Here is a 54453-nt window from a genome sequence, read left to right as displayed (position 1 = left end):
CTCGTCATGGTGCGTCCGGGCGCTGGCGTGTTCGACTGGGCGGCGTTGCTGTCGCTGGGCTCGGCCTTCCTCTACGGCTTCTCGCAGTTGATGGCGCGCCGGATCGGCGACACCGAATCATCGACCGTGATGGCCTTCTACCAGAACGGCGCCTATCTCAGCGGTGCCATAGCCGTTGCGACCGTGTTCCATCTTGCCGGCATCACCCATGCGGCGCATCCGAGCGTCGAATTCCTGGTGCGGCCATGGGTGTGGCCGACAATGCCGGATTTCCTGAAGATGGCCGCCTGCGGCTTCGTCGCATCCGCCGGCATGATCCTGTTGTCGCAGGCCTACCGCATGGCGCCGGCCAACCGCGTCGCCACCTTCGAGTATACCGGCATCCTGTGGTCGCCGCTGTGGGGTTTCCTGTTTTTCGCCGAAGTGCCGCGCGAAACGACCGTGCTGGGCGCGGCGCTGATCATCGGCGCCGGCCTGCTGGCGCTCAACGGCGAACGCCGGCGAAGCACGGCGCCCCAGGCGGCGGTTACACCGGCTGCAGTCTCAAGCGAAGCAGCTTAGCGCCCGTCCCACACGAGTGCGGATCTCGGCGAGCGTGAACGGCTTCTGCACGACGTCGAGGATGATGCCGTTGAGTTCCTCGGCGCGCTCGCGCTGGTCGGCGTAGCCGGTCATCAGCATGATCTTCATCGTCGGGAACTCTCTCGCCGCCGCCGTCGCCATCTCGATGCCGTCCATTTCCGGCATGCGGATGTCGGACACCACCAGATCGTAGCCGCCAAGCGCCTGCCGGATCATATCCAGCCCATGCGCGCCGTCGGTGGCGATGGTGACATTATGGCCGTCACGCTCCAGCGCGCGGGCAGCGAGGGTGCGGACGGAGTCATCGTCCTCGACGATCAGAAGCTTTGCCATGCCGAAATAGATGCCGCTGAATCGTTGACGTTTTCTGAAAATTCTAACGATCGGCGGCTTTTCGGCGTGACTTCGTCGCCTCGTCAGGCATCGCCCTTTACCACGCCGACGAACGGCAACTCGCGGAACGCATGGGCGACGTCCATGCCGTAGCCGACGACGAAATAGTCCGGACAGTCGAAGCCGACATAGTCGGCGTTGAGCGCGGTCTGACGGCGCATGCGCTTGTCGAGCAGCACCGCGATGGCGCAGCTCTTGGCGCCGCGCGAAAGCATCAGGTCGCGGGTGTAGGAAAGCGTCTTGCCGGATTCCAGTATGTCGTCGATCAAAAGCACATCGCGGCCGGTGACCTCGTTGTCGATGTCGCGCAGCACCCTGACCTCGCCGCTGGTGGTGCCGGCACCGTAGCTGGAGATGAAGATGAACTCGACTTCCGGCGACAGGCCGACATCATGCATGGCGCGGATGAGATCGGCGGCGAAGACGAACGAGCCCTTGAGGATCGAGATCACCAAGAGATCGTGGTAGTCGCGCCCGGCGATTTCCTTGGCGAGCTCGAGATTGCGGCGCGCGATCGCCGACGCCGAAAACAGGACCTCGATGTCCTTGCCGCGTACAACTGGCATGCTTTTATCCTTCGAATCGACGGCAACGCCGGACACTAGGTGTGTCGAGATTCAGGTCAGGCCGAGTCGAGACCGATGGCTCCCGAGAACCGGAGCGGAGCGTACTTGAAGTACGTGAGCACCGGAAGCGCAGGAAGCCGCTATTTGCAGGCCGGCCTCACCTGAATATCGACCCGTCTAGCCGGCGAAGATGACTGCGACGGTCCTGACGCCGTCTTTAGGCACATCGAGGCGGCTGGAAAAGCCGAATCTTTCGCCGGGCGCCAGCGAGCGGTTGGATGTCCCCAGCCTGTAGCGGATGATGTTGGAGTTGTTGTCGGTGACGCGGATTTCGAGCGGTGGCAACGCCTCCGACCTCATCCCGTCATTGGCTGCCTCGCCATCGACGAACAGCACCGGCTTCAGGCCCGACGCATCGATGCGCGACGTCACGCCGGAGATGGTCAGCGCGCCCGCCGGCGCCGCGGCCACCCGGAACGGACTTTGCCCGACAAGCGCATGACCGCCCGACACCCAGAAGGAGACCAGCGCTATGCCGACGCCGGCGATCCAGAACATCGGGCCGCCCCGCGAGGGCCGCGGCGGCGCGGCCTCGGGTTTGCGCAGCATGCCCATGCCTTCGATCGACGGCGTCGAGGGGATCTGCGGCAGGGGCGCCGCCGATCCCGGCTGCGCGGCAAAACGCGGCAGCACCACATAGTCGGCATCGACGATGTCGGCCGCCTCGAATATGGCGCGCTCCGGCGCGGCATTTGTTGCCGGACCGGTCATGATTTCGCCGGAAACAGGGCGCGCGGTTTGATCGTCAGCCATTACGGCACCAGTGGAGTCTTCGTTTCTTTTGCGTAAACGCAATTGGTTAACGCTTCCCCACCGGAATGGTCCTGACGAGGGCTGATCGTTGAAAAATTAACTGCCGGTTAACCATGCCGGCCGATGGTCTGTTAATGTAGATTGTGGCGCGTCGCCGCCGAAAGTTTCAGGTCGCCGAACGTGATCCGCTTCGAAAATGTCGGCCTCCGCTATGGCATGGGTCCGGAAATCCTCCGCGACATCTCCCTGCACATTCCGGAGCGCTCCTTTCAGTTCCTGAGCGGCCCCTCGGGCGCCGGCAAGACGACCTTGCTGCGCCTTTTGTTCATGTCGCTGAAACCGACGCGCGGCCTGATCACCATCTTCGGCAAGGACCGCTCGCGCATTTCGCGCGGCGAGCTGCCGCTGCTTCGCCGCCGCATCGGCGTCGTGTTCCAGGATTTCCGCCTGCTCGACCACATGACGACCTACGAGAATGTCGCGCTGCCTTTGCGCGTGCGCGGGCGCGAGGAAGCGAGCTACCGCACAGACGTCACCGAGCTTCTGAAATGGGTCGGCCTCGGCGACCGCATGCATGTGCTGCCGCCGGTGCTGTCGGGCGGCGAAAAGCAGCGCGCCGCGATCGCGCGCGCCCTGATCGAGCAGCCGGAAATCCTTTTGGCCGACGAGCCGACCGGCAATGTCGACCCGCCACTGGCGCGCCGGTTGCTCAGGCTGTTCATCGAGCTCAACCGGCTAGGCACCGCCGTCGTGATCGCCACCCACGACCTCGGCCTGATGGAGCAGGTCGATGCGCGCCGCATGATTCTGGCCGGCGGAAGGTTGGACGTCTATGACTGACTTTCCGGCCGACCATCTCCAGGACGAAGCCGACGCCGAGGCGCCGGTGACGGTCCGTCGGGTCCAGCGCAAGACGGCGCCGATCGTGCCGGCGCAGAACATCGCCGGCCGGGCGCTGGTGCTGGTCATCGCCATCATGACCTTCCTGTCCTGCCTCACCTTCGGGGCGGTGACGCTTGTGCGCGATACCGCCTCGGTCTGGGAGAACCAGATCTCGCGCGAGGCGACGATCCAGATCAAGCCGGCCGACGGCCTCGACATGGAGGCGGCTCTCGCGCAGGCCTCGCAGATCGCCAGCGAGTTTCCCGGCGTCAAGGGCACCAAGATCATCGACCGCGACGCCACGGCGCGGCTTCTGGAGCCGTGGCTGGGCAGCGGCCTCAACATCGACGAGCTGCCGGTGCCGCGCCTGATCATCGTCACCATCGACGAAGCCAGCCCGCCGGACTTCGCCGCCATGCGCGCCGCCATCACGCCGAAAATCGCAACCGCCGCGCTCGACGATCACCGCACCTGGGTCGACCGCCTGGTCGCCATGGCGCACACGACGGTGACGATCGGCATCGCCGTTCTGGTGCTGATGCTGTCGGCAACGGTGCTGACGGTGGTGTTCGCCACGCGCGGCGCCATGGCCGGCAACGGCCATATCATCGAGGTGCTGCATTTCGTCGGCGCCGAGGCGCGCTTCATCGCGCGCGAATTCCGCTGGCATTTCCTGGTCACCGGCATGAAGGGCGCCGCCGCCGGCGGCGCGCTGGCGATCGTCGTCTTCATCGTCTTTTCCTGGTGGTCGTCGCGCAACATGGCCACACCCGAGGCCGACCAGGCGACCGCATTGTTCGGCAATTTCGCCATCGGCTCGGCAGGCTATTTCGGCGTCGGCCTGATGGTGCTGGTGATCGGCGCGCTGACCGCGGCAACCTCGCACGCGACCGTCGTCGCCTATCTCAGCGACATCGACGTTCGCCAGCCGGATTCGGGCTGATGATCTCCAAGCGAAACGCGACGGAAAGCGTTATATACAAACCGGACAAGGATCACGGATTGGGCAACTGCCGTAACGCAAAGTGCGCCGTCTCACCTATCAAAGGCCGCATTTCAGAGTTAACCATTGTATGTTTTCAGGATTAACCTGGGGATGATGGACGCGCGGGACTCGATCGGGATAGCTGGACGGATGCCGGCGATGCGTACGCATATCGCTGCTCCCGCGAGGTCCGGTCGTCTCAAGCTCGCTTTGCGCGTCTGCGGTTTCGTCGTTCTCGCCGTGCTGGTGCTCTTTGCCGGCGGCTTCGGCTGGTTTGCCAACAAGGTCAGCCATATGACGACCCCGCTCAATCCGGCCAAGGCCGATGCCATCATCGTGCTCACTGGCGGTCAGTCGCGGCTCGACGCGGCGATGGACTTGCTTGCCTCAGGCAAAGGCGAACGGCTGCTGATCAGCGGCGTCCATCCGTCGGCCACCAAGCGCCAGTTGCAGGCGGCAATGGGCGGCGACAAACAGCTCTTCTCCTGCTGCGTCGACATCGACCGCGCCGCGCTCGATACCATCGGCAATGCCGAGGAAAGCGCCAAATGGGTGGAAAACCACGCCTATGGCAGCATCATCATCGTCACCAACAACTACCACATGCCGCGCAGCCTGCTCGAGATGGGCCGACTGCTGCATGGCGCGCACCTCGAGCCCTATCCGGTGGTCAACACCAATCTCGGCAACGGCAATTGGCTGACCAAGCCGGAGGCGCTGCGCGTGCTGCTGACCGAATACAGCAAATATGTGCTGTCGCTGGCGCGCGGCTTCCTGCCGCTTCGCACGACGCCTGAAGGCATGACGCTGGCGCAAGCCTCCTCGGTATCCAAAAACTAAGCTTCAGTTGACGCGCTGCGCAGGCGCGCGATCTCCTGCTCCAGACCGGCGATGTGCCTGTCGCGCTCGGCAAGGGCCGCGGCGACGTCCGCCGCCTCGAAACGCTGCGGAATGTGCTGCGGACAATTGGCATCCCAAGCCGAGGCCGTGAACAGGATCACCTGCTCCGGCCGAGCCTTGTAATCGGCCGGCATCAGCCTTGCCGTCAGCTCGGAATCGCCCTCGACGACACGCGCGCTGCCCCAGATCTTGATGCGCTGCCGCAGCATGTAGTCGATCAGGAACAGGAACGCCTGGCCATTGTCCTCGAGATTGCCCTGGGTGATGAACTGCCGATTGCCGGAGAAATCTGCAAAGCCGATCGTGTGTTCGTCGAGCACCTTGAGGAAGCCGGCAGGCCCGCCGCGATGCTGGATGTAGGGCTGGCCTTCGGCGTTGGCCGTCGCCAGGAACACGCTGGTCTGCGCCTCGATGAAGGCGGCAAGGTCCGGCGTGATTGTTGCCCGCCATCCGCCGCGCTGCTCGACGCGAGCATAGGAGTCGCGCGACCCCTTGCGGAACTGGATGGCCTTGACGGTCGGCGTAAAGGCGACATCGCTGGTAAATTCATTCATGCTGGCGCTCCTCGGACAGGGTCGCACAAGAAATAGCCCCTTCCGGAAATCGGATGTAGAGAGCATATTCGCAACTCATCCTTCCATATTTCGGAAGAATAATGGATCGCCTGGACGCCATGTCCCTGTTCGTCGCAACGGTGGAGGCCGGCAGCCTTTCCGCCGCAGCCAGACGTGCCGACGTGCCGCTGGCGACGGTCAGCCGCAAGCTCTCCGAACTGGAGAAGCATTTGACGACGCGCCTGCTCAACCGCTCGACGCGCCGCCTGACACTGACCGATGCCGGCCAGTCCTATCTCATCGCCTGCCGCCGTATCCTCGACGAGGTGAGCGATGCCGAGCGAACCGCCGCCGGCGAATATTCGAGCCCGACAGGCGAACTGGTCATCACGGCGCCGGTCGTCTTCGGCCGCCTGCATGTGCTGCCGGTGATCACCGGCTTCCTCGCCCTCTATCCGCAGGTTGACGTCCGCCTGACCTTGTCGGACCGGATCACCCAACTGGTCGAGGAGCATATCGATCTGGCCGTGCGCATCGGCGAGCTGCCGGATTCGGCCATGGTCGCGATCCGCGTCGGCTCGATCCGCCGCATTGTCTGCGCCAGTCCCGCTTATCTTGCCAAGCGCAGCACGCCGGCGACCCCGCCGGAGCTTGCCGGCCACAACTGCATCACCTTCGAAGGTCTCGCCGCTCCCGCGACATGGAGCTTTGGCTCCGGCAAGACGGAAACCGCGGTCGCGGTCCGCTCGCGCCTTCAGGTCAACACCGCCGAGGCGGCGATCGATGCCGCGATCGCCGGGCTTGGCCTGACGAAAGTCCTCTCCTACCAGGCCGATGCCGCCGTGCGCGCCGGTGCGCTGCGGGTGGTGATGGAACCGTTCGAGCCGCCGCCCTGGCCGGTCAGCCTCGTTCATGCCGGCCAGAGCCGGCTGCCGGTAAAGCTGCGTGCCTTCCTCGATTTCGCCGCACCGCGCCTCAAGGAGCGGCTGGCGCGGTCATTGTAAGCAATTCCAGGAAAAGTGCATCGCGGTTAGGTTCGGCGACTTCGCCGTAACCCTCCGTTCCGGAATTGCGGCAAAACAAGAGTGGCAGAGCGTTCGACCACGGCGCCGTTTCCTTTTTGCCGCCGCTTGGTGTAACCAACGCACTCTTCCTTATCGGGCCCCTTGCATGCTCATCATCCGCTCGCTGGCGTTCAACCTCGTCTTCTATCTCAGCCTGGTCGTCCAGATGATCTTCTGGACGCCCTATTATTTCCTGTCGCCGCGCCACCGCGCCTGGTTCGTGCCGAAATTCTGGTCGCGCACCTCGATGTGGCTCTACGACAAGATCGCCACGACGAAGAACGAAATCACGGGGGTCGAGAATCTGCCGGAAGGATCCTTCATCCTGGCGCCGAAGCATCAATCCTTCTGGGATGCGATCGCCTTCTTCCCCTACCTCGACGACGCGCTCTACATCCTGAAGCGCGAGCTGACCTGGATCCCCTTTTTCGGCTGGTACATCATGAAAATGCGCATGATCCCGGTCGATCGCGGCAGCCGCTCGAAGGCGCTGAAGGCGGTCGTCACCGCGACCAGGCAGGAAATGGATCGCAATCCGCGCCAGCTCATCATCTACCCTGAAGGCACCCGCCGCCCGCCGGGCGCCGAGCCGTCCTACAAATACGGCATCGTCGAAATCTATTCGCAACTGGGCGTCCCCGTGGTGCCGGTCGCCCATGTCGCCGGCCTCTATTGGCCGCGCCGCAAATTCCTGCGCTATCCCGGCACCATCAAGGCCCGCTTCCTGCCGCCGATCCCGCCCGGTCTTAGCAAGGACGAATTCATGCAGCGGCTGATCGGCGAGACCGAAGCCGCCTGCGACCAGATGCTCGTCGAGGCGGCGCAGGCGCCGAACCCGCCGCCCATGCCGCCGACGGCGGTGAAGCGGCTGGCGGAACTCGGCGTGACCGTAAAAGCCTGATCCGCTATCGCAGCGCCGCCAGCGCAGTCGTCAGCACCAGCGTCGCGGCAAACACCAGGTTGATGACCCGCGACGCCAGCGGACGGCGCAGGAACCGCGCCAAAGCGGTTCCGGCGAGCAGCCAAACGACATGAATGGCGACGATCATCGCGACGAGCACCAGGAGTCTGGTGGAAACGCCCAGTGCATCGGTTTGCGAGGCGGCGCCCGCGAAGACCGCGGCGATCGCCACATAGGCTTTCGGGTTGGCGACGGCGAGCATGAAGCCGCCGAGAAAACTGGGCTTCGTCGCCATGCTCCCGCGCTCCGCCAAGGGCGGCGCGGTTGCAATCTTGAAAGCCAGATAAAGGATATAGGCGGCCGAAAGGATCGCCAGCACCGTGGCCAGTCCAGGTACCGAGGCGAGCATGCCGACAATCCCGGCGGCGACGACCAGAAGCACGGCGATCGTTCCAAGCACCAAGCCCCATGTGTAACTCAGCGAGGCGCGCAGGCCGAATGCCGCGCCGATGGCGGTGACGCTGATGGTCGACGGTCCGGGGCTGCCCATGACCACGGTCGCCGCCAGGACCAGCGCCAGCACTTGCTGCCAGGGCATCGCTCCGCCCGAGATACCACCGGCCATCCCAAAACCTTCTCCTGCCGCGATGCGACAGGATTTACGAGGGTTTTGTCATGGCCGTCTTGGACGATCGTGCACACTTGCCGGCGAAGGCCGGAAGCGCAGGAAGCCGCCATTTGCAGACCGGCCTCACCTGAACATCAACGCGCCTTAGGCGCTGGCCCGATCCAGTGCTCCGATATCGTCGGCCGAAAGCTTCAGTGACGCGGCGCGGACCAGACTGTCCATCTGGGCCGGCGTCGTGGCGCTGGCGATCGGCGCGGTGACGCCGGGCCGCGCGATGATCCAGGCCAGCGCCACTTCCGCCTGCTTGGCGGAATGGCGCTCGGCGAGCGCATCGAGCGCGGACAGGATGCGCATGCCGCGCTCGTTGAGATACTCGGCCACGCCCTCGCCGCGCTCGCTTTGGCCGAGGTCCGCCTTGCTGCGGTATTTGCCGCTCAGAAAACCCTTGGCGAGGCTGAAATAGGTGATGACGCCGAGATCCTCGGCCTTGCAGAGGTCGAGCAGTGGCCCGTCGAGCGAGAAACGATCGTACAAATTGTATTCAGGCTGCAGAACCTCGTAGCGCGGCAGGCCGCGCAGGCTGGCGACGTCGAGCGCGGCGCGCAACTGGCCGGCATCGAGATTGGAGCAGCCCGGATAGCGGATCTTGCCCTTTTCGAGCAGGCGCTGATAGGCGCCGAGCGTCTCCTCGTAGGGCGTGCCCGGGTCCGGCCAGTGCGAGAGATAGAGGTCGATGACATCGACCTGCAGCCGCTTCAGTGAAGCGTCGACCGCCTTTTCGATATAGGCGGCGGAGAGATCCTTCTTGCCCTGGCCCATGTCGGAACCGACCTTGGTGATGATCACGACCTTGTCGCGATTGCCGCGGCTCTTTATCCAGTTGCCGATGATGGTTTCCGATTCGCCGCCCTTGTTGCCGGGAACCCAGCGCGAATAGGCATCGGCCGTGTCGACGGCATTCAGGCCCGCCCCGACGAACCGGTCGAGCAGGTCGAAGGAGGTCTTCTCGTCGGCGGTCCAGCCGAAGACGTTGCCGCCCAGGACCAGAGGCGCGATGGAAAGATCGGTGCGACCGAGACGGCGTTTCTGCAAGACTGATCTCCGTGATGCTGGAACGGGCCTGATACCCGGGGATGGAGGTTGCGCCTAAGCTAGGTCGTGCCCGGCGGAGGTCAAAGGCATGGTTTTGCTTTTTGATCGGACCAGAGCAATTCCAGCAAAAGTGCGCAGCGGTTAGGCTTGGCGGCTTCGCCGTAGCCTTGCGTCCGGAATTGCGTAAAAACAAAGAGATAGAGCATTGGAGGCGATCTTTCTTCGCCGGAAATGCGCTTCACGAAGGCGAGACTAGGCGGCCCACCTCTTCCAACCAGTTATCGCGGATGCCCAGCGCCTCGAGATGATCGAGCGTGCTGAGCACATAATCCTCATTCCGGCCTGACTGGCCGACGGCGCCGCGAACGATCCTTGCCGCATGATCGGCATCGAGCCCGCCGGCATATTGCTGATGCTGCCGGTCGACGATGTAGGCCACCGCCTCGACCGGGCCGCCGCCATCCAGCCGGATGTCGAGCATGCGTTCGAGATAGACGCTGGTCACCAACTCGCGCTCGCGCAGATAGGAAAGCACTTCGTCGCGCAGATTGCCCGGGACACGATAAGCGAGGCCGATGCAGGAACCGCCCCGGTCGAGGCCGAGCACCAGCCCCGGCCGCCCGCGCGTGCCGCGATGCACGAAGGAATAGACGCAAAGCGCGCGCCGATATCCGTAAAGCCGGGCACGGCGCGTCTCGACATGGGCAAATCCGGGCCGCCAGATCAGCGACCCATAGCCAAAAACCCAAAAATCGCCCATATCGCCAAGCCTGATCGCATTCGAGTGAATGGCACCGCACCTTTAAGGTGCTTCCCCGCGTATTTGCGCGAGCGAATGCCCTCCTACCGGGGTTAACGAGAGCCGCAGCATGACGTCAAGTGACCAGCGACCGCCCAGACTTCGCCGCCGGCTGTTGTGGCTTGCCGCATTTCTTGTCGTGGTGTTCGCCGTCTACAGCGGCGGTTGGTTCTACCTGGCCGACAGGCTCAAGACCGAGGCCGAACAGGCTTCGGCGAAACTCCAGGCCAACGGTATCGTCGCCGGCTGCGCCAATCTCACCGTTAGCGGCTATCCGATGAGCTTCACGGTCTCCTGCGACAACATCGCCTATGAGGACGACGTCCGGAAGGTCGCCGCCTCCACCGGCAGCTTCAATGCCGTCGCGGACATCACCGCACCTTTGTCGCCCGTCGCCGACCTGCGCGGCCCGCTGAGGACGATGGCGCCCGGCACGCCTCCGCTCTTCATCGATTGGGACCAATTGCAGGCGAACGTCAAAGTGTCGTGGCCGCTGCCGAGGAGCGTCTCGCTGCAGGCCGACGGCCTTTCCGGTCAGACCGATCCGCAGGATGACACCGATCCGATGCAATTGTTCAGCGCCGGCAAGGCGGCCGGCCAGTTGCAGCCGGTCGGCAAGGACATCAATTATGTCGGCAGCTTCGGCGATCTGGAGATCAACCCGGATGCCATCGACGGACGCGTGCTGCCGGCGCTGGACGGCAGCGGCGACGTAACGCTGAAGAACGGCGTGGCGTTGGTCGCGGCGCCCCCGAAGAGCCTGCGCGGCCAGTCGATCGACATCGCCAAGCTCGACCTGTCGTCCGGCACGGCGCGCATCACGGTGTCCGGACCGGTCTCGGTCGATGCGCAAGGACTGGTCGACGGGGATCTGATGATCAAGCTCAAGGATCCGAAAGCGGTGGCTTCTATCCTTGCCGGCGCGGTCCCCGAGCATAAAAGCGAGATCGAGCAGGGCTTTGCCGCCCTGTCGATGCTTGGCAAAGAACCGTCGATGCCGCTGAAGATCGTCAAGGGCAAGGCCTCGCTGGGTTTCATCCCCCTCGGCAAGATCAAGCCGTTGGAATAGCGCAGCGATGGCTAAGCCGGTCAGACTGCTCAACGTCGGCGCCTTCACCCTCGACACCATCCTTCGCGTCGAGACGCTGCCCACGCATCAAGGCAAGTTCATCGCCAGCGACGGCGTCCAGATCGCCTCAGGCATGGCGACGAGCGCCGCCTGCGCCGCCCACCGCCTCGGCGCCGAAGTGTCTTTGTGGGCAAGCGCCGGCGACGATCTCGTCGGCGACCAACTCGTCGCCGATATCGAGGCCGAGGGCGTCGACTGCAGCCTGATCCGCCGCGTCGCCGGCGCGCGGTCGGCGCTGGCCGCGATCCTGATCGACGCGCATGGCGAGCGCGTCATCGTCCCCTTCTACGACAAAAAGGCGCAAGCCGACCCCGAGGCGCTGCCGCTTGCCGACCTCTCCGGCTTCGACGCCGTGCTGGTGGATGTTCGCTGGCCGGGCGCCGCGGCGCTCGCCCTAAATGCGGCCCGATCGATCGGCCGTCCGGCAATCCTGGATGCCGACACTGCGCCGGTCGAGGTGCTGGAGCGCTTGCTGCCGTTGGCCTCGCACATCATCGCGTCGGAGCCGGCGGCGCGCATCGTCTGCGGCCACGCGCTCGATCCGGAAAGCGCCTGCGCCGACCTCGCCTCGCGCATCGATGCCTTTGTCGCTGTCACCGGCGGCGCGGCCGGCACCTGGTGGCACGACCGGACCACCGGACGCGTGCGCCATGTCGAGGCGCCGAAGGTCAAGGCTGTCGACACGCTTGCCGCCGGCGACGTCTTCCACGGCGCCTTCGCCGTCGGCCTCGCCGAGGCCATGCCCATGGAAGAGGCCCTGCGCTTTGCCAGCGCCGCCGCCGCGCTCAAATGCTTGCGCTTCGGCGGCCGGCTCGGCGCGCCGGACCGGGCCGAAACGCTGGCCATGATGGCGACGCACTGGCCACCGTCGGAACAAGGGTAGTTCCTCGACACCGGGATTTTGAAGGGTTGCCGTTTGTCGGCGGGTAGACTTCACCATCCTTGTCGTGAGATCGGTGCCAACTCAGGGAATTGGCGGAAAGTCTGCCTATCTCGTCATCCTAGGGCGAAGCAAGGAGCGAAGCGACGCGCGCAGACCCTAGGATCCATGCCGTGACGCTAAAGCATTGCAGCAGTTACAGAATTTTGCGTCTGCTGCACCTTACGTCGAACGTCACGGAATGGATTCTCGGGTCAAGCCCGAGAATGACGACCGAGTGGGCGTTTCGGCCAATCTTGGAAGGTATACCACCTTCCGCCGCAGACATAGCCGACCGGTCAAAATCCGGTGCGGAAGCCTAAGGCTTGGCCGGATGTTCGACGGCCTGGCGGCCAAAGTCCGGCACGTCGATATCCTGGCCGGCCTCGATGATCGAGCGGCGGATGGCGCGGGTGCGGGTGAAGAGATCGAACAGCTTTTCACCGTCGCCCCAGCGGATCGCGCGCTGCAGCGAGGCCAGATCCTCCGAAAAACGCGCCAACATCTCCAGGATCGCGTCCTTGTTGTGCAGGCAGACGTCCCGCCACATGGTCGGATCGGAGGCGGCGAGGCGGGTGAAGTCGCGGAAACCGGAAGCGGAATATTTGATGACTTCGCTCTTGGTCACCGCTTCCAGATCGTCGGCCGTGCCGACGATGTTGTAGGCGATGATGTGCGGCAGATGCGAGACGATCGCGAGCGTCATGTCGTGATGCTGCGGGTCCATCGTATCGATGTTGGAGCCGCAGCGCCGCCAGAATTCCGAAAGCTTCTCGAGGGCCACGGGATCGGTGCCCGGTAGCGGCGTGAAGATGCACCAGCGGTTCTCGAAGAGATCGGCGAAGCCCGCATCCGGTCCGGATTTCTCCGTGCCCGCCAGCGGATGTCCGGGGATGAAGTGCACGCCTTCCGGCACATGCGGGCCAATCTGCGCGATGACGGAGGCCTTGGTCGAGCCGACATCGGTGAGGATGGCGCCCTTCTTCAGCGCCGGTGCGATCTCGGCCGCGACCTCGCCGGACGAGCCGACCGGAACCGAGACGATGACGAGGTCGGCATCGCGCACGGCTTCGCTGGCATCGGTGCTGTAGGAATCGCCAAGCCCAAGCTCGTCGGCGCGATTGAGCGTCGATGCGCTGCGCGTCGAAATCGCGATGTGCTTGGCAAGCCCCTCGCGGCGGATGACGCGAGCCAGCGACGAGCCGATCAGGCCGATGCCGACCAGCGCTATTTTCTCGAACATCGGTGATGCCATGGTGTTCTAGCTTTTCAGGAAGGTCTTCAGCGCCTCGACGACGCCGCGATTGGCCTCTTCGATGCCGATGCTCATGCGCAGCGCATTGGGGAAGCCGTAACCGGTGACGCGGCGCAATATATAGCCGCGCGCGCTCAGATAATCGTCCGCGGCGGCCGCCGAGTGCTTCTTGTCGTCGGGGAAGTGGATGAGCAGGAAATTGCCGACGCTGGGCGTGACGCGCAGCCCGAGCCCGATCATCTGCTCGCTCAGCCATGCCAGCCATTTCTCGTTGTGCAGCACGCTGCGCTCGACATGGGCGCGGTCGCGGATCGAAGCGATGCCGGCCTCGAGCGCCGTGGCATTGACGTTGAAGGGACCGCGCACCCGGTTGATGGCATCGACGATATGCGCCGGTCCGTACATCCAGCCGACGCGGGCGCCGCCAAGGCCGAGCTTGGAGAAGGTGCGTGTCATCACCACGTTCTCGGCGCTGCCGGCGAGCTCGATGCCGGCTTCATAGTCGTTGCGCCGCACATATTCGGCGTAAGCCGCGTCGAGCACCAGAAGCACGTTCCTGGGCAGGCCGGCATGCAGGCGCCGCACCTCGCTGAACGGCAGGTAGGTGCCGGTCGGATTGTTGGGGTTGGCGAGGAAGACGATGCGTGTCGCTGGCGTCACCGCCGCGAGGATCGCGTCGACATCGGCGCGTTCGTCCGTTTCCTTGACAGCGACCGGCTTGGCGCCGGCCGCCTGGATGTAGATCTTGTAGACCATGAAGGCGTGTTCGGTGAACACGGCCTCGTCGCCCGGCGCGAGATAGGTCTGCGCCAAAAGCCCCAGGATCTCGTCGGAACCGTTGGAGCAGATGATGTTGGCCGGGCTCAGCCCATGCACCTCGGCGATCGCCTCGCGTAGCCGGCGGGCGGTCCCGTCGGGGTAGACGTCGAGCTTGGCCGCCACTTCGCGCGCGGCCTCGATCGCCTTCGGCGAAGGCCCCAGCGGATTTTCGTTCGACGACAGTTTGTAGACCTTCGTCACGCCGGCGGGCGCGGTGCTTTTTCCCGGCACATAGGCCTCGATGTCCATGATGCCCGCGCGTGGCGTCGGACGGGGCTGATCCTGCTTCATGTCACAAATCCATCGAGAAGGCCTTGAAGGCCGCAGCGGAAATACAGGCCATGGCCCGGAATGTCGAGTGCCGGTGGTTGGCATCCGCGCCCGCAGGGAGGTACCCGTTGACGAACGGCGGCGCTGGTCCTAGAAGGACTGCCAGACTTCCGTGGTGATTTGGCCGGTCGGCTTGCAGCCACGTTAAACAACTCGCTAAAGGGCCGTTTGCAACCTGTAACCGGCTTTGCGACGGCAACGCCGGTTTTTTGTTGTCCGCGGCCGGCCGGACACGGCATCGGGACGAGACCGATGCGACACAGGATGAGGACGGACATGGCCGCTCAGCGCGCTGCAAGAACCAAGGACGAGGTCGACCATCCGTCGAGCCCGGTGCTGCAGTTCGGCCCCGACAAGCCGCTGAAGCTCGACGCCGGCACGTTGCTCTCGCCTTTCCAGATCGCCTACCAGACCTATGGCACGCTCAACGACGCGCGCTCCAACGCCATCCTCGTCTGCCACGCGCTGACCGGCGACCAGCATGTCGCCAACACCAATCCGGTGACCGGCAAGCCCGGCTGGTGGGAGGTGCTGATCGGCCCCGGCAAGATCATCGACACCAACCGCTTCTTCGTCATCTGCTCCAACGTCGTCGGCGGCTGCCTTGGCTCGACCGGCCCGGCCTCGACCAATCCGGCGACCGGCAAGCCGTACGGGCTCGACCTGCCGATCATCACCATCCGCGACATGGTGCGCGCGCAGGCGATGCTGGTCGACCATTTCGGCATCGAAAAGCTGTTTTGCGTGCTTGGCGGCTCGATGGGCGGCATGCAGGTGCTGGAATGGGCGGCCAGCCACTCCGAGCGCGTCTTCTGCGCCCTGCCGATCGCCACCGGCGCCCGCCATTCCTCGCAGAATATCGCCTTCCACGAGGTCGGGCGGCAGGCCGTCATGGCCGATCCGGAATGGCATGGCGGCAAATATCTCGACTTCGGCAAGCGGCCGGAAAAAGGGCTCGCCGTCGCGCGCATGGCCGCGCACATCACCTATCTGTCGGAAGCAGCGCTCCACCGCAAGTTCGGCCGCAACCTGCAGGATCGCGAGGCGCTGACCTTCGGCTTCGACGCCGATTTCCAGATCGAAAGCTATCTGCGCCACCAGGGCATGACCTTCGTCGACCGCTTCGACGCCAATTCCTACCTCTATCTGACCCGCGCGATGGACTATTTCGACCTGGCCGCCGATCACGGCGGACGCCTCGCCGATGCCTTCGCCGGCACCAGGACGCGCTTCTGCCTGGTTTCCTTCACCAGCGACTGGCTGTTCCCGACCGAGGAGAGCCGGTCGATCGTGCATGCCTTGAACGCGGCCGGCGCTTCCGTCTCCTTCGTCGAGATCGAGACCGATCGCGGCCACGACGCCTTCCTGCTCGACGAGCCGGAGCTGTTTGCGGCCATCAACGGCTTCATCGCGTCGGCCGCCCGTGCCAGGGGGCTCGGCGCATGAACCAAGAAAGTTGCAGGCAGGAGGCGAAGCCATGAGCGTCAACCGCGCCCAGCGTGTCGACCTCGACGTCGTCACCGATCTCATTCCTGCGCATTCGCGCGTGCTCGATGTCGGCTCCGGCGACGGTGTGCTCCTGGAACTGCTGCAGGAGACCAAGCAGGTCGACGGCCGCGGCCTAGAACTGTCGCAGCGCGGCGTCAACGAATGCGTGGCGCGCGGCCTTTCCGTCATCCAGGGCGACGCCGACACCGACCTTGCATTCTACGCCGACAAAGGCTTCGACTTCGTCGTCCTGTCACAGACGCTGCAGGCGACGCGCAACCCGAAGATCGTGCTCGACCAGTTGCTCAGGATCGGCAACCGCGCCATCGTGTCCTTCCCCAATTTCGGCCATTGGCGCGTACGCTTTTCGCTGCTGATCAAGGGCAGGATGCCGGTCACCAAGGACCTGCCCTACTCCTGGTACGACACGCCCAACATCCACTTCTGCACCATCCGCGACTTCGTCAATTTGTGCGAGGAACTCGGCGCGACGGTGGAGAAGGCGACCGCGCTCGACGCCAACGGCCAGAAGATCGGCCTGTCGATGCCCTGGTGGTTCTGGAACTTCTTCGGCCAGCAGGCGGTGTTTTTGCTGAAGCGTTGAGGGTGGCTTCGCTTCGGGCTTTTTGATAAGTCCCGTCTCGGGCGGGGCGGAACATGGCGGCGGAACTACCTACCTATTCGGTCGTCCTGGAGACGGACAACGCAAAATTCATCGCCTGGGACGAGATCGGCGTCGGGTTGAAGGCCCTTGCGCGTGAGATCGCGATCGTTTCCTCAACCGGCGTGCCGAAGCCGAAGCTTGTCGTCTCGCATGGCGGGCCGGCGATCGACGACGGTGTCCTGCGGGACAATATCGAAGCCGAAGCACCGCAACTGGCGCAAGTTGCCGACCTGGTCTTCGCGGCTTGCCCCGGCGGCCGTTACTACGATCTCAAGAACAACGGCATCGCGCTGACCGAAGGAGATGTCGTCGTCTATATGGATTCCGACACGGTTGCCGAGCCGGGCTGGCTGTGCGCCCTGCTCAAACCGTTTCAACATGCCGGAACCGTCTGCGTGAACGGGCACACCCACCTCTCACATGACGATTTTTTCTCCAGGACCTTTGCCTTGATCTGGTTCTTCCCGATGGCACAAGGCGACGAACGGTTTGCCTCGAAGCGGGCGATCAACGCCAACAACGTAGCCTTCCGCCGCGACTGGATTGCTGGCCATCCCTTTCCCCAGAACAAGGGCTTCAAGGTTTCCTGCACGCTGTTGATGCATCAGCTTCGTCGTGAGGGCCATGAAATCGTCCATGCCGACGCCCGCGTATATCACTACCCCCCGCGCGGCTGGCGGTTCTTCTACTGGCGCGCGCTGGTGACCGGCAGGGATGCCGACCGCAAACATGTCGAGCTCCATTCCCCCAATCGCGCCCAGCGTATCGTCAAATCCTTCACTCGCTGGGGGACATTGTCGTGGCGTACGATCCGACGCGTGACAACCCTCGCGTCCGGCACCGGCATGCCGCTCTGGCAGGTCCCCTTTTCAGTGGCTGTTGGCCTGGCCTTCTATACGCTGGCGTTTTTCGGCCATTTTGGCTTGGCCGCCGGCCTCGTTCGCGACGAGGCCGAAATGGTGCCGGACTATGTCGGACACAGCTAGTCTATTGCGCCAGCCCCAGGTTATGGCACGAATTCCACAAGCCTGTGGTCCTCGCCGCCCAGTTCTTCCTCGATGATCGAGGCTATGAGCGTCCAATCCCCGCCGGCGAGGCCGGCACCGATCTTTGGATAACCGATGCGCCGGCCGGAAAACCTGGCCTTGACCGCTTTCATGACGTTGCGGATGGCCTCGTAGTCAGCCTTGACGCCCTGGCCCTGCCAGTGAAACTGCGTGTAGCCGTTGATGACATGGAAAGTGCGGCCGCCACGCTCGATCTCGGCTGTCGAGATGGTTCCCATTTTGGAGCGATCGCCTTTGGCAGTCGCGAGATCGGCCGCATAGGCTTCCGGAAAACGCTGCTTGACGGCCAGGGCAATGCCCTTGCCCATCACGCATTGGCAGTTGCATCCGTGCACGATGGCATCGAACTCGCCGTCGAGCGCAAGTTGCAAAAGATCGCCGCGAATCGTCCGCATTGGCATCACCTGTTCATCCGAGCACATCTGTAGCCTTGTGCGGATGCTCGACGCCGTCAACGAAGATCACGTCGGAGCTCGAATTCCCGGTGCGCAACGACAGGATCGCCCGATAGGCCGGCGAATCGTACCAGTCTTGCACATGCTGCCTGTCCGGGAATTCGATGACGATCAGAAGGCCGGGCCAGCTGTTTTCGACGACCTCCACCTCACCGCCATGGACGATGAATCGCCCGCCGAACGGCGCCAGCGTGGCGTCAATCTTCTCAAGATACTCGATTATCCAGGGTCCCGGCGTGACTTGGCGCATATGGGCAACGGCGTAGGCGGTCATGATCCTGCTCCTTCATCGGTTGAAGCCGATCGGCGGCCTCTTGGGATCATCATGCAAAAGCCAGGTAGTCCGGTCGATTACCTCGAAGGTCATCGAGAAAGCGCCGGATTTTCGTCCCTGACAGAGAACCTCACTGCGACAGCAAGGCCGTTTGTGTTGCCGTCAAACCGCAATGTTGCGGAAAAGCCGCCGATTCCGGCATTTCCTGGCGGGCGAAGCGTGACAGAAACGTGGCTTTTTTGTAGCGTCGGGCACAAATCATAAGCGGGATACGACGATAGCCATCAGACCCATCAGACAGACGCCAGAACCGACCGGTAGCGGCAGCCCGATGTCGAGCGAAGACGTTCCGCTGATTACGGTGATCACGCCGACGCACAATCGGCGCAGTCAGGTCGTACGCGCGGTGGAAAGTGTCCTGGCGCAAACGCTTACCCACTTCGAGCACATCGTGGTCGACGACGGTTCGACGGACGGGACCGCCGCCGCGCTGGCCGAAATCCGTGACCCGAGGCTGATCTATGTCGGCGCCAAATGGCGCGGCGCCAATGCGGCGCGCAATGCGGGCATCGAGCGCGCGCGGGCGCCGGTGGTGACCTTCCTCGATTCGGACGACGTCTATCTGCCCGACCGGCTGGAGCGGACGCTGGCGCGCTTCGATCAGAATCCCTCGCTCGAAGTCCTCATCAGCTCCTTCCTGTCGCTTAAGGGCAGCCGCAGCACCAAATGCATCAACCGCGAGGCCTTTCTCGACAAAAGCACGCTGCAGCGCGCCCTGGTCTCGCAGACCATCTTCATTGCCGGCTCGGCGATCACCGCACGGCACGAGTCGCTGCTCGCGATCGGCGGCTATGACAGCGACATCACGCGCATGCAGGATCGCGAGCTTCTGCTGCGCTTCGCCCGCCGCGGCGGCGCCCAACTGTCCGAAGACATCGACTGGAAGAAGTACAATTCGGAGAATTCGATCTCCGGCCGCCGCGATGGTTATGTCGCGGCCTATGCCAATCTGATCGACAAGCACCCCTACATCGCCGACCGCTATCCCGACGTTCCGCCCTACATGATCGCCCGCCAGATCATCGCCGACACCCTGAAGGGCCGGCTGCAGCAGGCCTTTTCCGGCTATCACGCCAATCGCTCGTCCAAGGCGCTCGGCTATTCGCTGCCGCAATTGCTGCGCGGTTACGTCGTCGGCCGGCGCTGGCGCCGCGACTGCTATGACGAGTTCCGCGCCAAATACGGCGCCCGGGCTGTCTGAGAAGCCGCAAGACCTATCTGTCGAGTTCCGGAAAATACGGATCTGAAAACCGCTGCCGAAGGCGCTCGCCCAGCAGACAATCGACCCGCGCCGCATCCTCGACGCGCACCGATCTCTCGTCGGTGAGGCCGCTCACCTCCTGGATCAGCTTGCGGCGGATGGCGGTCGAGAATTCGGACGCCGCGTAGATCGGCAGCACGAAGGATCCGGCCCCTCCGGTCACGCAGTCGGCGTAGTAGCGGTCGAGACGGCTGACGCTCGGCGACGGGCTGATGAGTATCGGCAGACCGTTGATGACGATACCCTTGGCGACGACGGCATCGCGAATCGCGGCGACGGGCGGCCCGATATTGTTAGGCCCGTCGCCCGATATGTCGATGACGCGGCGCGGCGCCGAGAAGCCGGTTCTCTCCAGAAGTGCGGCGCCGAAGCCGAGCGCGCCTGAAATCGAGGTGCCGCGGAAGCTGCGGAACGGCCGCGCGGCGATCATATCGGCAAAAGCGTTGGCGCTATCTTGGCCATCGATGATCCGCCAGGCAATGACCCCGTCGTCGCGCACCACGCCCGCCCATTCGAAATAGGCGAGCGCGATGCGGCCGTTTCGACCTGAGCGCACGGCGTCGATGAAGGCGGGATGGCGCAGAGCTTCGACATAGCCGGCGCGCTGCAGGGCGAACTCGTCCTCATCCATCGACTGCGAGATGTCGACGGCAAGCACGAGTTCGACATCCACCGGCGCGCCGTCGCCCGGCAGGGGCAGCGGCGCCGCCTCGGCGCAGGCAAGGCAGGCAAGCAGGCCGAACATCGCAAGCATGGCAGCCTCGAACGACCAGGCGAATCTTCCCGGCGATCGCGGCGGAAATAAAGCTATTTCTTTTTTCGGCGGGCTGTGGCGGGTGGCGGCTCGATCGCTCCGGCCCGGACACGGGCCGGCTTCAACGCAGGCGCGCCGGTATCCTTCACGATGCTCAGCGCGCGCGGGAAGAACTGAACGTTGTGCAAGCCGCGTCCGATGTTGAGGATGGCGGTCTCCGGCAGGCGCTTTTCCATCATCGCCAGCACCCGCCGCAGCGACGGGCCGTCGAACGCGTCAAGGGCTTCGTCGATGATCACCCATTTCGGCCTGCGCAAGGCGAGCCTGGCGAAGGCCAGTGCCCGTTGTTCGTCATCGCTCAGCTCGCGCTCCCATCGCCTGGGATCGTCGAGATCGGCCGACAGCCGATCGAGGCCGACCTCGGCAAGCACCGCCGCAATCTCGGCATCGCTGGCCGGTGCCTCGCCGTTCGGATGATCGAGAACCTCGCGCAGCGTGCCGGCCGGGAAATACGGCACGCGCGGCACGAAGATGGGGGTCTCGCCGGCCGGCAGCCCGATCCTGCCGCTCCCCCATGGCCACAGGCCGGCAATGGCTCGGAAGAACAACGTCTTGCCGGCGCCCGGCTCGCCGGTGATCATGACACGCTCGCCGGAATGGATTTCGACCTCCGTCTCGGCAAGCTTGGCGCAGCCTTCCGGCGAGGACACCTGAAGCTTGTCGAAGGTCAGGCGGCCATTGGCGTTTTCGCCGAACTGGATGCGTTTTTCCGTGTCATGCAGCGCATCGGTTTCGGTGAGCGCGATGCGGAAGTCCGCCACGCGCATCAGCGTCGCGCGCCAGTCTGCGATGCTGCCGATGTTGTTGATGAACCAGCGCAGCGACGAATGCACCTGGTTGAAGGCGCCGACCGCCATCATCAGCCCGCCAAAGCTGATGTCTCCAGAGAAATAAACCGGCGAGGCCACCAGGATGGGCGCCACGACGGTGATCCAGCCATAGGTATCGGTCACCCAGGACAGGTTGATCTGCGCCGTAAAGATGCGCCGCATGGCGCCCAGCACCGTGCCGAGATCGAGTTCGAGCCGCCGCCTGGCGTCGGGCTCGCCGTGGTAGAGCGCTATGGCGTCGACATTCTCGTTGACCCGCACCATCGAGGAGCGCAGCTCCGCTTCGCGAGTGTAGCGCTCGCTGTTGAGGCTGATCAGCGGGCGCCCGACCAGCCAGCTCAGCCACGAAGCTATGCCGGCATAGAGGAACGCGGCCCACACCATGTAGCCGGGTATCGCCAATGAATAGCCGCCGATGTGGAACACGAAGCCTGAGGACAATTCCCACAGCACGCCGATGAAGGAGACGAGCAGGATGAAGGACTGCAGCAGGCCGACGCCGAGATCCGTCGACAGGTCCGACAAGTGAGCGGCATCCTGCTGCATGCGCTGGTCGGGATTGACGCCGATGGCGCCGGCATTGGCCAGCCGAAAGGCTCGCGCCGGACGCATCCATTGATCGATCAGGTCCAGCGTCAGCGCCTCGCGCAACCGCAAACGGATCATCTGGTTGAGCCAGGTCTGGCCGATATTGAGCACCAGAAGGCCGCCGGCGATCATCGCGAAGACGAGAAGCTGGTGCAGGAAGTCCGCCATGTCGCGCCGCGCCAGGGCATCGTAGAAAGGCTGGTTCCAGCGGTTGAGCAGAACCTGCCCGATCGAGGTTGCGATAATGACCGCCACGATGCCGATCGAGACCCAGGCAAGCTGCCGGCGCACCGGCGAGGATCTCAGCCCATGCCTGATCGTCGCCACCTGGTCGGCGAGGCTGCTTGCCTCGACCGAGACAGCAGCCTTTTGCGGGGCCGGCTTTTTATCGGTCTGGTCGTCCATAGAGGATATTCCTGATTTGCGCGGCGGTCATGAGCACCGCGCTGAGCGGGCATGCCCCAGATAGGGTGACGATCGCTGCGCGATGCAAGGCGCGGCCGCGATCACGAACGCGTCACTTGGCCGGGCGCGGCGTCGACCGCCGGCCAAGCCGCGTCGCGCCCTGCGGCGAGAAGACCGGCACGAAGACGCGGCGCGAGGTGCGCTGCGCAACCGGCACGCCCTGGTAGAGCCGCTTCTGCGCCTCGACGACGATGACGCCGGAAAAGATCGGCCAGAACCGCCGGCCGGCCCGCTCCAGCACATTGTGGAACCGCATCATGAAACGTCGCGGCGACGGCGGGAAGAACAGCGCGTCGCTCCATGTCGCCGGGGTGAAATTCGCTTCGCGAAGCAGCTCGGTAAGCTGGCCGCGAGAGAACGGCCTACCGTTGCCGAAGGGCGTATGCTCGAACCGCGCCCAGACGCCACGCCGGTTGGGCACGACGATGACGACCCGCCCCGCCGGCGACAGCACGCGCCAGATCTCGTTCAGCGTCTCGCGCGGGTTTTCGGCATGTTCGAGCGAATGCACCAGGAGCACGCGGTCGATGCAGGAATCGACCAGCGGCAGTTCCTCGTCGAAGACCAGAGCCGTCGCCGTCGGCCCCGACGCCGGCCACACCACCGCACCTTGCGTTGCCGGCATGAAGGCGAAGACGCGCTCGGCATCCGTGCCGAAGCGTTCCAGCCATGGCAGCGTGTAGCCGAGGCCGACCAGCCGCTCGTTGGGCACGGTTGCCCATATGGACGACAGCGCCATGGTGATCGAACGCTCGGCCAGATGCCCGAGCGTGGTCGAGTAGAAGGAGCGCAGATCGACGATATCCGAATGCATGCGCGGGACGGTAGCCGCGATAAATGCCAAGTTCAATAAACGCGGATGACATCGGCGACTCGCCGCCCTATGTCTGCGGCGACCAGAGGAGATATGTCGTGCCCGTCGAAATCGAGCAGTTCATGTGCCGCACCGACAATTTCGGCGTGCTGGTTCACGATCCCGGAAGCGGGCGGACCGCGATCATCGACGCGCCGGAAGAGGCGCCGATCCTGGCGGCGATCAAACGCACCGGCTGGGCGCCGACATTGATCCTCACCACGCATCATCATGCCGATCATGTCGAAGCCAATCTGGCGCTGAAGGAACGCTTCAAGCTGCGCATCGTGGGCCCGGAGGCCGAGAAGGCAAAAATCCCCGGCATCGACGAGACGGTGAGCCAAGGCTCGGTCGTGCGCCTTGGCGAGGAGCGGATCGAGGTCATCGAGACGCCCGGCCATACTGCCGGCCACGTCTCCTACCATCTGCCGGCCTCGAAGGTGGCCTTCACCGCCGACACGCTGTTTGCGCTGGGCTGTGGCCGCCTGTTCGAATGCAAGCCGCCGGTGATGTATGACTCGCTGAAGAAGCTGGCGGCGCTGCCGGCGGAAACCGCCATTTATTGCGGCCACGAATACACTTTGGCCAATGCCCGATTTGCGGTGACGGTCGATCCGAGCAACCCGGCGCTGAAGCAGCGCGCGGCAAGGATCGAGGCGCTGCGCGCCGACAACAAGCCGACGCTGCCGACGACCATCGGTGAGGAACTGTCGACCAACCCGTTCCTGCGCTGGCACGATCCGGCGATCCGTAAGCATCTCGGCATGGAGAAGGCCTCGGACGCCGAGGTGTTCGCCGAGATCCGCAAGCGCAAGGATAATTTCTGATGCATGTCGCCCAAAAGTGTGCAGCGGTTTTGGGATAACGACATGCATCTAGACCAAGAATGCGAATGACCACCAGCGCCGCCGAGATCATCGCAACGCTAGCCCTCGAACCGCATCCCGAGGGCGGCTGGTATGCCGAGACGTTTCGCGACGCCGTCGGCGGCCCGCGCGGTCATTCGACCGCGATCTACTTCCTGCTCGAGCAGGGCCAGCTATCGGCCTGGCATCGGGTAAAGGACGCGGCCGAGGTCTGGCACTTCCATGCCGGCGCGCCGCTGGCGCTGTCGATGCATGAGAACGGTTCAGGCAGCGTCATCGAACAGGTGCTGGGCACAGCCCTTGCCGCGGGTGAGCGGCCGCAGATCGTCGTGCCGGCCGGCTGGTGGCAGTCGGCGCGCAGCCTCGGCGAATGGACGCTGGTCGGCTGCACGGTGGCGCCGGGCTTCGATTTCGCCGCCTTCGAGCTGGCCGAGCCGGGCTGGCAGCCGAAAGCATGATCCCAAAAAGTGGCCGCCGGTTTTTGGGGAAGATCATGGCACTCAAAAGGCCTAGCTCAACAAGAAGCCCAGCGTGATCGCCAGCTGGGCGGCGTAGTAAAGCACCCAGACGGCGTAGCGCATCCACACGCGATGCGGCGAGATCGCCGCGAGCAGGAAGCGCTCGGCGGCCAGCAGCCCGTCGGAGGCGATGAACAACACCGCGCCGGTAATCACCAAGGGAGCGTTGGTCGTAAGGGCCGAAATGCCCATCGCCAAGATCGCCGCGACATAGACGGCGATCGGGATGCGCAGTTGCGGTCCGACGCGGCGCCAGAGCGCGGCAAGCATGACGATGCTGAACGCGGCCATGGCCAAAGCGATGGTGCCCCGCCAGGCATCGGCGCGCAACAGGCCGAGCCCGCCGCCTGCCTGTACGAACAGCGCGACATAGGCGATGTGGGCGGCGAGAAAGCTCGCCAGCCCGCCGAGAAAAGCCTTTTCTCCGTCGCGCGACAAAAAGGCGTCGCCGACGGTGCTCAAGCCCAGCGCCGTGACAAGCAGCAGCGGACCACCCTGCATCGCGGCAAGCACGGCCAGAATGGCGACGGCCGCCGTCTTTGCCGCCGTCCGCGTCCATTTCGGCGGCATGTCGAGCGCCAAGGCGTAGATCACAGCCGCGACGAACGAAAACACGAGCGTCGCGTTGGCGTTGGCCTCGATGCCGCCCGGGAACGGCATCATGCGTTCACCTCTTTGGCCACCGGCCTGCGCATCAGCAGCGACTTCGCCGCGAGTGCCGCACCGCCGGTGATGAGCACGCAGGCGGCGAGAATACGCAACGACGGCTCGGCGACGCCGGCGGCGATCAGCACCAGCGTCGACAGAAGCGGCGCGGCATAGCTCGCCGCGCCCAGCACCTGGATGTTGCCGCGCTTGACGCCGATGTCCCAGGCATAGAAGGCCGCGCCCACCGGCATCAGGCCGAGCCCGATGACGGCGAGCCATTGTCCGGGACCGTCCGGCAGCACCGTCTTCTCGAGCAGCAGGTGGCAGACCAGCGAAAGCACTGACGTCGCCGCGCAGAACCAAGTTACGATCGAGGTCGGCACCGATGGAAAGCGTCGCGACAAGAGCGAATAGGCCGACCACAAAAGCGCGCAGACTGCTGCCATCGCATAGCCGAAGGCATAGCGCGCATCGAAAGCCAACCCGCCGCCCTTGGTGACGATCAGGAAGGTGCCGGCAAGGCCGAGCAACGCGCCGGCGACATGGTTCCAGGCCAGCCGCTCGCCGGGCATCAGCGCCGAGCCGAGCACGATCAGCAGCGGCCACAGATAGGCGATCAGGCTCGCCTCGACCGCCGGCGCGTTGCGCAGCGCCGTGAAGTAGAAGAAATGGTAGCCGAACAGCCCGGCTATGCCGATCACCCAGACCTGCGGCGGGATCTTCTGGCTCCTGTCCGGTGCCGGCATCGCCAGTCGCGCCGCAAGGCCGATACAAGTGCCGATGGCGAAGGTGATGGCCGACAACAGGAACGGCGGCACCTGGCCCGAGGCGTCGGTGAGCAACGCCAGCAGCGCCCACATGGCGACCGCCGAAAACCCGATCAGTGTTGCGCGCCCCATCCATTCCCCCCGGCGGGGCGCCGTGGCGCCTCGAGCAATTCCAGGAAAAGTAGCCCAGCGGTTAGGCTCGGCGACCAGCCGCAGCTTTCCGGAATTGCGTGAAACTGACTTAATTCACCGCTTCAAATCGTCCGGCGCTGATGGTCAGGGGACCGATCTGGGTCCCGACCGTGGCACGGATCGGCGCATATACGCCGGATTGGCCGACCGGTGCAAACGTCACCAGCATGCGGCTCTTGTTCTTGAGGTAGTTCAGCGCCTTGCGGCCCTTGCGGTAGCCCGCCACAGGCTCGAAGCCCATCTTGCAGGTCACCGTGTCGCCCTTGTAGCCCGGCACCGAGATCGAACCCTTGGAGGCATAGGTCAAGCTCAGGTCGGCGCGCATTTCGCCGTCGTAGAACTTCACCGTGCGTCCGCAGACCTTGTCCAGGCTGTCGGCGTGGATCACGGTCGCCGCCATCGGATCGAGCACGGATTTCAGGTCTGCGTCACCGACCGGCACCCAACTCTTCGGATCACGCGTGCCCGGCGCGGGAATGACTTGCGTGGAGGTGACGGCGCCATTGTTGAAGCGGATGTCGACCATCGAGGCTTTCTTGCCGGACGTATAGTCGGCCCTGAACACCTGCGGCGTCATCCTCGTGTCGGAAATGGTGCCTTTCGACGAAATCGTGCCTTTCGTGTCGTCGAACAGCCTGCCGAGCCCGGCGGCGGAGACGGTGCCGTTGATGGCGTAGGTGTTGCCCTCGTAGCGGCTGGAGAAGGTCGCCCTGGCGATCGACAGACCGAGATACGACACCGTGTATTCGCCCTTGAAGGACCGCGGCGAGGCCGCGGCGAAGCTTGTTGCCGGCACGGCAAGGGCAAGCAGGCTGGCAAGTGCATGAGATGGACGGAGCATGGCGGTTGGCGAATCCCTGGCGGTTAGGCCGGAACGTGGAGGCTCCAGCCTGGCATATCCCTTCGCCAAGGGCTTATAGTGTAAAATCCGGCCTTTATGTGAAGCATGCGTGACAACTGGCGGCGTGCCGGAGCTTGACGCAGTGGTGAAATGCCACTATGGAACGCCAACTTTTCCAAAGGCCGCCTGACCGAGACCGCGCGCCGCCCGGCGCGGGCAGACTGGTTTGGCAGGTTTAGAAACTGAAGGTTAGACAAGATGTCCCGCACCTGCGAACTCACTGCCAAGGCAGTTCAGACCGGCAACAATGTGAGCCACGCCAACAACAAGACCAAGCGTCGCTTCCTGCCGAACCTGGTCAATGTGACGCTGATTTCCGAAGCGCTGAACCAGAACGTTCGCCTGCGCATTTCGGCCAACGCGCTGCGTTCGGTCGAGCACCGTGGCGGCCTCGACGCCTTCCTGGCCAAGGCCGACGTCAAGGAACTGTCGCAGCGCGCTCGTCTGCTCAAGAAGCAGATCGCCAAAAGACTTGCCGAGCAGTCGGCCGCTTAAGCAGCTATCAGGCGGGGGACGACCGCCTCGAGCACCGGCCAGACCGGTGCTCGGAATGAGAGCGAGCGTCGGCGTGACGCTCGGCTGGTTCCATTACCCAGGATAAAAAAATGAATTTCCTGACACGATACCTGCCCTTCGTGGCCGCCATGGCGCTTGTCGTCGTGGCCTCCAATATCCTCGTGCAGTTCCCGATGCAGGGCCAGGTCGGCAGCCTGGCGCTGGCGGACGTGCTCACCTGGGGCGCCTTCACCTATCCCTTCTCCTTCCTGGTCACCGACCTCGCCAACCGCCGCTACGGCCCGGCCGTGGCGCGCAAGGTGGTGTTCGTCGGCTTCATGACGGCGGTGATCTGCTCGATCCTGGTCCCGCCCTTCCTGTTTCGCCATGGCCTGATCGAATTCGAGACCGCCGCCGACCGGCTGGTGCGTATCGCCGCTGCCTCCGGCGCTGCCTTCCTCACCGCGCAACTGCTCGACGTTACCGTCTTCAACCGGCTGCGCCGGCAGAGCTGGTGGCGCGCGCCGATCGTCGGCACGCTGGTCGGCTCGGTGTTCGACACCGTCGTTTTCTTCGGCGTCGCCTTTGCCGCCGCCTTCGCCTTTGCCGGCCCCAATGACGGCTTTGCGCTGGAGACGGCGCCGCTGATGGGCGTGCTGCCGGTCGAGACCATGCGCTGGGTGTCCTGGGCGCTTGGCGATCTCTCGGTGAAGCTGATCATCGCCGTGGTGGCGTTGATCCCCTACCGGCTGCTCGCCACCCGCTGGAGCCAGCCGGCAATTGCGGCTAGAGCATGATCCCAAAAAGTGGGACCCGGTTTTTGGAAAAGATCATGCTCAAACCAAAAGATAGACCGTGATTCCTTGGGTCCAGCTCGACTCAGCCCGCACGCCCGATGGCGGCCAGGAACTGCGCCTGAAGCAGCGCGGCACTGAATTCTCGATCATGCTGGGCACCAATGAGCTGATGAACAGCCGCCTCAGCGGTTCCGAGGAGGCGCTCGCCAGGCTTTCCTGCGAGCGGATCGCCGGCCGCAAGCAGCCAAGGGTCCTCATCGGCGGGCTCGGCATGGGCTTCACCTTGCGCGCCGCGCTCGCCGCGCTGGACGGCGACGCCGCCGTCACTGTTGCCGAACTTGTCCCCGCGGTGGTCGCCTGGGCGCTCGGCCCGATGTCGACGATCTTCGACGGCTGCCTCGACGATCCCCGCGTCGCCATCCGCGAGGCCGATGTCGGTCAGATGATAAGGGCGGAGAATGCCGCCTGGGACGCCATCTTGCTCGATGTCGACAATGGCCCCGAAGGCATCGTCTACAAGGGCAACGATTCGCTCTATGACGCGGCCGGCCTGGCGGCCGCACGTGCCGCAATGAAACCCGGCGGCGTGCTGGCGGTCTGGTCGCAGGGACCGGACAGCGGCTTCACGCGGCGACTGAAGCGGGCTGGCTTCGCGGTCGAGGAGATCAACACGCGGGCCCGCGGCAAGCGCGGCGTCCGCCACGTCATCTGGGTTGCGACCAAGACGCTGTGATCTGGATCGCAGCCAAAGGGACTGTGATCTGGATGGCGCAACGGCTTTACGGTTTGTTACGCCCCTTGGTGCAGGATCGCGAAAACTCTCCAGGGCATCGCGACCAGCATGACCGTGCCAGCCACCGGTTGGAAAAATGATCTCCTGCTTGCGTTGTGCGCCACGCTGGTGGCGCTGACGATCAACGCGGTTTCCGGTTTTCCGACGCTCCGCGATTATGGCGCGGACAATGACAGCATGCTGCGGCTGGTCGAGGTCCGCGACTTGCTCGCCGGCCAGAGTTGGTTCGATCTCCACCAATACAGGATGGGCGCGGCGGGCGGCTTCGTCATGCACTGGTCGCGGCTGGTCGATACGCCGCTCGCGCTGATCGTCGTCGCCTTCGATGCGCTGGGCGCCAGCACCGCCACCGCCGAGCGGGCCGCGCAGATCATCTGGCCGACCTTGCTCTACGGGCTGACCATCTTCGTGCTCATACGTGCCTCGCAGCGCTTCGCCGGCGCCAATGTGGCGATGCCGGCTGTCATCCTGTCGACGGCTGGCCTTTTCTTCCTGGTGATCTACAGCCCGGGCGTGATCGATCACCATAATGTCCAGCTGCTGCTGACGGCGGCCTGCCTGTGGCTTCTGATGGAAGCGCCCGCCTGGCGGCCCGCAGCCCTGCTTTCAGGCATTTGCGCCGGCCTGACGCTCGCCGTCGGCATGGAGACCGCTCCTTATGTGGCGGTGTTCGGCATCTGTGCCGCTGTCCTGTTCATCCTCGACGACAAGGAGCGTGTCACAGCACGCGGCTTCGGCCTCGGATTTGCCGGCGTTGCCTCCCTGGTCTTCGTCGCGACCGTCCGGCCGGCCGACTGGGGCGTCACCCAGTGCGACGCCTTCTCGTCCTTCCAGTTTGCGGTTGCGGCACTTTCCGGCTTCGGCCTCGCGATCGCCACCGCGTTGACCGCATCGACGGCGCGGGCGCGGCTGGCTTCAATGCTGGCGCTGGCGGTGGTGGTCGCGGCCGTCGCGATCATGTTCTTCCCGCAATGCCTGGGATCGCCCTATGCGGCGATGAACGAGCGCGTCCGCACCTATTGGCTGAACGACGTGGTCGAAGCCCAGCCCTTCTGGAGCGTCGCGGTCCACCAGCCGAAGCTGATGGCGGCGCGCTATGTGACGCCCTTCATCGCCATCCTGCTGATCGGCCTGCAGCTGCGCTGCCGTCGCCTGCGCCGTGAGGAGATTCTCGCCGCCATCCTGCTCGTCGTCGCCTTCGCCGTCAGCCTCTGGCAGGTGCGCGGCTCGACCTTCTCCGTCGCCTTCGCCGTGCTGCCGCTCTCGGCCTGGATTGCGAAGATCCGTCTCAGGGCGAGCGCCGCGCCCTCATGGCGCGTCTCCACCGGCATCGTCATGGCGTGGCTGATCTCGCTCAACGCCACCTGGGCCGGGGTCGCGGTGGCGGCGCAGTCCGTGGTCCAAAAGGCGCCGCAACGGATCAATTCCGATCCCGACCATGCCGTGACCTGCGGCAAGCCAGCCGACTTCCGCGATCTTGCCGCCATGCCGGCAACGACGGTGCTTGCCTCGTCAAATCTCGGTTCGGGAATATTGATGTTCACCGGCCACCGGGCACTGGCCGGCCCCTATCACCGCAATGTCGGCGGCAACCTCGCCATGCTCGACGCCTTCATGGGAACGCCGGACGCCGCCCGCGCCGTCATCGGGCGCGAGCATGTCGGGCTGATCGCGATCTGCCGCGGCAACACGGAAGAGATATCGCTGGGGCTGGACGCGCCCAAGGGTCTTGTCGCCGGGTTGCTGCGAGGCGACGTGCCGGAATGGCTCGAGCTCGACCGTTCGACCGCGGGAAAGCCGATCGAGATCTACAAGGTTCGTTGAATATCGGCCCGCGGCATCGGCAATAGCGCCCTTTGCAACGCATTCGCCTGGAAGTGTCGCGACGCATACCCGTTTCGTGATGCAGAAAACCCCGACTGGAACCAGACGGATGGATTGTTGCAATCCAGCCTCTGCTTTGGTTAGCATTCGCTCCGGGCAGCGATATATGTATCCGAGAAATTTGGATTCGGGGTTTTAGATTGGGGGAAGGATGTCCATGTCGGCCATAGACGGCGCGGCGGCGCCAGCATCGGTCACGCAAACGCTGCAGCATGTCGTCTCCCACATGGTGGAAGCCGTGAACCGCGCCGCGTTCGTGGAATTGCCTTTCTGGCATCTGGAAATGACGGACGTTTTCCCGGCGGACCTTTATCTGCGCATGCGCGCCGCCATGCCCGAAGCGCGCGAATATCGCGCGCTCAAGGGGCGCAACAATGTGAACATCAAGGCCGACGGAACCGCAACGCGGATCAAGATCGACCTCTACCCGGAATATATCCGCCATCTGCCCAGCGAGAAACGCGCTGTCTGGGCTTTGGTCGGCAAGGCGTTGCACACGCCGGAGCTGAAAGACGCGTTCATGCGCCGCCTTGCCCCGGGCCTGGAGCGCCGGTTCGGCACGGACTTCATGAAAGTCGGCATGTATCCGGTGCCGATGCTGACGCGCGACGTGGCGGGCTACAAGATCGGCTTCCACACCGACACGAAATGGAAGGGCATCACCGTCCAGTTCTATCTGCCGGAAGACGACAGCATCAACCACATCGGCACGCGCTTCGCCCAGCGCAGGCCGGATGGGCGTTTCGAGAATTCGCACCGCATGTCGTTTTCTCCGAACACCGGCTACGCTTTCGCGGTCGGCACCGACACCTGGCACGCGGTCGATACCGTCGGACCGGAGGTCCGCACGCGCGACAGCATCCTTCACACCTATTTCGTCGACAACACCGCGACGCTCAAGATCCGCAACCGAAGCAAGCGCGCGGCCAATTTCGTGATGAACGAGGTCCGGCACGTCGGGCGGTAACCCGCCTGCGGGACACTTGCCGACGGCGTTACCGAAGCGGTCAATCCTGGTGCAGGATGAATTCCAGATAAAGGTTGCGCTGCAGGATCGAGTGGTTGTCGTCGGAGATCAGCGACACCATCAGCGCGCCGTCGTCGCGGGTCCAGACGTCGAGCCCTTCCATATTGTCGATCTGGTAGCTCATATCGGCCTCTATCAGCACCGGCCCGTCGGCGACCGCGCCCTTCTCGACGCTTTCGCCATAGATGCGCCGCAGCCGCATCTTGCCCCCCCGCGCGATCGAAAAGCTACGCTCCAGAAGCAGCAGGTCGCCGTCCGGCAGGAACGCGCCGTCGGTGATGTCGAAATCGCCGTTGCGCTTGACGGTGAAGACGCCCTTATGCGGCCCTTCGATGATGGCGGCATAGACGTTGCCTGACTTGTCGAGGCTCCTTTCCGAGACCACGACCAGCCCGCCCTCGTGCTGCCCGTAAGGATTGGCGTGGGTGACCGTCTCGAAGCCGCGGTTCTGGCGCAGCTCCCTGGCGGGAACCAGATAGTCGAGCTGCCGGATCGGCGCTTTCATGTTGTCGGGATCGATCTTGAACTGGGCGACGCGCTGGTCGCGTTCGAAGCCGACGGTGGCGATGCCGTCCTTGACCGCAAGGCCTTCCGCATCGACCTCCCACTTCTTGTCGATCGGCTGGCCCGAGGCGTCGACCATCTGCTGCATGCGGAAATTCGACACGCCCGACGGGCGTTTGCCGGCGTCATGCGTGATCGTGCCGAAGAACCAGAAGCCGGTGTCGGCGACGCCGATGAAGTCGCTGCCCGGCTTCAGGAAGCGCAGCGCCGACAGCGCGCCGAAATCGCGCGCCAGCGAGGTCATCTCCAGCCCGCCGACGAATTCGAGCGGCCCGAATCGCGTCTCGTCATGGCCGATATGAAACTGGCTGATCGGCCGCGCCGAAATCTCGACGGCCTCGACGGGGGCGCGCTGGGCGGCGACGGCCGGCGAGACGCAGGCCAGCATGCCGGCGAGAAGCGTCCGCCGCGCACGCCGCCCCGCAAAGGTCATCCGGCGCGCCTGAAGCCACCGCGTCGCGTGTCGCGCGCGCTTTCCTCGCCGAACAGCGAAGCGAGCTGCTCGGTCATGGCGCCGGCCAGTTCCTCGGCATCGACGATGGTGACGGCGCGGCGATAATAGCGCGTGACGTCATGGCCGATGCCTATGGCGAGCAACTCGACCGGCGAACGCGTCTCGATCAGTTCGATGATGGCGCGCAGGTGGCGCTCCAGATAGTTGCCGGGGTTGACCGAGAGCGTGGAATCGTCGACCGGCGCGCCGTCCGAGATCATCATCAGGATCTTGCGCTGCTCCGGCCGCGCGATCAGCCGGCTATGCGCCCAAAGCAGCGCCTCGCCGTCGATGTTTTCCTTGAGCAGGCCCTCGCGCATCATCAGCCCGAGATTGCGCCGCGCGCGACGCCACGGATGGTCGGCGGATTTGTAGATGATGTGGCGCAGATCGTTGAGCCGTCCGGGATTCGGCGGCTTGCCGTCCTTCAGCCACTTCTCGCGCGCCTGTCCGCCCTTCCAGGCGCGGGTGGTGAAGCCGAGGATCTCCACGGAAACGCCGCAGCGCTCCAGCGTGCGCGCCAGGATGTCGGCGCAGGTCGCGGCGACCGTGATCGGCCGACCGCGCATCGAGCCCGAATTGTCGAGCACCAGCGACACCACCGTGTCGCGGAACTTGGTGTCGCGCTCCTGCTTGAAGGATAGCGGCTGCATCGGATCGATGACGACGCGCACCAGGCGGGCCGGATCGAGATAGCCTTCCTCCAGGTCGAAATCCCAGGAGCGGTTCTGCTGCGCCATCAGCCGGCGCTGCAGCCGGTTGGCCAGCCGCCCGACGACGCCGGAGAGATTGGCGAGTTGCTTGTCGAGGAAGGCGCGCAACCGGTCGAGCTCCTCTTCCTCGCACAGATCCTCGGCGCCCACCGTCTCGTCGAAGGCGGTGGTGAAGACCTTGTAGTCGATTTCCTTCGGCAAATTGAGGAACGGATTGTCGTTGCGCTTGGCCTCGCCCGGCGTCTCGGCGTCGGCATCGTCCTCATCCGAGAGGTCGTCGGAGGTGGCGTCGGTCGCTTCCGTCTCGGCCGATTCTTCCTCGTCGGCCGAGGCTTCGGCATCTTCCGACTGTGACTGCTCGGAGCCGGAATCGTCCTCACCGCCTTCCTCGCTCTGTTCCTCGCCCTGCTGCTCGTTCTCTTCGTTTTCCTCGGTGTCGTCCGTTTCCTGGTCGTCGCCGAGCTCCTCGGCCATCTCCATGGAAACGAGCATGTCGCGCACGACGCGGGCAAAGGCCTGCTGGTCGTCGAGCTTGGCCGACAGGCCGTCGAGATCGCCACTGGCCTTCTCCTCGACCCACGGGCGCCAGAGGTCGACCAGCCGCTCGCCGCTCTTCGGCACGGGCCGTCCGGTGAGTTTTTCGCGCACGATCAGCGCGATCGCTTCCTCGAGCGGCGCGTCGGCCTTGTCCCTGACGTCGACGAGGTTCGCCTTGGTATATTTGTCCTCGAGCATCGAGCCGATATTGTCGGCCACGCCCTGCATGGCGCGGCTGCCGATCGCCTCGACGCGCGCCTGTTCGACGGCGTCATAGATCGCCCGCGCCAGCTTGCCTTCCGGCGCCAGCTTGTTGTGGATGCGCTGATCGTGACAGGCGCGCTTCAGCGCCATGGAGTCGCCCAGGCCGCGCGTGATCGCGATGTCATTGCGGGAAGCCTTCTTCGGCAGTTCGGGCAGGCGGGCGCGGTTGCCGGCCAGCGCCGGCCGGTCCTTGGCGAAACCGACCTCGAGGTCCTTGTCGCCGGCGACGGCGCGCATGCACACGGTCACGGCGCGCTTGAAGCTGTCGGCTTCAGACCCGTTCCTCGGCTTGTTGCGCGTGTTGTCGCCTGGACCCGCCATTGATCATTCCCTGCGCGATTGACGCTGAAAGGCTGGAGGCCTTTCGGCTGCGCGCTACCCCAGCACCACGTTGGCGGCGCTCTCCGGCAAATCCTCGCCGAAGGCGCGCTGGTAGAATTCGGCCACCACCGAACGCTCCAGCTCGTCGCATTTGTTGAGGAAGGTCAGCCGGAACGCCATTCCGACATCGCCGAAGATCTCGGCGTTCTCGGCCCAGGTGATGACGGTGCGCGGGCTCATGACCGTCGAAAGGTCGCCATTGATGAAGGCCGAGCGCGTCATGTCGGCGACGCGCACCATCTTGTTGACGATGTCCTTGCCCTTCGAGTCGCGGTAGTGCTTGGCCTTGGCCAGCACGATGTTCACTTCATTGTCGTGCGGCAGGTAGTTCAGCGTGGTGACGATCGACCAGCGGTCCATCTGCGCCTGGTTGATCTGCTGCGTGCCGTGATAGAGGCCGGTGGTGTCGCCAAGCCCGACCGTGTTAGCGGTGGCGAACAGCCGGAAGGCCGGATGCGGGCGGATGACGCGGCTCTGGTCGAGCAGCGTCAGGCGTCCAGACGATTCCAGCACGCGCTGGATGACGAACATCACGTCCGGGCGGCCGGCGTCGTATTCGTCGAAGCACAGCGCGACATTGTGCTGGTAGGCCCAGGGCAGGATGCCGTCGCGGAATTCGGTGATCTGCAGGCCTTCCTTGACGACGATGGCGTCCTTGCCGACGAGATCGATACGGCTGACATGGCTGTCGAGGTTGACGCGCACGCAGGGCCAGTTGAGCCGCGCCGCGACCTGCTCGATATGCGTCGACTTGCCGGTGCCGTGATAGCCCGACACCATGACGCGGCGGTTGTAGGCGAAGCCGGCCAGGATCGCGAGCGTCGTCGCCTTGTCGAACAGGTAGTCGGGATCGATGTCCGGCACATGCTCGGTCGCGACCGAATAGGCGGGAACGACCATCTTGGAATCGAAGCCGAATTTGTCCTTCACCGACACCGTCGTGTCGGGCAGGTTGGCGATGTCGCGATCGACCTTGTTCATCACTATCAACGTCTCCACGGGCGAAACGCCGCGTTTCGCCGGCAATCGATTTTGTCCGGGGGCGGTCTTAGAGCCTTTTCCAACCTTATGAAAGTTGGAAAACGACATGGACCGTAGGGCCGCTCAGCACAAACCTGCCTGCTTGAGCACGCGATAGGCCTGCAGCACATCGCGGAACCGGTCTTCCGAACCTCTGTCGCCGCCATTCGCATCCGGATGGTGGCGCTTTACGAGTTCCTTATAACGCGCCTTGATGTCCTGACCAGTCGCCTTTGTATCAAGGCCAAGCGTTTCCAGCGCCTTGGCCTCAAGCGGCTTTGCCTTGCGTTCGCGCGGTTCCCGCGCTCCGCCGCTGAACAGATTGAAGGGGTCGCGCATGCGGTTGTAATAGCCGGCGCGCCCCGAACGCTGCTGCGCGAAATCCGGCGCCGAGCGCGTCCCGCCGCCATTGGCGCCCATGCGCCATGTCGGCCTGTGGCCGGTCAGCGCCTCCTTCTGGAAGCGCGCGATCTCGCTGTCGGACACGCCGGAGAAGTAGTTGAAGCCCTTGTTGTATTCGCGCACATGCTCGAAGCAGAAGCGGAAATATTCGCCTTCCTTCAGTCGTCCGACCGGCGCGCGATGCGTGCCGGCCTCGTTGCAGCCATCCCACTGGCAGACCGGCGCACGCGACTTCAGTTCCGCATCCTTCTCCGGCCGGATTCGAATTTTCTCGAAATATTTGGGATACGCTTTCATCTCACCCATTTATGGGCTGTTCGCACGTGCGAAACAAGAATTGACATTTCGCCGATGATCGCCCTAACCGCTGAATCGCGGCTTAAAAGCGACTGAAAACATACGACTGCGGCTATGCCGTCAGTGTTTTGCGGCTGTGCCGCATATAAGAAGCGGCCATGCCGTCATGTGGTGAAGGGAAGCTAGGATGTCCATACAGGCAACGATGGAAGATAAGCTAAAAGCGGCATTTTCGCCGGAACGGCTTGCCGTCATCAACGAAAGCCATCTCCACGCCGGACATCACCACGTCGAGTCAGGCCACCATGCGACGTTCGACGGCACTGGCGAGACGCATTTCCGCGTCCGCATCGTCTCGCCGGATTTCGCCGGCATGAGCCGCATCGACCGCCACCGCGCCGTCAACGAATTGCTTGCCGACGAATTGAAAGCCGGCGTGCACGCGCTTGCGATCGAGCCGGCCGCACCGGGCGAGAAGACGCGCTGGTAATCAGGCGACATTCGCCTTGAGGAAGGCCATTGCCGCAGCGGTGAGCGCATCGCCTTCCTTGCCGAAATCGCCATTGATCGACATATGCGTGTAGGCGCTGCCGTCGAACAGCGTGACTTTGGTGCCGCTGGCGCGCAGGCGCTCGGCGAACGCTTTCGACTCTTCGCCACGACCCGAGGCGCGCGAATAGGCGATGAAGGTCGGCGGATGCTTTCTGCCGTCGACATAGCTCGACGGCGACAGCGCCGGCCATTGCGTCGGGTCGGAGAAGACGCGCGCATAGGCGCGCACCATGCCCCCATTGCGGGATAATGCCGCAAGATCATAGGCCCTGGTGTCGTCAAGGATCAACGCGGCGACGCCAGGCAGCCCGCCGCGCATGCCGGTCAGCGCGACCAGATGGCAGCCGGCCGAATGGCCCATGCCGACAATGCGGTTCGGATCGCCGCCGTGCCGGGCGATATTGGTACGCACATAAGCGTAGGCCTTTTCGACATCGCCGGCCTGGGTGGCGACATCGGCTTCCGGCAGCATGCGGTAGTCGATCGAGACGAACACGAAACCGTTGGCCAAAAGGAAGTCCGGCTTGGCGCCGACCTGGCTGCGTTTGCCGAATCGCCAGGCGCCGCCATGGACGAACAACACCACCGGCAGATTGTTCGCGCCGGTCGACGCATAGATGTCGATCTTGGCCGGCCCGTAGTCCAGCGTCCGCGGTTCTGGCTGGCGCGGCCGCAAGGCGGCCGCTGCGCCGACCGGCAGCATCGTTGCCAGCGACGCGAGTATGAGATTTCGCCGGTCTATCATCGCCTTCTCCTGATCTTGCCGCAACAGTGCATCGCAGTAGCGGGCACGTCCAGTTATCAGTTGGCAAACAGGTCGACCGCGCGCACACTGATCTTGGCTGTTGATTCGGGTGGGCGACACTGGTTCACAACGGGATGCGCGACGCGGCGCTTCTTTACGGCCACGCGGAGTGGTCCCCTGAAAGCTGAGTGATCGCAGCCGGTCATTTGCGTTTGCCGGGAACAAATAAGGCTTGCCGGCAGTTGAAGGAGCGATGAGCCGATTGGCAGCCTGTCGGCTCCGAGGCAAGGCATCATGCGCGAGAACCAATCAGACGTCTTCGACCTGTTTTCGGAGATATATGCGAACGCGGCCCAGGAAGAGATAAGCCTTCAGCAATATCTGCTAGCCTGCCGTGAGGACAAATCCATGTATGCCTCGGCCCCCGAGCGGATGGTCGAGGCGATAGGCGAGCCCAACCTGGTCGACACCAGCAAGGACGAGCGGCTGGGCCGCATATTTTCCAACCGCACCATCAAGACCTATCCCTCCTTCTCCGACTTCTACGGAATGGAGGATACGGTCGAGCGCATCGCCGGATATTTCCGCTATGCCTCGCAGGGGCTCGAGGAACGCAAGCAGATCCTCTATCTGCTGGGCCCGGTCGGCGGCGGCAAATCCTCGCTCGCGGAGCGGCTGAAGAAGCTGATGGAGCAGCGGCCGATCTACACGCTCAAGGTCGGCAACCAGATCAGCCCTGTCTTCGAATCCCCGCTTGGCCTTTTCAACCCCGATCGCATGGGCGATCTGCTGGAAGACAAATACGGAATAGCCCGCCGCCGGCTGAGCGGCCTGATTTCACCCTGGGCGGCCAAGCGCCTCGACGAATTGTCCGGCGACATTTCCAAATTCAGCGTGGTCAAGCTGTCGCCGTCACGGCTGCGCCAGATCGCCATCGCCAAGACCGAGCCCGGCGACGAGAACAACCAGGACGTTTCCGCCCTGGTCGGCAAGGTCGACATCAGGCAGTTGGAGAACTTCAGCCAGTCCGACCCGGACGCCTATTCCTACAGCGGCGGCTTGAACCGGACGACGCAAGGGCTGCTCGAATTCGTCGAGATGTTCAAGGCCCCCATCAAGGTCCTGCATCCGCTGCTGACGGCAACCCAGGAAGGTAGTTACAACGGCACCGAGAATTTCGGCGCCTTCCCCTATCAGGGCATCGTCGTCGCCCATTCCAACGAATCGGAATGGCAGCAGTTTAAGAACAACAAGAACAATGAGGCCTTCCTCGACCGCATCCTCGTGGTCAAGGTTCCCTATTGCCTGCGCATCACCGAGGAAAGGCACATCTACGAGAAGCTGCTGCGCGAGAGCGAGCTGGCGAACAGTCCCTGCGCGCCGGAGGTGCTCGATATCCTGAGCCGCTTCACCGTCTCGACCCGCCTTGCCGAACACGACAATTCGCCTCTCTACACCAAGATGCGCGCCTATGACGGCGAGAACCTCAAGGAGGTCGACCCCAAGGCGAAGTCGGTCCAGGAATATCGCGACGCAGCCGGCGTCGACGAAGGCATGACCGGTGTCAGCACGCGTTTCGCCTTCAAGATCCTGTCGCAGACCTTCAACTACGACACCAAGGAGGTGGCCGCCGATCCGGTGCATCTGATGTACATCCTCGAGGAGGCGATCAAACGCGAGCAGTTCCCGAAGGAAACGGAAGCCGCCTACCTCGAATTCATCAAGTCGGAACTCGCGGCGCGCTACGCGGAGTTCATCGGCCACGAGATCCAGAAGGCCTATCTGGAATCCTATAGCGAGTACGGTCAGAATCTCTTCGACCGCTACATCGCTTACGCCGATGCCTGGATCGAGGATCAGGACTACAAGGATCCGGACACCGGCCAGATCCTCAACCGCGAGGTCTTGGACAAGGAACTGTCACAGGTCGAGAAACCGGCCGGGATTGCCAACCCCAAGGACTTCCGCAACGAAGTCGTCAAATTCACTTTGCGCGCCCGGGCTCGCAATCACGGCCGCAACCCGTCCTGGACGAGCTATGAAAAGCTGCGCGAGGTGATCGAGAAGCGCATGTTCGGACAGGTCGAGGATTTGCTGCCGGTGATCAGCTTCGGCTCCAAGCAGGACAGCGTCACCGAGAAGCGGCATAATGAATTCGTGCAGCGCATGGTGGAGCGCGGCTACACCGAACGGCAGGTGCGCCGGCTGGTCGACTGGTATATGCGTGTGAACAAGGCGGGCTGAGCGAAGCCTGGAAAAGCCTGGACGGTTTCATGCCGATCTTCATCGACCGCCGCCTGAATCCGAAAGACAAGAGCCTTGGCAATCGCCAACGCTTCCTGAAGCGCGCGCGCGAAGAACTCAAGCGCAGCATCCGCGACCGCGTGCGCGCCGGCGGCATCGCCGATCTGGATCGCGAGCATGCCGTGCCGATCCCGCGCAAAGGCACCAGCGAGCCGACCTTCAGCGACGCCAAGGATAGCGGCCGGCGCCAGCACATCCTGCCGGGCAACAAGACGTTCAATTCCGGTGATCTGGTCCCCAAGCCGAGCGGCGGAGGAGGCGCGGGCGCCTCGGCTCCGGGAACCACGGAATCCGAAGACGATTTCCGCTTCGTGCTGTCGCGCGAGGAGGTGCTGGATCTATTCTTCGAAGACCTCGAACTGCCCGATCTGGTCAAGCTCAGTCTGAAGCAGATGCTCAGCTTCAAGCCGAAGCGGGCGGGATTCGCGGCCAGCGGCGCGCCGACCAACATCAATGTCGGGCGCACGATGCGAAACAGCCACGGGCGACGCATCGCGCTGAGGCGTCCGAAACGGGCGGAGGTGGAAGCCCTCGCCCGGCAGATCGCCGAACTGGAAGCAAAGCCGCCAAACGCCAGGACGCATGAACGCATCGTCGCCTTGCGCGAGGAGCTCGACCGGCTGGAGCGTAGGCGCCGCCGGATCGCCTATGTCGATCCGGTCGACATCCGATTCAATCGCTTCGACCCTCAGCCGCGGCCGAATGCCAGCGCCGTCATGTTCTGTCTGATGGACGTGTCCGGATCGATGGGCGAGCGCGAGAAGGATCTGGCCAAGCGCTTCTTCGTGCTGCTGCATCTGTTCCTGACGCGGCGCTACGAGCGCACCGAGATCGTCTTCATCCGGCACACTCACGAGGCCAAGGAGGTGGACGAGCACACGTTTTTCTACCACACGCAAAGCGGCGGCACCGTCGTTTCCACGGCGCTCGAAGAGATGCACCGCATCATCGAAGAGCGCTACCCGGCCTCTGAATGGAACATTTATGCCGCCCAGGCTTCCGACGGCGACAATTTCGCCACCGACTCCGAGCGCTGCATTGAGCTTCTCGACCGCAGGCTGATGCGCCTTTGCCAGTATTTCGCCTATGTCGAGATCATCGACGAACGGGAGAGCCACATTTTCGGCTCGACCGAGAACGGAACGTCGCTCTGGCGCGCTTACAACGCCGTCGATCAGAAATGGCCGAGCTTTCAGATGCGGCGCATCGCGGCTCCAGCCGATATCTACCCGGTGTTCCGCGAACTCTTCGCCAGGCAACCCGATCTGCGCAAGAGCGCTTGAGGACATCGCCGATGGCCAGTCAGGCGCGCAAATCCGCACTGCTGTTTTCCGGATCGGACTGGGATTTCGCGAAACTGTCGCGGGTCTATGACGAGATCGAGACGATCGGCGTCGAAGAGCTCCGCCTCGACATCTATCCCGTGCAGATGGAGGTCATTTCCTCCGAACAGATGCTCGACGCTTATTCGTCGGTCGGCATGCCGCTGATGTATCGCCACTGGTCGTTCGGCAAGCATTTCATCTATGACGAGCTTCTCTACCGCAAGGGCGCGCGCGGGCTGGCCTACGAGATCGTCATCAACTCCAATCCCTGCATCGTCTATCTCATGGAAGAGAACACCATGGCGCTGCAGGCGCTGGTAACTGCCCATGCAGCGCTTGGCCACAATCACTTCTTCAAGAACAATCATCTCTTCCGGCAATGGACGGATGCCGGCGGCATCCTGAGCTACCTGGATTTCGCCAAGAGCTACATCGCCCGGTGCGAGGAGCGGCATGGGCTGGCCGCGGTGGAGTCGATCCTCGATGCCGCCCACGCGCTGATGGAGCAGGGCGTGTTCCGCTACCATCGCCCCCCGAAACTGTCCTCGGAGCGGCAGCGCGAAGGACTGCGCGAGCGGCTCGAATACGAGGAGCGTTCCTTCAACGATCTCTGGCGCACCCTGCCGTCTTCATCGGGAAAGAACAAACCTGAGGCGAGGGACGAGGTGCTGGCGGAGCGCAAGAAGTCGCTGAAGCTGCCCGAGGAGAACCTGCTCTATTTCCTCGAGAAGAACAGCCTGGTGCTGGAGCCCTGGCAGCGCGAGATCGTCAGGATCGTGCGTGTCGTCGCGCAATATTTCTACCCTCAGCGGCAGACCCAGGTGATGAACGAAGGCTGCGCAACCTTCGTGCACTATACGATCATGAACCTCCTCTTCGATCGTGGCCGCATCAGCGAAGGCGCCATGTTGGAGATCCTGCGCAACCACTCCAACGTCGTCTTTCAGCCAGCCTTTGACGACCGGCGTTTCTCCGGCATCAATCCCTATGCGCTCGGCCTCGACATGATGCAGGATATCCAGCGCATCTCGACCGCGCCGACCGCCGAGGACCGCGACTGGTTCCCGGACATTGCCGGGCGCGGCGACTGGCGCGACACCTTGCTCGATGCCTGGGCCAACCATCGCGACGAATCCTTCATCCACCAGTATCTGAGCCCGGCGCTGATCCGAAAATGGCGGCTCTTCGTGCTGGCCGACGGTGCCGACGAGCCGCATTACCAGGTCGCCTCGATCCACAATGAGCGTGGTTATCGCAAGATACGGTCCGCGCTGGCTCACAGCTATGAGATTGGCGCGAAAAGGCCCGACATCGAGGTTGTGGACGTCGACCTGCTGGGCGATCGGCACCTGCGGCTGCGGCACAATGTCAAGAATGGCATCCTGCTCGACGGCGAAAGCCGCGATGCGACTCTGCGCCACATCAGGCGCCTCTGGGGCTACGACGTCAGCCTGGCGGCGGTCGATGCCGAGACCGGCGCAATGCTCAGCGAGCGCTCGACAAAAGAACTTTGAGGTGGCCGATCTTAGAGCAATTCCAGGAAAAATGCGTAGCGGTTTTCCGTCCGGAATTGCGTCAAACAGAGAGATAGAGCGGTTCGCAGTTTCCGTGAAACGGTGAAACGCTCTAGCCATCTCCGGCAGGCCTGATCCTCAACCGTGCGATGCGGTTCTTGTCGCGCTTCATCACCACGAAGCGCTTGCCGTGGAACGTGAAAGCCTGCTTCTCCTCGGGGATCGACTGCGTCTCGTGGATGACGAGGCCGGCGATCGTCGTCGCCTCCTCGTCGGGCAGGTCCCAGTCGAGCGCGCGGTTCAAATCGCGGATCGGCACCGTGCCTTCGACGACGACCGAACCGTCGGCCTCCTTCTTCACGCCTTGCATGTCGACATCGTGCTCGTCGGCGATCTCGCCGACGATCTCCTCGATGATGTCTTCCAGCGTCACCAGCCCTTCGACCTCGCCATACTCGTCGACGACGATGGCGAAATGCGCCTTGCGGCGCAGGAAGGCGTTGAGCTGTTCCTGCAAGGTCGTGGTGTCCGGCACGAACCAAGGCTTAGCCGCGATCTTCATGACGTCGATCTGCGAAAAATCATTACCCACCTCGTTGAGGGCTCTCAGCAGATCTTTCGCGTGCAGCACGCCGACGATGTTGTCGAGCGAGCCTTTCCACAGCGGCATGCGGGTATGCGGACTCGTGAGGATCTCGCGCACCACCGCTTCCGGCGCATTGTCGGCGTTGACCGAGCGCATGTTGGTGCGGTGGACCATGATGTCCGAGACCTCGAGTTCTTCGAGGTCGAAGAGACCCTCGAGCCGATTGCGCTCCTCGCCTGCCGTCGCGCCGTCGCGGCGGGGTTCGTCTTTCTCTTCTTCCTTGCCATTGCGCTCGGACCGCTGCGGCGGCTCGAGCGGCCGCAGCGCGTAACCGAAAGCGGCAAGCAACCGGGCGCGGAACAGAAGCGCCAGGAGCACGATGGCGGCAAGGACGGCGGCGACGATCCAGCCGGCGTCGGTCATCTAGGATGGCTCACTTCGGGCCTTCCCGAACGGCTCATCTTAAGGAAGGTGAGCACTTCCGAGGGCGGCACGTCCTTGGCGATGAAAGCCTGGCCGATGCCGCGCGTCAGGATGAAGGTGAGTGCGCCACGCGACACCTTCTTGTCTTGGGTGATGAAGCCGAGCAGCGCCTCGGCGTCCGGCAGCTCGCCTGGAATATCGGCCATCCGCCAGGGCAGGCCGACGGCGCGAAGATGCGCTTCGACGCGATCGGCATCATCGGGGCTCGCCAGGTTGAGTCGCGCCGAAAAACGATGCGCCAGCGCCATGCCGATGGCGACACCCTCGCCATGGACGAGGCGTACGCCGTCATATTGAGTCGCTGCTTCGAGAGCATGGCCGAAGGTGTGCCCGAGATTGAGCAGGGCGCGGTCGCCGGTCTCGAACTCGTCGCGGGCAACGACATCCGCCTTGGCGCGGCAAGCCTCGGCGATCGCTTCGACCCGAGCCGGACCGCCGGCGAAGACGTCCCGCCAGTTCTGCTCGAGCCAGGCGAAGAAGGCCGGGCGGTCGATCAGTCCGTATTTGGCAAGTTCGGCATAACCGGCGCGAAACTCGCGGATCGGCAGCGTGTCGAGCACTCGGGTATCGGCAAGCACCAGTTTCGGTTGGTGGAAGACACCGACGAGGTTCTTGCCGCGGGCGCTGTTGATGCCGGTCTTGCCGCCGACGGATGAATCGACCTGCGCCAGCAGCGAGGTCGGTATCTGCACGAAATTCATGCCGCGCCGCACGATGCCGGACGCAAAGCCGGCAAGGTCGCCGACGACGCCGCCGCCGAGCGCGATCACCACGTCGCGGCGTTCGAGCTTTGCCTCGAGCACGCCGTCGACCACCTCTTCGAGATGAGCGAAGCTCTTGGTCTTTTCGCCGGCGGGCAGCGTGATGACGGCGGACTGGATGCCGCCTTTCTCCAACCCGGCCCGCAGCGTGTCGAGATGGGCGGCGGCGACGTTCTGGTCGGTGACGATGGCCGCGCGGGTGCCGGGCAGGCGGCGCGCGATCTCCTCGCCGGAGCGCCCGAGCAAGCCGGAGCCGATCAGGATGTCGTAGGCGCGCTCGCCGAGCCCAACCTCGACCTTCGCCGGTTCGGTGTGGCTCACGACTGCACCTCGTCAGTTGTGGCGCTTGCAGCGCCTGTCGCGACCGCATCGACGCCGAGATGGCCGCAGAGCGCGGCGACGACTTCGCCAGCGATGATCTCCTTGCGGTCGTCACGCGTCGGCACGGTCAGGTCGGCGGTGGCATAGACGGGGTAGCGCTCAGCCATCAGCCGCTCCAGCACGGCGCGCGGATCGGGGTTTTTCAACAGCGGCCGATTCTGCTTCTTCGAAACCCGCTCCATCAACAGGTCGAGATCGGCCTTCAGCCAGACCGAAACGCCGTGGGACGCGATCGCCTCGCGCGTCTGCGCGTTCATGAAGGCACCGCCGCCGGTCGACAGCACTTGCGGGCCGTTTTCCAGCAGGCGCAGGATCACCCGCTGCTCGAGCGCGCGGAATTCCGGCTCGCCGTAGCGCTCGAACAGCTCCGGCACCGTCATGCGCGAGACGCTTTCGATCTCCTGGTCGCTATCCATGAAGGGCAGCGAAAGCACGGTCGCCACCTTGCGCCCGATCGCCGTCTTGCCCGCGCCCATCAGCCCGACGAAGACGATCGAACGGCTGCCGAGCGCTTCGATCAGCGCGGCATGGCCTTCGTCCGTCGGATTTGCGGGTGCGTTCATCGGGGCCTCTTTGCGCCGTATCGACATCAAAAGCCTGTTTGCGTCAAGCGCGGGCGGGCAAACGTCCAGGAAGCCTTTCCGGCAAAACCTCTGCCGACCGGAATCCTTCGTCCTTGAATTGGCCGGCCTGGCGTCCCATAAGGGCACAGGGCTTTGGAAACGCACAACAAGAAGACGGGCAAAAATTTGAATGCCGACCTTGTTTCGGTTTGTCGTGACGCTGGCGGTTCTTGCAGCCATCGCCTATGGCGCGATGTTCGCGCTGGCGATGTTCGTGGAACCGAAAAAGGCGGAAATGAGCATTCGCATTCCGGCCGAAAAGCTCAACCCGAAGAAGAACTGATCCAAGAAAAATCAACGAAGCACTGACCCGGCCCGATGAAAAGCGCCGCCCGTATCGAAGCCTTCCTCGAGATGATGAGCGCCGAGCGGGGCGCGGCCGAAAACACGCTTTCGTCCTACCGCCGCGACCTGGAAGACGCTTCAGAGGCCATTGGCGGCGGACTGGCGGGCGCGGCGTCGGCCGACATCCGCGCCTATCTCGACGATATCGCGGCCAGGGGTTTCGCGCCGACCTCGCAGGCGCGCAAACTGTCGGCGATCCGCCAGTTCTTCAAATTCCTCTATGGGGAAGGCCTGCGCGGCGACGATCCGACCGGCACGCTGGACAGCCCGCGGAAGGGCCGGCCGCTGCCGAAAACGATGAGCGAGGCCGAGACCGGCCGCTTGCTCGACCGCGCGGCCCACGAAGCCGGCGATACCGGACCGGACGGCGACAGGCTGGCGGCGTTGCGCCTGCACGCATTGGTCGAGGTGCTCTACGCAACAGGCCTGCGCGTGTCGGAGCTGGTTGCCCTGCCCGTCACGGTGGCGCTGCGCGACGACCGCTTCTTCATGGTGCGCGGCAAGGGCGGCAAGGAACGCATGGTGCCGCTGTCGGCCAAGGCGCGCGAAGCCATGCGCGCCTGGCTTGCCGCGAGGGCTGAGCGCCCGGCCTTTGCCGAGAGCCCTTTCCTGTTTCCGGCCTCGTCCGACAGTGGCCATCTGTCCCGGCAGGTTTTCGCCCGCGATCTCAAGGGGTTGGCCGCGCGGTCCGGGATCGCGTCGGCGAAAATCTCGCCGCATGTGCTTCGTCATGCTTTTGCCAGCCATCTCCTGCAGAACGGCGCCGATCTCAGAGCCGTGCAGCAACTCCTTGGCCATGCCGACATCTCGACCACGCAGATCTACACCCATGTGCTGGAGGAGCGGCTGGTACGGCTGGTCAACGATCATCATCCGCTTGCCGACTAGGCCTCATATCGCTATGTGAGGGCGACGTTCCACCGCCCGGAGCCCGCATTTCAGCGGTTCCGCCAGCCATTTGCCTTCCGACGGATCGGTCCGCTCAAGCATGTACAACTACCTCGACTTCGAAAAGCCGGTGCAGGATCTGGAGCTGAAGATCCTCGAGCTGAAGAAGCTTGCCGAGAACGGCGAGGCGGTCGATGTCGCCGAAGAGATCAGCAGGCTGGAAAAGCGCTCGCGCGACGCGTTGCGTGACCTCTACAAGGCGCTCACCCCCTGGCAGAAGGTGCAGGTCGCGCGTCATCCCGACCGCCCGCACTGCGTCGACTACATCAAGGCGCTGTTCACCGATTTCACCCCCTTGGCCGGCGACCGCAATTTCGGCGACGACCAGGCGATCGTCGGCGGCTTTGCCCGCTTCCGCGGCGAGCCGGTGGCGGTGATCGGCCAGGAGAAGGGCTCGGACACGGCAAGCCGCATCAAGCACAATTTCGGCTCGGTGCGGCCCGAGGGTTACCGCAAGGCGGTGCGCCTGATGGAACTGGCCGACCGTTTCAAGATCCCGCTTCTGACGCTGGTCGACACTGCCGGCGCCTATCCCGGCGTCGGCGCCGAGGAGCGCGGCCAGGCCGAAGCGATTGCGCGTTCGACCTCCGCCTGCCTGGCGCTGAAGGTGCCGTCGATCTCGGTGGTCATCGGCGAAGGCGGCTCCGGCGGCGCCATCGCGATCGCCACGGCCAACCGCGTCTACATGCTGGAACACGCCATCTATTCGGTGATCTCGCCGGAGGGCGCGGCCTCGATCCTGTGGCGCGACACCACCCGCTCGAAGGACGCGGCGACCAACATGAAGATCACCGCGCAGGATCTTCTCGAGATGAAGATTGTCGACGCCATCATTCCGGAGCCGATGGGCGGTGCCCAGCGCGCCCCGGAAACGGTGATCGCCTCGACGGGCGACCTCATCGCCAGGACGATGAAGGACTTTGCCGGCGCCAACACCGACTTCCGCGAGCAGCGCCGCGAGAAGTACCTGGCGATGGGCCGCAGCCTTTAATCGGGCCCTTCACGGTAAACTGTGGCGACGAAGAGCAATTCCGCCACAAAAATGCCGCCGCATTCGGCTCAATGAGCGTTGGCTACAGGGGTTGGGAAATTTGCCGCGAGGGGTTGGCCAAGGCTTGCGGTAAGGAATTTTCAAGGTTAACGGGCTTACGGTCCATCGGTGTTCAGTATGTGGGCTCGCCCGCGCCGGAGCCGTTGGCTCGAAAGACAAAGACATAGCTGTATCGATGTTTGCCAAGTTTGCCCGCACCGGAGTCCTGATCGCCGCCATCGGCGTCGCCGGCTGCAACGATTCGTCGATGAAGGATTTCGCGCCGGAGGCCAACAAGCCGCTGCCGGACAAGATCCTCGCCGACATGCAGGCCAAGGGCATGGTGCGCACCTCTTCGGTGATGGCGCGCATCTTCAAGGAAGAAGGCAAGCTGGAGATCTGGAAGGCCAAGACCAACGGCCGCTACGAAATGGTCGCCAGCTACGAAATCTGCAAATGGTCGGGCAAGCTCGGTCCCAAATACACCGAGGGCGACCGCCAGGCGCCGGAAGGCTTCTACACGGTGCGGCCGTCGCAGATGAACCCGCGCTCGAACTACCATCTGTCCTTCAACATCGGCTTCCCCAACGCCTATGACCGCGCCAATGGCCGCACCGGCCAGAACCTGATGGTGCACGGCGCCTGCTCGTCGTCGGGCTGCTATTCGATGACCGACGCACAGATCGAGCAGATCTACGCCTTCGGCCGCGACGCCTTCCAGGGCGGCCAGACCGAATTCCAGATCCAGGCTTTTCCGTTCCGCATGACCGCCGCCAACATGGCGCGCTACCGCAACGACCCGAACTACGAGTTCTGGAAGATGCTGAAGGTCGGCTACGACAATTTCGAGATCACCAAGGTGCCGCCGAAGGTCGACGTTTGCGAAAAACGCTACGTCTTCAACCAGGTCGCGCCTGAAGGCACGACCTTCGACCCGACCGGCCCCTGCCCCGCGACGACGCAGCCGGATTCGTTGAAGACCGCCTTTGCCAATTACGAGAAGAGCTATGACGCGGCCTTCAATTCGGCCGTCAATTCGAGCAGCGTGGCGCCGAAGCCGACGATTGCCGGCATCAAGGAAGCCAGCATCGTTTCCGACTGGTCGAAGCGCCGCGCCCGCGGCGAGCGCGTGCCGATCGACCCGCCGTCGATGAATTCGGACGGTTCGGTGACCGAGACGACCCGCATGGGCCGCATCGATTCCCCCGCCGGCCGCAAGATGGCCGCGCTCGACGCCGCGAAGGAAGCCAAGCGCAAGGCCGAAGAGCAGCGCCTGGCCGCGATCGAGGCGGCCAAGGCCGCCAAGGAACAGGCAAAGGCGCAGGCGCTGGCCGAGAAGGAAGCCGCCAAGCAGGCTGCCCAGCAGCAGGTGGTCACGGCAGGCGTCGAGCCCGCCCAGCCGGCTCAGGAAACCCAGCAGGCGGCCGATGCCGATCAAGGCACCGTCTCGAAGCTGAAGAAGAAGCTGCTCGGCATGTTCGGCGGCTGAGAATTATTCAGCTTGGCCAAGTCTGCCGCCATCTACGATCTCAAGGGACTGAACTGTCCGCTGCCGGTGCTGAAAGCCCGCAAGCGGCTGGCCGCGATGCGGCCGGGCGCCAGGCTATGGCTCGAGACCACAGATCCGCTGGCGGTGATCGACATTCCCGCCTTCTGCGTCGATGCCGGCCACCAGCTCATCGAGACGGCAGCGGTCACCGGCGGTCATCGCTTCCTGGTCGAGCGCGGCAGCGCGGCCTGATCCTCAAAGCCCGGCGATGGCCAGCGGATTGGCTTCCAGCGCCGCGCGGTCCGGCGTGTCGATCGACGGCCTGTTGGTGAAGGCGGCGAAGAGCCGTTGGATATAGTCGTCCGGCATGTCGAGCGTGATCAGCACCAGCCTGGTGCCGCGCTGGCCGTCCGGCCAGGCCGGCAACCGTGCCGGTGGGTGCAGGATTTTTTGCACGCCGTGGATGACCAGCGGCCGCGACGGGTCCTCCATCAGCTCGATGACACCCTTCATCCGCAACAGCTTCTCGCCATGTGTCGAGCGCAGAAGATCGAGGAACATCTCGATCGCCGAGAACGGCACAGGGCCATCATGGACGAGCGAGTGCGAGCGCACGCGCGCGTCGTGGCGATGCTCATGATGATGGTGGTCATGATCAGGGTCGCCATGGTGGTGGTCATGATCATGGTAATGATCGTGATCATGGTGATGATCCTGACCATGCGCCGCCTCTTCGCCGAGCCAGCGGCGCACATCGGCGGACTTGGTCCGAGGATCATAAAGCCCGCAATCAAACAGCGCCGCGACGCCCGTGCCCGCGTCGTTGACGTCGAGCACCACGGCGCCCGGATTGATCTGCTTGAGTCTCGCCAGCAGCGCCTCGACCTCGGCCGCCTCGGCAAGGTCGGTCTTGGTCAGCACGATGCGATCGGCCACCGCCGCCTGCTTGAGAGCCTCGACATGGCTGTCGAGCGTTGCCGCGCCATTGACGGCATCGACCAGCGTGATGACGCCGTCGAGCCGGAAGGCCTGCACCAGCGCCGGATGCGCCATGATAGACTGCAGCACCGGCGCCGGATCGGCCAGACCCGTCGTCTCGACGACGATGCGGGCCAGTTTGGCGATACGGCCGGTCTGCAACCGGTCGACGAGGTCGGCCAGTGTGTCGACCAGGTCGCCGCGCACCGTGCAGCACAGGCAGCCGTCGGAAAGCTGGATGATGCCGTCGGACGCCCGCTCGACCAGCAGATGGTCGATCGCCACCTCGCCGAACTCGTTGATGATCACCGCCGTATCGGCAAGCCCCGGATCCTTGAGCAGCCGGTTGAGCAGCGTCGTCTTGCCGGCGCCGAGAAAGCCTGTGAGCACCGAGACGGGAATGGGAAAGCCGCTGCTCATGGCAGAGATCAGTTCGCCGCCTTGACGGGCTGGTCGCCCTGCGCGGCGGCGTTGGCCGTTCCGGTCGCCAGCGGCTCTGCGCCCTTCGGCGCCGGAATGTCGGGCCGCCAGTTCGGCAACGGCACGTCGGCATAGTTCTGGTCGGCCTGGTCGACGAAAGCCTTCGGCGCGGGTCCCGTGGCGCCGCCGAGGCCGACCGCGATCAGCGTCGGATGGTCGAGCTTCACCTGATAGGGCGACTTCGGCTTATCCTTGGCGGCGACCTCGGGGGCAGCCTCGGATTGCTCGTCTTTCGGCTTCTTCTTGCAGATCTCGTCATGCATGTCGTTGGGCGACAGCGTGTCGCCATAAGGCTTGAGAGCGGCCAGCGTGGTCGAACCCGCCGCCGGCGTGTCAAAACCCTGGTCGAGCAGCTTTGCCGCCGCTTCGGCGCGGCTGACAGCCGACTTCTCGCCAAGCACGACGGCTACCAGCGTGCGGCCGTTGCGCGTCGCCGAGCCGATCATGTTGAATCCGGAAGGGCAGACGAAGCCGGTCTTCATGCCGTCGGCGCCGGGATAGCGGCCGATCAGCAGATTGTAGTTCGGGATCGCCTTCTTGCCGACGGCAAGGCCCTCGATCGAGAACCAGGGCGCGTATTGCGGAAAATCGTTGCGCAGCGCCATCACCAGCACGGCGAGGTCGCGCGCGGTGGTGTACTGTTCCGGCGAATAAAGCCCGTTCGGGTTGACGAAATGCGTTCCGACCATGCCGAGCCGGGCCGCCTCGGCGTTCATGCGGTCGGCGAAGGCTGCCTGCGACCCGCCGATATTCTCGCCGACGGCCATGGCGATGTCGTTGGCCGACTTGACCAGCATCATCTTCAGCGCGTTGTCGAGCCGCATCACCGAACCGGGCTTGAAGCCCATCTTGCTCGGCGGCTCGCCGGCCGAATGTTTCGTTACCTTGATCGGCGAATCGAGCGCCACCTCGCCGGCCTGGATGGCTCGGAAGGTGACATAGGCCGTCATCAGTTTGCTGAGCGAGGCCGGATACCAGCGCTTGAACGCATCCTGATGCTCCAGAATGGAGCCGCTCTTCAGGTCGAAAAGGACGACCGGATTGGCCCGCGCCGCGCCGGCAAACACCGGAAGCGCCAGCGCGCCTGCCAGCAATAGGTTGAGGAAATGCCTCTGCCGCATGATCAAATCCGAAATCGCCTCTTGCCGTAATCGCTGCTGGGTCCGTAAGATTTGGTTACCCATCGCCAGCATAAATGCGGTCCGACCCCTCGACCCGGATCGCATTCTTGCGGTGCTATTTACCCTATGTGACGCCAAAATGGCAAAGTGTCAGGCATTCACATGACAATGACGATTGCTGAGCAGCGGTTCCGAACCGACTGCCGTCAATGAAACAAGAGATGGACCGATCATGCCGATTCTGAACCGCGCTGCCGAAATGCAGGAAGAAGTTGCAGGCTGGCGACGACATCTGCACCAGACGCCGGAGCTGAATTTCGACGTTTTCCAGACCGCCGGCTTCGTCACCGAGAAGCTGAAGGCCTTCGGTTGCGACGAGGTTGTGACCGGGCTGGGCAAGACCGGCGTCGTCGGCATCATCCGTGGCCGCAAGGGCGATGGCGCCACCATCGGGCTGCGCGCCGACATGGACGCGCTGCCGATCGACGAGATCACCGGCAAGCCGTGGGCCTCGACCGTGCGCGGCAAGATGCATGCCTGCGGCCACGACGGCCATACCGCGATGCTGCTGGGTGCAGCCAAATATCTCGCCGAGACGCGCAATTTCGCCGGCAGCGTGGCTGTGATCTTCCAGCCGGCCGAGGAAGGCGGCGGCGGCGGCAACGAAATGGTCAAGGACGGCATGATGGAGCGCTTCGGCATCGAAAAAGTCTTCGGCATGCACAACATGCCGGGCCTCCCGGTCGGCCAGTTCGCCATCAAGCCCGGCCCGATCATGGCCGCGACCGCCGAGTTCACCATCACCGTCAAGGGCCGCGGCGGCCATGCCGCGATGCCGCACGGCACGATCGACCCGATCGTCATCACCAGCCAGTTGGTCGGCGCCCTGCAGACCATCGCCTCGCGCACCACCGATCCGGTCGAGGCCGTGGTGGTGTCGGTGACGAAGTTCCATGCCGGCGACGCCTACAACGTCATCCCCGAAAGCGCCGAGATCGCCGGCACCGTGCGCACGCTGAAGAAGGAAGTGGCCAAGAAATCGGAAGAGCGCATCCGCGCCATCTGCGCCGGCATCGCGACCGCCTTTGGCGCCACCATCGAGGTCGATTACGACGCCAACTACCCCGTCACCTTCAACCATGCCGAGGAAACCGCGTTTGCCGGCGATATCGCCGCCAACGTCGCCGGCGACAACCACGTCCACCGCGCCATCCAGCCGGTGATGGGCGGCGAGGATTTCTCCTACATGCTGGAAGCCCGCCCCGGCGCCTTCATCTTCATCGGCAACGGCGACACCGCGGGCCTGCACCACCCGGCCTACGACTTCAACGACGAGATCATCCCGCACGGCATGAGCTACTGGGTGAAGCTGGCCGAAACCGCCCTGGCGGCTTGAGTGGCCGGAGAGCGACGGCGGCGATCGTTTCGCCGCCACGCTGGTCAGGCCGCTTGGCCTGACCTGGACGCTCGCCCGCCGGCCTCGGTAAAGCACTATCGCATGCCCCTGTCGGTAGCTAATCAAGTTGTCCGGTTTGGTAGCACGTCATTTGTCCGCTTCAGTTTTGCGTCGAAGCGGTTCACGCAGCTCTGCCGATTGAGCATCCGTCCAGGATTGGTGCGCCATCTGAGGTGTATGTGGCAATGCGGCGCGGTCCGTGGAAGATTGCGAGTGTTCCGTCAGTGTATTGCCTGACCTTGACGGTGGCTTTGACGAAGTGGTGTCGGATCGGGCTTTGCGGCAGTTGCAATCTGAGCCGCGCGAAGGCGACGGTATTGTCGCGGGCAACGACACGCTCTTC

Annotated in this window: 57 protein-coding genes and 1 riboswitch (1 of these 58 only partly in view); of the genes, 29 read left to right on the top strand and 28 right to left on the bottom strand. The window is 64.0% G+C overall.

Annotated features, from left to right (window positions below):
• Window positions 1–561 carry the 3' portion of a DMT family transporter gene (locus tag DPM33_RS27705; RefSeq protein WP_112100585.1) on the top strand. The gene continues 405 nt to the left of window position 1, outside the view, so only the last 561 of its 966 coding nucleotides appear in the window; its start codon lies off the left edge, out of view; the stop codon is at window positions 559–561.
• Here DPM33_RS27705 and DPM33_RS27700 read toward each other — a convergent pair.
• From DPM33_RS27700 to DPM33_RS27690, 3 genes are all read right to left on the bottom strand, one after another.
• Window positions 544–915, bottom strand: coding sequence for a response regulator (locus DPM33_RS27700; RefSeq protein ID WP_112100584.1), 372 nt, complete (start codon window positions 913–915; stop codon window positions 544–546). The genes DPM33_RS27705 and DPM33_RS27700 overlap by 18 nt on opposite strands.
• 83 nt (window positions 916–998) lie before the next feature.
• Entirely contained in the window at window positions 999–1541 is a 543-nt protein-coding gene (hpt, locus tag DPM33_RS27695) for a hypoxanthine phosphoribosyltransferase (RefSeq protein ID WP_112100661.1), read from the bottom strand.
• A gap of 177 nt (window positions 1542–1718) precedes the next feature.
• Window positions 1719–2354, bottom strand: coding sequence for a hypothetical protein (locus DPM33_RS27690; protein ID WP_112100583.1), 636 nt, complete (start codon window positions 2352–2354; stop codon window positions 1719–1721).
• A 180-nt stretch (window positions 2355–2534) separates the two neighbouring features.
• On the opposite strand from DPM33_RS27690, the gene ftsE reads away from it, so the two are divergent.
• From ftsE to DPM33_RS27675, 3 genes are all read left to right on the top strand, one after another.
• Window positions 2535–3194: a cell division ATP-binding protein FtsE gene (ftsE, locus tag DPM33_RS27685; RefSeq protein WP_027167480.1), complete on the top strand. Its 660-nt coding sequence runs from the start codon at window positions 2535–2537 to the stop codon at window positions 3192–3194.
• Window positions 3187–4179: a cell division protein FtsX gene (locus tag DPM33_RS27680; RefSeq protein ID WP_112100582.1), complete on the top strand. Its 993-nt coding sequence runs from the start codon at window positions 3187–3189 to the stop codon at window positions 4177–4179. The genes ftsE and DPM33_RS27680 overlap by 8 nt, the downstream gene beginning before the upstream one ends.
• Before the next feature lie 201 nt (window positions 4180–4380).
• Entirely contained in the window at window positions 4381–5061 is a 681-nt protein-coding gene (locus DPM33_RS27675) for a YdcF family protein (protein WP_245442420.1), read from the top strand.
• On the opposite strand, the gene DPM33_RS27670 is transcribed toward DPM33_RS27675, so the two are convergent.
• Complete coding sequence (locus DPM33_RS27670) at window positions 5058–5675, bottom strand: pyridoxamine 5'-phosphate oxidase family protein (protein WP_112100580.1); 618 nt, start codon at window positions 5673–5675, stop codon at window positions 5058–5060. The two genes, DPM33_RS27675 and DPM33_RS27670, sit on opposite strands and share 4 nt — an antisense overlap.
• A gap of 101 nt (window positions 5676–5776) precedes the next feature.
• On the opposite strand from DPM33_RS27670, the gene DPM33_RS27665 reads away from it, so the two are divergent.
• Window positions 5777–6679, top strand: a complete 903-nt coding sequence (locus DPM33_RS27665; RefSeq protein WP_112100579.1) for a LysR family transcriptional regulator — start codon at window positions 5777–5779, stop codon at window positions 6677–6679.
• A 166-nt stretch (window positions 6680–6845) separates the two neighbouring features.
• On the top strand, window positions 6846–7640 hold the full coding sequence (locus DPM33_RS27660; protein ID WP_112100578.1) for a lysophospholipid acyltransferase family protein: 795 nt from the start codon (window positions 6846–6848) through the stop codon (window positions 7638–7640).
• A 4-nt stretch (window positions 7641–7644) separates the two neighbouring features.
• On the opposite strand, the gene DPM33_RS27655 is transcribed toward DPM33_RS27660, so the two are convergent.
• The 4 genes from DPM33_RS27655 to DPM33_RS27640 form a co-directional block, all read right to left on the bottom strand.
• Window positions 7645–8265, bottom strand: coding sequence for a LysE family translocator (locus DPM33_RS27655; RefSeq protein ID WP_112100577.1), 621 nt, complete (start codon window positions 8263–8265; stop codon window positions 7645–7647).
• A gap of 147 nt (window positions 8266–8412) precedes the next feature.
• On the bottom strand, window positions 8413–9360 hold the full coding sequence (locus tag DPM33_RS27650; protein ID WP_112100576.1) for an aldo/keto reductase: 948 nt from the start codon (window positions 9358–9360) through the stop codon (window positions 8413–8415).
• 80 nt (window positions 9361–9440) lie between these two features.
• Complete coding sequence (locus tag DPM33_RS36405; RefSeq protein WP_167449247.1) at window positions 9441–9602, bottom strand: hypothetical protein; 162 nt, start codon at window positions 9600–9602, stop codon at window positions 9441–9443.
• Window positions 9599–10120 (bottom strand): gamma-glutamylcyclotransferase, encoded by a 522-nt coding sequence (locus tag DPM33_RS27640; RefSeq protein ID WP_112100574.1) that lies wholly within the window; start codon window positions 10118–10120, stop codon window positions 9599–9601. Before DPM33_RS27640 ends, DPM33_RS36405 begins: the two co-directional genes overlap by 4 nt.
• Window positions 10121–10229: 109 nt before the next feature.
• Between DPM33_RS27640 and DPM33_RS27635 the strand changes: the two genes are divergently transcribed.
• Window positions 10230–11228 (top strand): DUF2125 domain-containing protein, encoded by a 999-nt coding sequence (locus tag DPM33_RS27635; protein WP_112100573.1) that lies wholly within the window; start codon window positions 10230–10232, stop codon window positions 11226–11228.
• Between the two features lie 7 nt (window positions 11229–11235).
• Window positions 11236–12171: a sugar kinase gene (locus tag DPM33_RS27630; RefSeq protein WP_112100572.1), complete on the top strand. Its 936-nt coding sequence runs from the start codon at window positions 11236–11238 to the stop codon at window positions 12169–12171.
• A 355-nt stretch (window positions 12172–12526) separates the two neighbouring features.
• Here the strand turns inward: DPM33_RS27630 and DPM33_RS27625 are convergent, their stop codons facing one another.
• Both DPM33_RS27625 and hisC read right to left on the bottom strand, forming a co-directional pair.
• Window positions 12527–13462 carry a prephenate/arogenate dehydrogenase family protein gene (locus DPM33_RS27625; RefSeq protein WP_208648458.1) on the bottom strand — a complete coding sequence of 312 codons (936 nt, stop codon included), beginning with the start codon at window positions 13460–13462 and terminating at the stop codon, window positions 12527–12529.
• A gap of 6 nt (window positions 13463–13468) precedes the next feature.
• Complete coding sequence (gene hisC / locus DPM33_RS27620) at window positions 13469–14572, bottom strand: histidinol-phosphate transaminase (protein WP_112100570.1); 1104 nt, start codon at window positions 14570–14572, stop codon at window positions 13469–13471.
• A 141-nt stretch (window positions 14573–14713) separates the two neighbouring features.
• Window positions 14714–14791, top strand: a riboswitch (SAM riboswitch).
• 96 nt (window positions 14792–14887) lie between these two features.
• Here hisC and metX point away from each other — a divergent pair.
• Genes metX through DPM33_RS27605 form a run of 3 tightly spaced genes read left to right on the top strand, consistent with a single transcriptional unit; the run spans window position 14888 to window position 17749 of the window.
• Window positions 14888–16057: a homoserine O-acetyltransferase MetX gene (metX, locus tag DPM33_RS27615; RefSeq protein ID WP_112100569.1), complete on the top strand. Its 1170-nt coding sequence runs from the start codon at window positions 14888–14890 to the stop codon at window positions 16055–16057.
• Window positions 16058–16088: 31 nt separating this feature from the next.
• Window positions 16089–16703: a methionine biosynthesis protein MetW gene (gene metW, locus DPM33_RS27610; RefSeq protein ID WP_112100568.1), complete on the top strand. Its 615-nt coding sequence runs from the start codon at window positions 16089–16091 to the stop codon at window positions 16701–16703.
• 53 nt (window positions 16704–16756) lie between these two features.
• Window positions 16757–17749: a glycosyltransferase family 2 protein gene (locus DPM33_RS27605; RefSeq protein WP_112100567.1), complete on the top strand. Its 993-nt coding sequence runs from the start codon at window positions 16757–16759 to the stop codon at window positions 17747–17749.
• Window positions 17750–17769: 20 nt separating this feature from the next.
• Here the strand turns inward: DPM33_RS27605 and DPM33_RS27600 are convergent, their stop codons facing one another.
• A complete protein-coding gene (locus DPM33_RS27600; protein WP_112100566.1) occupies window positions 17770–18225 on the bottom strand; it encodes a macro domain-containing protein in 456 nt (151 codons plus the stop codon).
• 13 nt (window positions 18226–18238) lie between these two features.
• On the bottom strand, window positions 18239–18559 hold the full coding sequence (locus DPM33_RS27595; RefSeq protein ID WP_112100565.1) for a DUF1330 domain-containing protein: 321 nt from the start codon (window positions 18557–18559) through the stop codon (window positions 18239–18241).
• 331 nt (window positions 18560–18890) lie between these two features.
• Between DPM33_RS27595 and DPM33_RS27590 the strand changes: the two genes are divergently transcribed.
• Window positions 18891–19820, top strand: a complete 930-nt coding sequence (locus DPM33_RS27590) for a glycosyltransferase family 2 protein (RefSeq protein WP_112100564.1) — start codon at window positions 18891–18893, stop codon at window positions 19818–19820.
• Between the two features lie 13 nt (window positions 19821–19833).
• Here DPM33_RS27590 and DPM33_RS27585 read toward each other — a convergent pair whose 3' ends face one another.
• From DPM33_RS27585 to DPM33_RS27575, 3 genes are all read right to left on the bottom strand, one after another.
• The gene (locus DPM33_RS27585) at window positions 19834–20634 is read right to left on the bottom strand and encodes a DUF1194 domain-containing protein (RefSeq protein WP_112100563.1); all 801 of its coding nucleotides are present in this window, start codon (window positions 20632–20634) and stop codon (window positions 19834–19836) included.
• 53 nt (window positions 20635–20687) lie between these two features.
• On the bottom strand, window positions 20688–22517 hold the full coding sequence (locus tag DPM33_RS27580) for an ABC transporter ATP-binding protein/permease (RefSeq protein ID WP_112100562.1): 1830 nt from the start codon (window positions 22515–22517) through the stop codon (window positions 20688–20690).
• A gap of 112 nt (window positions 22518–22629) precedes the next feature.
• Window positions 22630–23391 (bottom strand): class I SAM-dependent methyltransferase, encoded by a 762-nt coding sequence (locus DPM33_RS27575; protein WP_112100561.1) that lies wholly within the window; start codon window positions 23389–23391, stop codon window positions 22630–22632.
• Window positions 23392–23489: 98 nt separating this feature from the next.
• On the opposite strand from DPM33_RS27575, the gene gloB reads away from it, so the two are divergent.
• Entirely contained in the window at window positions 23490–24257 is a 768-nt protein-coding gene (gloB, locus tag DPM33_RS27570; protein WP_112100660.1) for a hydroxyacylglutathione hydrolase, read from the top strand.
• 65 nt (window positions 24258–24322) lie between these two features.
• Window positions 24323–24754 carry a cupin domain-containing protein gene (locus tag DPM33_RS27565; protein WP_112100560.1) on the top strand — a complete coding sequence of 144 codons (432 nt, stop codon included), beginning with the start codon at window positions 24323–24325 and terminating at the stop codon, window positions 24752–24754.
• Window positions 24755–24805: 51 nt separating this feature from the next.
• On the opposite strand, the gene DPM33_RS27560 is transcribed toward DPM33_RS27565, so the two are convergent.
• The 3 genes from DPM33_RS27560 to DPM33_RS27550 form a co-directional block, all read right to left on the bottom strand.
• Window positions 24806–25477 carry a lysoplasmalogenase gene (locus tag DPM33_RS27560; protein WP_112100559.1) on the bottom strand — a complete coding sequence of 224 codons (672 nt, stop codon included), beginning with the start codon at window positions 25475–25477 and terminating at the stop codon, window positions 24806–24808.
• Window positions 25474–26361, bottom strand: coding sequence for an aromatic amino acid exporter YddG (yddG, locus tag DPM33_RS27555; RefSeq protein WP_112100558.1), 888 nt, complete (start codon window positions 26359–26361; stop codon window positions 25474–25476). The genes DPM33_RS27560 and yddG overlap by 4 nt, the downstream gene beginning before the upstream one ends.
• Before the next feature lie 109 nt (window positions 26362–26470).
• A complete protein-coding gene (locus DPM33_RS27550; RefSeq protein WP_112100557.1) occupies window positions 26471–27262 on the bottom strand; it encodes a DUF3108 domain-containing protein in 792 nt (263 codons plus the stop codon).
• Between the two features lie 258 nt (window positions 27263–27520).
• Here DPM33_RS27550 and rpmB point away from each other — a divergent pair, with 258 nt between their 5' ends.
• The 5 genes from rpmB to DPM33_RS27525 all read left to right on the top strand — a co-directional run bounded on the left by rpmB (window position 27521) and on the right by DPM33_RS27525 (window position 32258).
• Window positions 27521–27817 carry a 50S ribosomal protein L28 gene (gene rpmB / locus DPM33_RS27545; RefSeq protein ID WP_112100556.1) on the top strand — a complete coding sequence of 99 codons (297 nt, stop codon included), beginning with the start codon at window positions 27521–27523 and terminating at the stop codon, window positions 27815–27817.
• 110 nt (window positions 27818–27927) lie between these two features.
• Window positions 27928–28614: a queuosine precursor transporter gene (locus DPM33_RS27540; RefSeq protein WP_112100555.1), complete on the top strand. Its 687-nt coding sequence runs from the start codon at window positions 27928–27930 to the stop codon at window positions 28612–28614.
• 58 nt (window positions 28615–28672) lie between these two features.
• Window positions 28673–29347 (top strand): spermidine synthase family protein, encoded by a 675-nt coding sequence (locus DPM33_RS27535; protein WP_112100554.1) that lies wholly within the window; start codon window positions 28673–28675, stop codon window positions 29345–29347.
• Window positions 29348–29455: 108 nt separating this feature from the next.
• Entirely contained in the window at window positions 29456–31231 is a 1776-nt protein-coding gene (locus DPM33_RS27530) for a GtrA family protein (RefSeq protein ID WP_112100553.1), read from the top strand.
• Between the two features lie 217 nt (window positions 31232–31448).
• Window positions 31449–32258: a hypothetical protein gene (locus DPM33_RS27525; protein ID WP_112100659.1), complete on the top strand. Its 810-nt coding sequence runs from the start codon at window positions 31449–31451 to the stop codon at window positions 32256–32258.
• Window positions 32259–32298: 40 nt separating this feature from the next.
• On the opposite strand, the gene DPM33_RS27520 is transcribed toward DPM33_RS27525, so the two are convergent.
• The 4 genes from DPM33_RS27520 to DPM33_RS27505 all read right to left on the bottom strand — a co-directional run bounded on the left by DPM33_RS27520 (window position 32299) and on the right by DPM33_RS27505 (window position 36998).
• Complete coding sequence (locus DPM33_RS27520; protein WP_112100552.1) at window positions 32299–33315, bottom strand: esterase-like activity of phytase family protein; 1017 nt, start codon at window positions 33313–33315, stop codon at window positions 32299–32301.
• Entirely contained in the window at window positions 33312–35210 is a 1899-nt protein-coding gene (gene cobT / locus DPM33_RS27515) for a cobaltochelatase subunit CobT (protein ID WP_112100551.1), read from the bottom strand. The genes DPM33_RS27520 and cobT overlap by 4 nt, the downstream gene beginning before the upstream one ends.
• A gap of 54 nt (window positions 35211–35264) precedes the next feature.
• The gene (gene cobS, locus DPM33_RS27510) at window positions 35265–36251 is read right to left on the bottom strand and encodes a cobaltochelatase subunit CobS (protein ID WP_112100658.1); all 987 of its coding nucleotides are present in this window, start codon (window positions 36249–36251) and stop codon (window positions 35265–35267) included.
• Window positions 36252–36374: 123 nt separating this feature from the next.
• The gene (locus tag DPM33_RS27505) at window positions 36375–36998 is read right to left on the bottom strand and encodes a J domain-containing protein (RefSeq protein WP_112100550.1); all 624 of its coding nucleotides are present in this window, start codon (window positions 36996–36998) and stop codon (window positions 36375–36377) included.
• A 178-nt stretch (window positions 36999–37176) separates the two neighbouring features.
• Between DPM33_RS27505 and DPM33_RS27500 the strand changes: the two genes are divergently transcribed.
• Complete coding sequence (locus DPM33_RS27500; RefSeq protein ID WP_112100549.1) at window positions 37177–37479, top strand: BolA family protein; 303 nt, start codon at window positions 37177–37179, stop codon at window positions 37477–37479.
• Here DPM33_RS27500 and DPM33_RS27495 read toward each other — a convergent pair whose 3' ends face one another.
• Entirely contained in the window at window positions 37480–38286 is an 807-nt protein-coding gene (locus DPM33_RS27495; RefSeq protein ID WP_112100548.1) for an alpha/beta hydrolase, read from the bottom strand.
• 294 nt (window positions 38287–38580) lie between these two features.
• Here DPM33_RS27495 and DPM33_RS27490 point away from each other — a divergent pair, with 294 nt between their 5' ends.
• The 3 genes from DPM33_RS27490 to DPM33_RS27480 are packed head-to-tail and all read left to right on the top strand — an operon-like array spanning window position 38581 to window position 43429.
• A complete protein-coding gene (locus DPM33_RS27490) occupies window positions 38581–40530 on the top strand; it encodes a PrkA family serine protein kinase (RefSeq protein WP_112100547.1) in 1950 nt (649 codons plus the stop codon).
• A 29-nt stretch (window positions 40531–40559) separates the two neighbouring features.
• Window positions 40560–41873, top strand: a complete 1314-nt coding sequence (locus tag DPM33_RS27485) for a YeaH/YhbH family protein (protein WP_112100546.1) — start codon at window positions 40560–40562, stop codon at window positions 41871–41873.
• Window positions 41874–41884: 11 nt separating this feature from the next.
• Window positions 41885–43429, top strand: coding sequence for a SpoVR family protein (locus DPM33_RS27480; protein WP_112100545.1), 1545 nt, complete (start codon window positions 41885–41887; stop codon window positions 43427–43429).
• A gap of 112 nt (window positions 43430–43541) precedes the next feature.
• On the opposite strand, the gene DPM33_RS27475 is transcribed toward DPM33_RS27480, so the two are convergent.
• The 3 genes from DPM33_RS27475 to DPM33_RS27465 are packed head-to-tail and all read right to left on the bottom strand — an operon-like array spanning window position 43542 to window position 46203.
• Window positions 43542–44438, bottom strand: a complete 897-nt coding sequence (locus tag DPM33_RS27475; protein WP_112100544.1) for an HlyC/CorC family transporter — start codon at window positions 44436–44438, stop codon at window positions 43542–43544.
• The gene (gene aroB / locus DPM33_RS27470; protein WP_112100543.1) at window positions 44435–45580 is read right to left on the bottom strand and encodes a 3-dehydroquinate synthase; all 1146 of its coding nucleotides are present in this window, start codon (window positions 45578–45580) and stop codon (window positions 44435–44437) included. The genes DPM33_RS27475 and aroB overlap by 4 nt, the downstream gene beginning before the upstream one ends.
• Window positions 45577–46203 carry a shikimate kinase gene (locus DPM33_RS27465; protein WP_112100542.1) on the bottom strand — a complete coding sequence of 209 codons (627 nt, stop codon included), beginning with the start codon at window positions 46201–46203 and terminating at the stop codon, window positions 45577–45579. Before DPM33_RS27465 ends, aroB begins: the two co-directional genes overlap by 4 nt.
• Window positions 46204–46393: 190 nt before the next feature.
• Between DPM33_RS27465 and DPM33_RS27460 the strand changes: the two genes are divergently transcribed.
• The 5 genes from DPM33_RS27460 to DPM33_RS27440 all read left to right on the top strand — a co-directional run bounded on the left by DPM33_RS27460 (window position 46394) and on the right by DPM33_RS27440 (window position 50327).
• Window positions 46394–46546, top strand: coding sequence for a histidine kinase (locus tag DPM33_RS27460; protein ID WP_112100541.1), 153 nt, complete (start codon window positions 46394–46396; stop codon window positions 46544–46546).
• Window positions 46547–46581: 35 nt separating this feature from the next.
• Window positions 46582–47496 carry a site-specific tyrosine recombinase XerD gene (locus tag DPM33_RS27455; RefSeq protein ID WP_112100540.1) on the top strand — a complete coding sequence of 305 codons (915 nt, stop codon included), beginning with the start codon at window positions 46582–46584 and terminating at the stop codon, window positions 47494–47496.
• 100 nt (window positions 47497–47596) lie between these two features.
• On the top strand, window positions 47597–48547 hold the full coding sequence (locus tag DPM33_RS27450; protein WP_112100539.1) for an acetyl-CoA carboxylase carboxyltransferase subunit alpha: 951 nt from the start codon (window positions 47597–47599) through the stop codon (window positions 48545–48547).
• 235 nt (window positions 48548–48782) lie between these two features.
• Window positions 48783–50075: a L,D-transpeptidase family protein gene (locus DPM33_RS27445; RefSeq protein ID WP_112100538.1), complete on the top strand. Its 1293-nt coding sequence runs from the start codon at window positions 48783–48785 to the stop codon at window positions 50073–50075.
• Window positions 50076–50087: 12 nt separating this feature from the next.
• Window positions 50088–50327, top strand: coding sequence for a sulfurtransferase TusA family protein (locus tag DPM33_RS27440; RefSeq protein ID WP_112100537.1), 240 nt, complete (start codon window positions 50088–50090; stop codon window positions 50325–50327).
• A 3-nt stretch (window positions 50328–50330) separates the two neighbouring features.
• Here the strand turns inward: DPM33_RS27440 and DPM33_RS27435 are convergent, their stop codons facing one another.
• Window positions 50331–51473 (bottom strand): CobW family GTP-binding protein, encoded by a 1143-nt coding sequence (locus DPM33_RS27435; protein WP_112100536.1) that lies wholly within the window; start codon window positions 51471–51473, stop codon window positions 50331–50333.
• Between the two features lie 8 nt (window positions 51474–51481).
• Window positions 51482–52654, bottom strand: coding sequence for a D-alanyl-D-alanine carboxypeptidase family protein (locus DPM33_RS27430; protein ID WP_112100657.1), 1173 nt, complete (start codon window positions 52652–52654; stop codon window positions 51482–51484).
• A 232-nt stretch (window positions 52655–52886) separates the two neighbouring features.
• Here DPM33_RS27430 and DPM33_RS27425 point away from each other — a divergent pair, with 232 nt between their 5' ends.
• Window positions 52887–54050 carry a M20 aminoacylase family protein gene (locus tag DPM33_RS27425; RefSeq protein WP_112100535.1) on the top strand — a complete coding sequence of 388 codons (1164 nt, stop codon included), beginning with the start codon at window positions 52887–52889 and terminating at the stop codon, window positions 54048–54050.
• Window positions 54051–54453 lie beyond the last annotated feature (403 nt).

It is taken from the genome of Mesorhizobium hawassense, from assembly GCF_003289945.1.
GTDB lineage: Bacteria > Pseudomonadota > Alphaproteobacteria > Rhizobiales > Rhizobiaceae > Mesorhizobium > Mesorhizobium hawassense.
This window is presented reverse-complemented; position numbering and strand designations above follow the sequence as displayed.

Excerpts from the sequence above, each read along its gene's own strand:
- DPM33_RS27540 (WP_112100555.1), top strand. The coding sequence starts at position 27,928 with ATGAATTTCCTGACACGATACCTGCCCTTCGTGGCCGCCATGGCGCTT.
- DPM33_RS27625 (WP_208648458.1), bottom strand. The coding sequence starts at position 13,462 with ATGGCATCACCGATGTTCGAGAAAATAGCGCTGGTCGGCATCGGCCTG.
- DPM33_RS27500 (WP_112100549.1), top strand. The coding sequence starts at position 37,177 with ATGTCCATACAGGCAACGATGGAAGATAAGCTAAAAGCGGCATTTTCG.
- DPM33_RS27640 (WP_112100574.1), bottom strand. The coding sequence starts at position 10,120 with ATGGGCGATTTTTGGGTTTTTGGCTATGGGTCGCTGATCTGGCGGCCC.
- DPM33_RS27670 (WP_112100580.1), bottom strand. The coding sequence starts at position 5,675 with ATGAATGAATTTACCAGCGATGTCGCCTTTACGCCGACCGTCAAGGCC.
- DPM33_RS27525 (WP_112100659.1), top strand. The coding sequence starts at position 31,449 with ATGTCGGCCATAGACGGCGCGGCGGCGCCAGCATCGGTCACGCAAACG.
- DPM33_RS27490 (WP_112100547.1), top strand. The coding sequence starts at position 38,581 with ATGCGCGAGAACCAATCAGACGTCTTCGACCTGTTTTCGGAGATATAT.
- hisC (WP_112100570.1), bottom strand. The coding sequence starts at position 14,572 with ATGAAGCAGGATCAGCCCCGTCCGACGCCACGCGCGGGCATCATGGAC.
- DPM33_RS27665 (WP_112100579.1), top strand. The coding sequence starts at position 5,777 with ATGGATCGCCTGGACGCCATGTCCCTGTTCGTCGCAACGGTGGAGGCC.
- DPM33_RS27485 (WP_112100546.1), top strand. The coding sequence starts at position 40,560 with ATGCCGATCTTCATCGACCGCCGCCTGAATCCGAAAGACAAGAGCCTT.
- metW (WP_112100568.1), top strand. The coding sequence starts at position 16,089 with ATGAGCGTCAACCGCGCCCAGCGTGTCGACCTCGACGTCGTCACCGAT.
- cobS (WP_112100658.1), bottom strand. The coding sequence starts at position 36,251 with ATGAACAAGGTCGATCGCGACATCGCCAACCTGCCCGACACGACGGTG.
- DPM33_RS27560 (WP_112100559.1), bottom strand. The coding sequence starts at position 25,477 with ATGATGCCGTTCCCGGGCGGCATCGAGGCCAACGCCAACGCGACGCTC.
- DPM33_RS27550 (WP_112100557.1), bottom strand. The coding sequence starts at position 27,262 with ATGCTCCGTCCATCTCATGCACTTGCCAGCCTGCTTGCCCTTGCCGTG.
- DPM33_RS27425 (WP_112100535.1), top strand. The coding sequence starts at position 52,887 with ATGCCGATTCTGAACCGCGCTGCCGAAATGCAGGAAGAAGTTGCAGGC.
- DPM33_RS27520 (WP_112100552.1), bottom strand. The coding sequence starts at position 33,315 with ATGACCTTTGCGGGGCGGCGTGCGCGGCGGACGCTTCTCGCCGGCATG.
- metX (WP_112100569.1), top strand. The coding sequence starts at position 14,888 with ATGGCCGCTCAGCGCGCTGCAAGAACCAAGGACGAGGTCGACCATCCG.
- DPM33_RS27475 (WP_112100544.1), bottom strand. The coding sequence starts at position 44,438 with ATGACCGACGCCGGCTGGATCGTCGCCGCCGTCCTTGCCGCCATCGTG.
- DPM33_RS27700 (WP_112100584.1), bottom strand. The coding sequence starts at position 915 with ATGGCAAAGCTTCTGATCGTCGAGGACGATGACTCCGTCCGCACCCTC.
- DPM33_RS27655 (WP_112100577.1), bottom strand. The coding sequence starts at position 8,265 with ATGGCCGGTGGTATCTCGGGCGGAGCGATGCCCTGGCAGCAAGTGCTG.
- DPM33_RS27595 (WP_112100565.1), bottom strand. The coding sequence starts at position 18,559 with ATGACCGCCTACGCCGTTGCCCATATGCGCCAAGTCACGCCGGGACCC.
- DPM33_RS27450 (WP_112100539.1), top strand. The coding sequence starts at position 47,597 with ATGTACAACTACCTCGACTTCGAAAAGCCGGTGCAGGATCTGGAGCTG.
- DPM33_RS27530 (WP_112100553.1), top strand. The coding sequence starts at position 29,456 with ATGACCGTGCCAGCCACCGGTTGGAAAAATGATCTCCTGCTTGCGTTG.
- DPM33_RS27575 (WP_112100561.1), bottom strand. The coding sequence starts at position 23,391 with ATGCATTCGGATATCGTCGATCTGCGCTCCTTCTACTCGACCACGCTC.
- yddG (WP_112100558.1), bottom strand. The coding sequence starts at position 26,361 with ATGGGGCGCGCAACACTGATCGGGTTTTCGGCGGTCGCCATGTGGGCG.
- DPM33_RS27675 (WP_245442420.1), top strand. The coding sequence starts at position 4,381 with ATGCGTACGCATATCGCTGCTCCCGCGAGGTCCGGTCGTCTCAAGCTC.
- DPM33_RS27505 (WP_112100550.1), bottom strand. The coding sequence starts at position 36,998 with ATGGGTGAGATGAAAGCGTATCCCAAATATTTCGAGAAAATTCGAATC.
- DPM33_RS27460 (WP_112100541.1), top strand. The coding sequence starts at position 46,394 with ATGCCGACCTTGTTTCGGTTTGTCGTGACGCTGGCGGTTCTTGCAGCC.
- DPM33_RS27635 (WP_112100573.1), top strand. The coding sequence starts at position 10,230 with ATGACGTCAAGTGACCAGCGACCGCCCAGACTTCGCCGCCGGCTGTTG.
- DPM33_RS27445 (WP_112100538.1), top strand. The coding sequence starts at position 48,783 with ATGTTTGCCAAGTTTGCCCGCACCGGAGTCCTGATCGCCGCCATCGGC.
- DPM33_RS27680 (WP_112100582.1), top strand. The coding sequence starts at position 3,187 with ATGACTGACTTTCCGGCCGACCATCTCCAGGACGAAGCCGACGCCGAG.
- DPM33_RS27630 (WP_112100572.1), top strand. The coding sequence starts at position 11,236 with ATGGCTAAGCCGGTCAGACTGCTCAACGTCGGCGCCTTCACCCTCGAC.
- DPM33_RS27600 (WP_112100566.1), bottom strand. The coding sequence starts at position 18,225 with ATGCGGACGATTCGCGGCGATCTTTTGCAACTTGCGCTCGACGGCGAG.
- DPM33_RS27435 (WP_112100536.1), bottom strand. The coding sequence starts at position 51,473 with ATGAGCAGCGGCTTTCCCATTCCCGTCTCGGTGCTCACAGGCTTTCTC.
- DPM33_RS27565 (WP_112100560.1), top strand. The coding sequence starts at position 24,323 with ATGACCACCAGCGCCGCCGAGATCATCGCAACGCTAGCCCTCGAACCG.
- DPM33_RS27495 (WP_112100548.1), bottom strand. The coding sequence starts at position 38,286 with ATGATAGACCGGCGAAATCTCATACTCGCGTCGCTGGCAACGATGCTG.
- cobT (WP_112100551.1), bottom strand. The coding sequence starts at position 35,210 with ATGGCGGGTCCAGGCGACAACACGCGCAACAAGCCGAGGAACGGGTCT.
- DPM33_RS27580 (WP_112100562.1), bottom strand. The coding sequence starts at position 22,517 with ATGGACGACCAGACCGATAAAAAGCCGGCCCCGCAAAAGGCTGCTGTC.
- DPM33_RS27690 (WP_112100583.1), bottom strand. The coding sequence starts at position 2,354 with ATGGCTGACGATCAAACCGCGCGCCCTGTTTCCGGCGAAATCATGACC.
- DPM33_RS27455 (WP_112100540.1), top strand. The coding sequence starts at position 46,582 with ATGAAAAGCGCCGCCCGTATCGAAGCCTTCCTCGAGATGATGAGCGCC.
- rpmB (WP_112100556.1), top strand. The coding sequence starts at position 27,521 with ATGTCCCGCACCTGCGAACTCACTGCCAAGGCAGTTCAGACCGGCAAC.
- DPM33_RS27480 (WP_112100545.1), top strand. The coding sequence starts at position 41,885 with ATGGCCAGTCAGGCGCGCAAATCCGCACTGCTGTTTTCCGGATCGGAC.
- DPM33_RS27585 (WP_112100563.1), bottom strand. The coding sequence starts at position 20,634 with ATGCTTGCGATGTTCGGCCTGCTTGCCTGCCTTGCCTGCGCCGAGGCG.
- DPM33_RS27465 (WP_112100542.1), bottom strand. The coding sequence starts at position 46,203 with ATGAACGCACCCGCAAATCCGACGGACGAAGGCCATGCCGCGCTGATC.
- DPM33_RS27660 (WP_112100578.1), top strand. The coding sequence starts at position 6,846 with ATGCTCATCATCCGCTCGCTGGCGTTCAACCTCGTCTTCTATCTCAGC.
- hpt (WP_112100661.1), bottom strand. The coding sequence starts at position 1,541 with ATGCCAGTTGTACGCGGCAAGGACATCGAGGTCCTGTTTTCGGCGTCG.
- DPM33_RS27605 (WP_112100567.1), top strand. The coding sequence starts at position 16,757 with ATGGCGGCGGAACTACCTACCTATTCGGTCGTCCTGGAGACGGACAAC.
- DPM33_RS27590 (WP_112100564.1), top strand. The coding sequence starts at position 18,891 with ATGTCGAGCGAAGACGTTCCGCTGATTACGGTGATCACGCCGACGCAC.
- DPM33_RS27430 (WP_112100657.1), bottom strand. The coding sequence starts at position 52,654 with ATGCGGCAGAGGCATTTCCTCAACCTATTGCTGGCAGGCGCGCTGGCG.